Below are 56,589 nucleotides of genomic sequence, written 5' to 3'. Positions count from 1 at the left end.
GGCGCGTTTGAACTGGCCTTGCGGGGCGCCGACGGTCGCGGGGATCAAGGCGCGGTCATTTGGGGCCAGGCTGCGTTGTTCAACGAGCCTGGCGTGACGCTCAACGTTGATGTGCCGGGTGGGCATTGGCAGTTGGCAGCAACCCCTCAGGGCGGTTGGCCGACGATGAGCCTGTTCGCTTCGCCGCTGTTTATGTTCTCCCTGGCCTGCACTGGCGTGTTCTGCTTGTTCGTAGCGCAGTTGATCCGTAGCAACCAGGTGATTCATCAGCGTAACGATGAGCTGAAACGCTCGCAGGCTCGGCTGGAACAGTCGGCGCATTATGATGCTGTGACGGGGCTGCCCAATCGGCTGTTGTTCCAGCGGCGTCTTGAACTTGCCATTGCCAACGGCGAGCGCTTGGGCGTGTTGATACTGGATATCGACGGTTTCAAGCTGGTCAACGACAGCCTCGGTCACCCGTTGGGCGATCTCCTTCTTCAGCAGACAACCCGGCGTTTCGTCGAGCTGCTCACGGCCCAGGACACGGCGTGCCGTTTGGGCGGCGATGAGTTTGCATTTGTATTGTGTTGCCCTCATGACGATCAGGTCATGGCGCAGGTACAAGGGTTGCTGCTGGCCATGCAGCAGCCCTTCGACCTAAAGGGCACGGCCGCGCTGGTCACCGGTAGTATAGGTGTCGCCTTCTACCCCGAGCACGGGCATACCTGTGACAGCTTGCTGCGCCATGCCGATACGGCGATGTATGCAGCAAAGGAAGGCGGCCGTAATACCTATCGCACCTACCATCCCGACATGACCCAGCAGTTGCAGCAGCGGATCTTTCTTGAAGGCGCGTTGCGCCGAGCGTTGCAGCAGAATGAATTTGAACTGTGGTACCAACCCAAGATCGATCTGTTCAGTGGCCGTGTCGAAGGCGCGGAAGCGTTGTTGCGTTGGCGTGATCCAGAGCACGGCCTGGTGTCTCCGGCAGATTTCATTCCGCTGGCCGAACGTACTGGTCTGATCATTCCGCTCGGCGAGAAAGTGCTCGATCTTGCGTGCGCTCAGCTTGCCTGCTGGCGTGCGTGTGAACGCTTGCCCGGGCCGTTGGCAATCAACGTGGCAGCGTTGCAGATTGAGCGCAGCGACTTTGTCGAGAGCCTGTCTCGTGCGTTGCAACGTTACGATCTTCCTGCAACATTGCTGGAGGTGGAAATTACCGAGAGCTTGCTCATGGAGAGCCCGCAGCATGCCTGCGAGATTCTTACGCAGTTGCAGCAGATGGGCGTGGCAACTGCTGTCGACGACTTCGGTACGGGCTACTCTTCGCTGGCCTACCTGAAAGTGCTGCCGATTGATCACCTGAAAATCGACCGCACGTTCATCAAGGATTTGCCTGATGATGACGACGGGGTTGCGATTACCCAGTCGATCATTGACCTGGGGCACGCGTTGGGCTTTCGCATTACGGCGGAAGGTATCGAGACACATGCCCAGCATGCATTTTTACGCAATGCCGGGTGTGACCAGGGGCAAGGGTACCTGATTGGTCGACCCATGCCGGCCGACAGCTTTGAACGCTGGTTGGCCGAGCAGCCACACAATCAGCAACCGATGCTTGATTTTTGACTGCCGGGCGTAGGTTGGCCTTGTGGAAGCTACCTGCAGGCAACCACAAGGCGTGCTTGATGCTTAGAAGTAGTACGGGAATTTCAGGCTGAAGGTAAAGTCCGGGGCGTCGTCGGTCAGGCCGATCGACAGGTTGGGGACGATGGTCAGCTTATCGGTGGCAGCCAGGGTCATGCCAACGTTGAAGTAGGCGGCGTTGGCATCGCTGCTGGGCACAGTGACCCAGCCATCATTGGTATCCGTTTGGTTGATTTTTGATTTTTTGACAATCAGGTCGGACACCGAGAACGACATACTCATCTTTTCGTTAAGCGCAAACGCGATCCCCGCACCCAGCTGGAAACTGTCACCCAGCCTGACCTTGCCTGGGTGGCTCACGCCCACGGTAGAGCTGATATCGCTGAACGACTCCTCCAGGTTATGGGTGTAACTCAGGCTGCCGAACAGCACCGCCGGGTCGAATGTCTTGACCAGCGAGATGCCCGGTGTGATCGACCAGACGCCGTTGCCGGTCGGCAGGTCCTCGGGGTAGAACAGGCTGTCGTTGTTGGGATCCTGGAGTAGCTTGATACCAAAGGGCTCTTCGCCGGTTGGCGCTTTGACCCGAAGGGTAAAGACCGCATCTGGCAGGCTTTCCGATTCGTCGAGGAACTTGTACGCCACGCCAAAGTTGACATCACCGATGGTGGGGTCACGGGTAACGGTTTGTTCGGTAATACCTTGAGCGTTGTTTTGAGCACCACCGGATTGGTAGGTGGATTCGCGGTAGACCACGGGTACGTTTATGTCGAATTGCCAACGCTGATTGAGGTTGTAGCGCCCGGTAACGTCGAGGGTCCAGTTGTCGGCCTTGATCCGGTCGAGGTTGATATTACCGAGGAAGATCGAGTCCAGTGCCAGGAAACCGTTGAGAATCAACTGCCGGGTATCGTAGCGCGCGTAGGTAATACCGGTTTCAACGCTGAACTTGCCGCCACCAAAAAAGCCGCTGGCTTCGTCATAGAGGTTGGAGACACTTTGCGCCGGTTGCGAGTCGTCTTTCAGCGACTCACCGTAGGAGCTGCCAGTACCTGATGCGGCAACGGTTTGGCCCGTGCGCGGTTGCGAGGCAGGTGAGCGTGTCAAGCGCTTGGGCGGCGGCGCCGCAGGTTGCTCTTCGACTTGGCGAACGCGTTGCTCCAGAACCATCAGCGCCTGCTGCTGTGCGTCATAGCGCTGGCGCAGTGCCTGCAGTTCCTGTTTCAACGCTTCTACCTGAGGGTCCGGCGCCGCTTGGAGGAACGTCGCCGGGATTAATGTGCTTAAACATACGGCAGCTTTCAGTGAAAACGAACGATGCATGGGTTAGCCGTCCCTTTCAACTACGAATGTTGAGACAGAGCGTAGTTCAATATCCTGAGATGCGAAGGCCCTTGAGTTGATCAAGGTTGCAGTTCAGCGCGCCAGCAGTGGGCATGTTGTCACGCAGCACCACATTGAGCTGGGTCATGTTGCTGACAACGTTGTTCCCGCCCAACAGTACCGCTGCCTGTGACAGGCCGCCTTGGGCCAGGCTCTGCACGGTATAGCCCTGATTGTTGCTGGCGTTGATGCCCATCTTGATGCCATTGGCGCCTGCCGAGATGTTCAGGGTGCCAGCGCCGTTGCTGCCGCTGATACTTGAGCCGCCTGCCAGCACCTGCCCTGAAGGGGTTCCATTGGCTGTTGCGGTCTTGCCCTCTTTCACGTTGATGGAAACGTTGTTGTACGCGGTGTTGTAGTCACCGGCGGCCTGCAATGTCTGGGTCACGCCCTGGGTGTTGTTTAGCCCTGAACCGCCCGACACGCTACCGGTGCCTGGTGGCGTGGCGTTGCCATTACCTTTGTCGTTGATCAGCGAGACATAGAACTGCGGCTTGAAGGTGTTTTGCTGAACATGCATTGTGGCCGTTGCACCGATGCGGTCGCCATTGGCATTCTGCCAGGTGCTGTTCATCACAACACCAAAGCTGATAATTCGCCCCGGCATCACATAGCGCCCGCGCAGACCGGCCAATTCGCTGTCTTTTACCTCGATCGGTTTAAATACCTGCGCCTGGGCAGGCAAACTGGCTGCCAGGCAGGCGGCAACCAGCAAGGTTGAAGTCTTCATCGGGTATCTCCCCAGAGCTTCATGCCCCTTGTCATTAGAAAAAGTCACTCTGAATGAAGCCGAACTCCATCAATTCCGCATCCTGGATGGGATGGAAGTTGTTGATTTTGTTCTTGGCGCTCAGAGGTACGGGCGGGTCGAGCAGGGCGTTGGCCTTGTCGTACCCAGGGCCGATCACGGCGAAAATGATCCCGTTCCAGCCTTTGATGAAGTCGTCGAATGCATAACGTTTGTGGCCAAGTACCGGGTCGCCAACGTATACCCAGTCTTTTTCGGTGCGCTGCAGCACCACAAAATGCTTGTAGCCACGAATGTCCATCAGCACCACAACTGGAATGCTGACGCTTGAAAGGTTCTCTGGTGCGATGCGGTAACCACGGGCGCGCATGCCAATGCTCTCGACGTAGCGTTTCATGTCGAGCATCGAGAAACCTTGGGTTTTCACCAGTTCCTGATCGGAGTTGGCCAGCATGCCCTCAATGATGTGGGCTTCGTCCACGTCCAGCCAGTAGGCTTGTTTGAGTACGGTTGCCAGCGCTGCAGCGCCGCAGCTGAAATCGGTTTTCTGTTGCACCAGGTCCGCGAAGCGCCGCTCGCGCAGGCTTTGAACCGGCTTGTAAATGACCGTACCGCCAGGCAGGGCGGCGATGGGCATCTGTGCGGCTTCGGCCACACTGGCCAAACCTATCAGTGCGGCTAGCAGGGCAATTCGCATGGTCTTCACACCCTGTGAAAGCAAGGAAAGGGGCCCCGAAGGGCCCCGTTCACTGTTGCGTCTACAGGCAAGCCTTGCAGCCTGCGGCGATGGACAGCGAGTTGCTTTGTTGGTTGGCCGAGCCAGCCGAGACGTTGGCACCGACGTTGCCCGACACGCCGTTCAGCGAGTTGGTCAGCGAAGCGCTGTTGGTCACAGGGTTGATCCAGCCGCTTGGGGTCAGCACTTGATAGGTGGCTACGCCGCTCAGCACAAAGGTGCCTTCTTCGTGGAATTTGAGCGGTTGTTTGTCGTCGTCATGACCACCGCCACCACCACGACGATCGTCGTAGTTGTGGCCGCCACCACCATGATGATCGTCGCCGCCGACCCAGCCTTTGCCGTTGCCCTGGTAGGTGCCTGAAGCGGAGAACGAAGAGCTGAGTGTCTGGGTGTCGTAGGTGCGGTCAGCTTTGTTGGTGACTTTCAGGCCATTGGTGGTCTGAGTGGCATTCGCTGTGGCTGAGGCCACACGGCCACCGGATACGGCGATCGCCATGTTGTTTTTCTGTTGGTTGAAGTCGCCAGCGGTAACGTTAATACCGATGTTACCCGAGCTGCCGTTGGCCGAGTTGTTGAGGGCGGCAGCGTTCTGGGTCGAGTAGTTTTTAACGGTGTTGCCGGTGTTGTTTTGAGTTGCGGTGGAGTCGGCGATAGCGCTACCGAAGATGAAACGTTCATCGGCTGTGGCGATAGCGGCAACGTTGTCTTGTTGGTTGCCGTCACCAGCGGCCACGTTAACGCCCAGGTTGCCCTGAGAGTTGTTGGCCGAGTTATCCATCGTGGCGGTATTTTCGGTGGCTTGGTTGGTGACACTGTTCCCATAGTTGTTTTGGGTGTCGCCAACTTTGGCCAGGGAACCTGCATTGATCAGCAGGCCCAGCAGAACGTTATCATGGCCACCGTGGCCGCCGCCGTTATGACCGCCGTTATGACCGCCGTTATGGCCGCCATTATGACCACCGTGGTCGTCATTACGTCCGCCAGCGTGTGCAGCAACAGCCATGACCGCTGCGAGTGCGAAAACCAGAGGCTTAAGTGCCATTTTAGGTTTCATGGTGTTTCTCCGCATTTTTTTTAGGTAGTTAAGTGTTGTTGTTACTCGGTTACCTGTCGGGTCAGTCCGCAACCCGCACGCTCAGGGTGTTTGCCATTCGGTTGCCCACCCCGGCGCTCTGATTCAACTGGATCACTCCACGGCTGCCGGTGAAGGCCCTATCGCTGTTCGCGATCTGGCGGCTGCCGGGTGCTTGATCAGTTGGGTCGGAGCCTTTTGTCAGCGCCACGTTCTGTTGATCGAGGACGCTGTCGTCGATGCGCTGCGGGACGGCACTGATGCTGACCCGAACGGCATTGACTTGTTGTGTATTGGCACCGGCTGACTGGTTGATACCCAGCGCGCCGCTGCCATTGCTGAATGAGTTGCCGCCAATACCGGCCCGGGCATCACGTGCCTGGCTGGTGGCAGTGTCGATGTGCTGACGAATCTGGGTTGAGGCATGGGCGTTGGTGCCGATGGCAATAGCCCGACTGTTGTTCTGTTGCTGCTGATCGCCCGCTGCCTGGTTGACTGCGATATTGCCGCGGTAGCCTTGGCCGCTTGTGTCGATAGTGGCGTTGTCCTTGACTGGCGATCCGGCCAGCGCGAGGCCGCTGCTGCACAGGGCCAGGAACAGGAGTGAGTACCTCATTTCAGCGGCCTCCAGTCAGGATCTGCAGCGGCGCCATGCCACGCTGAACGTTTTGATTGACCTGATTGGAGATGCTGTTACCGCCACCGCTGCCCGCCCCGGAGCCGCCGGCCATGCCAGGCAGACGCACCTGTTGCGCTGCGCCCAGGCCGCGAACAGTGCCGGAGTTGTCTGGGGTCAGTACGCGCGTCATCAGTGATGAACCGCTGGCAACACTGGCGAAGTCGCCGTCACTGAGTTCATTATTGGTTTGGGCGATTACGCGTTTGGACGGATTGGCGCTGACGGTAGTCGGGTGCGGGTCTGGTGTACCGGTGGGACGTACCGCAGGGCGGGCCTGTACATCGCGTTGCAGAACGATGACTCCATTCCCGGCAGCCTGGACGGGCAGGCAGAAGGTGGCGCTCAATGCGCATCCCATCAGCAGAAGATGAAGCAGCTTGCTGTTCTGATTCCCCACGGCGGCGGTTCCTTCTTCAAGTTCGCTGGCCCTATCAGCGTTGCGAGAAGGAGAGCAGAAGGCGTGCCGCTTTTGGTTTATCCAGAAATATCAACGGCTTGCGGATAAGCGCGGACGGCGAGGGCAGAGCGTTGTAACGTTGGCGAGACAGATGTTGCCCCTCTGGGCACCCTATACCCTGTTACGCCAGGTTTACACTGTTAGGCAATCATGGAGGCAACCCATCAAGAACGGGGTTTAGCGCAGGTGGGACTGTATCGCTGATGTAACAACCCAATGGCTTAGCGGGATAGCAAACCTGAAACCGCATCAAAAACCGCGTTTTTTCGTCGGTTCCAGTCACCGTCGATGGTGATGAACGGTTGTTGATGTTGCTCCAGCCAGGCGCGGCTTTCCTCGAAAAATGCCAGGCGCTGGGCCAATTCCGGTTGGCAGCGCTGTCCGTCGTCTACCCATTCAACTGACGTTGGGCTGAGCAGCAGGTGCAGGTCGTAACGGCGCTCAAGCAACGCTGATTCGACCCAGTGTGGGCAGTCACCGAACAGTGTGCGGCTCCAGAGCAGGTTGCTCAGCAGGTGGGTGTCGAGGATCAACAGCTCAGGCGCTCTGCCGCGCGCTGCATCCTCCCAGGCCAACTGGCCACGGGCGATGGCCGGGATATCGGCGTAGCAGGTGTCACGTTGCTCGCGGTCAATGAAGTGGCGTACGTATTCGCCAACCAGTTCGCCGCCGAAACAGGCCTGGATTTCGCTGCCAAGCCAGCTCTTGCCGCTGGACTCGGGGCCGCTCAGCACCAACACCTTCACGCGTTCACCAAGGCAGGGTCGCGTTGCCACTCACGCCAGCCCTGGACTGCGATCAGGGTGAACAGGGCATAGAGTGCTGCCGTCAGGTAAAGCGTCTTGTACATAAACAAACCGACGAAGATGACGTCAAGGACAATCCATAGCGCCCAACATTGCAGGCGTTTTTGCGCCATCCATAATTGCGCCACCAGGCTGAAGGCCGTCAGCGTGGCATCCAGCCAGGGTTGCGCCGCATCTGTCCAGGTGGCCATGGCCGCACCCAAACCCAGGCTTGCCAGTGCGCCCAGGCCCAGACCAAACAGCAGCGGGGCAGGCTGCAGGGAGCTGACCTGGCGTGCCTCGGCGAGGCGCTCGGGGCGTGTCCATTGCCACCAGCCGTAGACCTGCAACAGTGCATACACCAGTTGCAGCAGCATGTCGGAGTACAGTTTCACCTCGTAAAAGACCACGCTGTACAGCAGCACCATCACCAGGCCAATCGGCCAGCACCAGGGGTTCTGTTTGACGGTGAGCCAAACGGCAATGACGCCGAGCACGGCGGCGAACAGTTCGAGGCCGGACATCGGCATTCCTTGAGGCAGGTTCGAAAGAGGCGGGGATTGTAACCTGTGGCGCAGAACACGCCACAGGTGCGCGGGGCTTTAGACGTGGAACTGGTGCAACAATTGTTCAAGGCGCTCGCTGAGCTGGCGCAATGCCAGGCCGGCACTGCTGGACTGTTGTGCTGCACTGGCGGTTTGCCGAGACAGGTCGGCAGTTTCGGTCACGTTGCGATTGATCTCTTCAACCACATGGGATTGCTGCAAGGTGGCGCTGGCAATCGAGGCGTTCAGGGCATTGAGGTTGAGTAGCACCTGGCTGATTGCATCGAGGCTGGCACCGGCTTCACTGGCCTGCTCAACCGTTTGGCGCGAAGCGGTGCTGCTGGCACCGATGGCCTTGACTGCCGCTTCGGACTGCCCCTGCAGGTGTTCGATCATGGTCTGGATTTCGGCGGTGGACTGCTGAGTGCGCTGCGCCAGCAGGCGTACCTCATCGGCAACCACCGCAAACCCGCGGCCTTGCTCACCTGCGCGGGCCGCCTCGATGGCCGCGTTGAGCGCCAACAGGTTGGTCTGCTCGGCAATGGCCCGGATCACTTCCAGAACGCTGCCAATCTTCGTGCTCTGGTTGGCCAAGGCCTGAATGACTTCAACGGCTTCATCAATGGTGCCGGAGAGTTCACCGATACGTTGCAGGCTGCCCTGGATGCTCTGCTGCCCCTGTTCTGCACGGTGCTGGGCGTCTTGCATCTCGGTGGACGCTTGTTCGGCGTTCTTCGCCACATCCTGTACCGCGTAGGTGACCTCGTTGATGGCGGTGGCGACCAGTTCCATCTGCTGCGACTGTTGTTCACTGCGCAGCTCGGCCTGGTTGGCGTTGTCGCCCATCTCGACTGCCGAGTGGCCCAGCGCACGTGCAGCGTCATGCAATTGGCCGACCACCTGCTGCAGCTGTGCCGTGAAGCTGTTGAAGTGTGTCCCCAGTTGCGTAATCTCGTCGCGGCCATGGGTGTCCAGGCGGCGGGTCAGGTCGCTTTCGCCGCTGGCGATGGTGGCCATGGCATCGACCGCCTCCTGCAAGGGACGGGAAATGCTGCGCGCGATCACTACGACCAGCAGTCCCATGATCAGCGCAATAGCCAACCCCAGCAGCGAGGCATCACGCAGTTGCCGGTTGAACTCGGCTTTCATGTCATCGATATAGATGCCTGAACCAATGATCCAGCCCCAAGGCTTGAACAGTTGAATATACGACGTTTTCTGTACCGGATCGCTCGCCCCGGGTTTAGGCCAGCGGTAATCGATGCTGCCAGCCCCCTTGTCCTTGGCCAGCGCAACCATGGCATTGAACAAGGCGAAGCCGTCTGGGTCCTTGATGCCTGAGAGTACCTGGCCGTCGAGCTTGGGGTTGACCGGGTGCATGATCATCTTCGGCTCGAGGTCGTTGATCCAGAAGTACTCGTTCTGGTTGTAGCGCAAGCCGCGTACAGCGTTCAGCGCCTGTTGCTGAGCCGCATCGCGGGTCAGGCTACCGCTTGCCTCAAGCCCTTGGTAGTAGGTCAGGATGCCCGCAGCAGTTTCGACCACATGGCGGGTTTTTTCGGCCTTGGCCTGGTACAGGTCCCCGTGAATCTGGCGCAGCATCAACAGCCCCAGGGCAAATAACATCACCACCGCCACCACCAGGATGAGCCAAAGCCTGCGGCTGATCGACATATTCCGTAGAGTCTTCATGTAGGTCACTCAGGTATTTTTATTGTCTTGTGCATCCAAGCACGTTTTTACTGCCCTTACCTAGTCGACCAAGGGCTAAGTGCTTGATCCAGAGGCATCTGTTGCGTAGATCAGCAGCGTTTATCCGGCAGGTCTGCTAGCATTTCGGCGCCAAAGCGATAAACCTTGAGGGGCGTGAACCTTTTCCGTGGTTTCACGATCCACTGTCGCTGTGATTTACCGTGCATACACCACTCTAGAAAACATGAAGGGGCCTGCCTTGAGCAGCGCTTCACGGGGGAATGATGGATTTTTGGACCGCCATGCAGGCTGTAATACTTGGGATTGTCGAGGGCTTGACGGAATTTCTGCCCATCTCCAGTACCGGCCACCAGATCGTTGTTGCCGATCTGATCAATTTCGGCGGTGAACGGGCCATGGCCTTCAACATCATCATCCAGTTGGGGGCGATCCTGGCAGTGGTCTGGGAATTTCGGCGCAAGATCTTTGACGTGGTTGTTGGGCTGCCGCGCCAACGCCAGGCGCAACGCTTCACTGCCAACCTGCTGATCGCATTCACGCCGGCAGTGGTCCTGGGTGTGCTGTTTGCCGACCTGATTCATCACTACCTGTTCAACCCGATTACCGTTGCGACGGCGTTGGTGGTGGGCGGCGTGATCATGCTCTGGGCCGAGCGTCGGGAGCATGTGGTGTCTGTCGAGCATGTAGACGACATGCGCTGGAGCGATGCCTTGAAGATCGGTGTAGCCCAATGTCTGGCGATGATTCCAGGCACTTCGCGTTCAGGCTCCACCATCATTGGTGGTTTGCTGTTCGGGCTGTCGCGCAAGGCTGCGACCGAGTTCTCGTTCTTCCTGGCCATGCCGACCATGGTGGGTGCAGCCGTGTATTCGGGCTACAAGTACCGTGCACTGTTCCAGGCCGGTGACTTCCCGGTGTTTGCGCTTGGCTTTGTGGTCTCGTTCATTTTTGCCATGATCTCGGTGCGTGCGTTGCTGCGATTCATCGCCAGCCACAGCTACGCCGTTTTTGCCTGGTACCGGATTGCCTTCGGCCTGATCATTCTGGCCACCTGGCAACTCGGGCTGGTCGACTGGGCAACGGCGCAGAGCTGACAGGGTGCGTCAGGCTGCTGTCAAGCCGCGCCCGGCCCCAGTCCGAGGCGCGGTTCAACACCTCAAGCTCAAACTGTCGTTGTTTGCCGGTATCTGCCTGTTGCCGTCCTGGGGTGTGCTGCAGATGCTGCTGGGCGGGCATTCCTGGTTGCCGGCAGTGCTCTACCCGGCAGCCAGCCTGCTCAGCGTCTTCCTCTATTGGAACGACAAACGCAAGGCGCGCAACAATACCTGGCGGACTCCGGAAAAATGGCTTCACGTCGTTGAGCTGTGTGGCGGTTGGCCAGGCGCCCTGGTGGCTCAGCAGGCCTTTCGGCACAAGACCCGCAAACTGTCGTTTCAGTTGATCTTCTGGGCAATCGTCGCCGCGCATCAGGTGTTCTGGCTTGATTATCTGGTGCTGGCGGGGCGCGGGTTGGGCAGGCTGTTTCAGTAAGCGCTGAGCCAGCTCGTGCCAATCAGAGCAACAAGCCCGCTTGCAAACGCTTCGGTAAGCGTCGTACCACCAGTTGGTGCGACCGTTGCAACAGATCGCACAGTTCTTCACGACCCATGGGGTAGGGCTGCTCCATGCTGACCCAGTGCGCGCGAGCCAGATACGGTGCCGGGCGAATACCGGGCCTGTCCACATAGCCAAGGAACAGCTCGTTGTCGACCTTGAAGGCCAGGTCGGCTCGGCCCAGGTTGATCAGGGCGAACATCTTGTTGCCGGCCACAGAGAACACCCGGACGCCCCCCCATTTGTAATCGTCCTGTACGCCCGGCAGACTCAGGCAAAACTGCACCACGTCATCTTCAGACATAACGCTCTCCACAGGCTTCAAATGAAATGACCAGGTGATCAATCCAGGCGCGTACTGCAGGTAGTACACCTCGCCTGTGCGGGTAGACCGCCTGCAGATAGCCGCTGGGTAGCGACCACTCGGGCAATAGACGGATCAGTTCGCCGCGGGCGAGTTCTTCCTCGCAATGCATGATCGGCAGGGCCGTGAACCCCAGGCCGGCAACGGCGGCGGATTTTCGTACGACAAAGTCATCAATTCCAAGCCTCGCCTCCAGCGCCAGGTCTTCGCGATTGCCCTTGGCATCCAGCAGGCGCAGGTGAACCAGGCGGTCAGCCTCCAGCGCGCCCAGCACGGGGAGATTGATCAAGTCCTGTGGTTGCTCGATGACATGCTCGGCGGCGAAGTTCGGTGCTGCGACCAACAGCATTTGTGCCTGGCGCAAGCGCCGCGTGACCAGGGTAGGGTCTTCGTCGCCCTGGTCGCGTACGCGCAACGCAACGTCAATACCCTCGGTGATCACATCAACCCGACGATTGAGCAGCACCATGTCCAGCTGTACCTGTGGGTAGCGTGCCAGGAAGCTGCTGATGACGTCCGGCAAGAATGCATGGGCCAACGCAACTGGTGAGGACACGCGCAAGCGCCCGCGTGGTTCGCTGACCATGCTTGCAACCGCTTCGTCGGCCATCTCCGCCTCCAGCAGCATTGCCTGGCAATGACGTAGGTAGCGCTCGCCAACCCCGGTCAGCTTCAGTTGTCGGGTCGTGCGTTGCAGCAGGCGAGTCCCCAGGCGTTCTTCCAGTTCGGCAATGCGTCGGGATAACCGGGACTTGGGTATACCAAGCAGGCGCCCGGCCGCAGAGAAGCCTCCGGCCTCAACCACCCGGGCAAAGTAATAGAGATCATTGAGGTCTTGCATAGCTTGCCCCGCACTGTTCTGTATGTAGGACAAACTAACGCATTTTTGCCGACTAATCCTCTATTCGCTGTTTGGGTAGGATTCTCTCCATCGTGATCGCCGCCTCGCGGTCTTCAAAATCCAGGAGAACACCCATGAAACTGTTGCACATCGATTCCAGTATCCTCGGCGACAATTCGGCTTCCCGTCAGTTGAGCCGTGAAGTCGTGCAGGCCTGGCAGGCTGCTGATGCCAGTGTTGAAGTGACTTACCGCGACCTGGCCAGTGATGCCATCAGCCATTTTTCCGCTGCCACCTTGGTCAGTGCTGGTACGCCAGAAGAACTGCGCGATGCCGCCCAGAAGCACGAAGCTCAACTGAGCAGCGAAACACTGCAAGAATTTCTGGATGCCGATGCGGTGGTGATTGCCGCACCGATGTACAACTTCAGCGTTCCCAGCCAACTGAAAGCCTGGATCGACCGTATCGCGGTTGCCGGTAAAACCTTCCGCTACACCGAGGCTGGCCCTGAAGGCCTGTGTGGTGGCAAGAAAGTCATTGTCGTATCCACCTCGGGTGGCCTGCATGTTGGCCAGCCAACCGGTGTCGGTCATGAAGATTTTCTCAAGGTGTTCCTGGGCTTTATTGGTATCACCGATGTCGAGTTCGTCCGCGCTCATGGCTTGGCATATGGCGATGAACACCGCAACAATGCCATGAGTGCAGCGCGCGCTCAGATCGATAACGAGCTGTTTGCAGCTGCCTGATTTCGAGTAACCACCGCATAAGCCGACTGCCGGGGTAACCGGCAGTCGGTTTTTTCATTCAGTTTTCATCTGGCGCGCAGTGCGCCAGCCTATGCTGATCGCTGGCTATAAAGGGACAAGGTGTCAGCCATGCAGCGTCTGTCTGGTTTGTTCATCCTCGCGGTGATCGGGATCGTGTTGTCGCTGCCGGGCGAGGCGGGCGAGCGCTGGCATGTCGGGTTGCACCGGATGATCCTCGCCGACCCGCTGGACGAACAGCCGATGCAGGCCTTGGCCTTTTATCCGGCAACCGGGCCAGCACATTGGAGCCGGGTTGAAGGCTATCGGGTGGAAGCCGGTTTTGAGGCACCCATTGCGATGGGGCGTTTCCCGCTCTTGATGCTTTCCCATGGCAATACCGGTACGCCATTGGCATTGCATGACCTGGCAACGGCACTGGCACGCAAGGGCTTTGTGGTGGTGGCGGTGGTGCACCCGGGGGACAATGCCCAGGATCACAGCCGACTGGGCACCCTGAGCAACCTCTATGGGCGTCCGCTGCAGATCAGCGCAGCCATCAGCGCAACCCTGAACGACAAGCTGCTGGCGCCCTATGTCAACGCCGAGCAGGTCGGGGTGATTGGGTATTCGGCGGGTGGTGAAACTGCGTTGATCCTTTCCGGCGCACGCCCGGAACTGGATCGCCTGCGCCGTTATTGTGAAGAACGCCCACTGGATGCTGATGCCTGCAAGATGCGCGGGCAACTGATCGCCGACCGTGACGACCTGCTGCCCGCCGCAGACTCAAGGATCAAGGCATTGTTGCTGATGGCACCGTTGAGCCTGATGTTCGGTCGTCATGCCCTGGCCGGGGTGAAAGTACCGGCGCTGATCTACAGTGGTGATCGCGATCAGCTGTTGGCAATCGACAAGAACGCCGCTGCGCTGGCGCGTAAACTGCCCCGCACTCCTGATTACCGGCTACTGGCCGGTGCAGGGCATTTCATTTTCATGGCGCCTTGCGATGAAGCCCAGCGTGTGCACATGGCCGCGCTATGCACCGACGCCGAGGGCGTCGACCGTGCCAGCATTCATCATTCGCTGCAGTCGGAGGCGGCGTTGTTTTTCAGTCAGACGCTTGGGCGAGCGGACCGTACGGGATGGCGTACGGCTGATCAGTGAGTATGTGCGCTGCGCCGCGACAGCAGCAGTACCAGCCCGACTCCAAGTAATGCCAGCAATGACGCGATACCGAAGATCGATTCGTAGCCCAGATGTGCAGCTACCGCGCCCATCAGCGGCCCGGCGATGGCCAGGGCCAGGTCGAAGAACACCGCGTAAGCGCCCAAACCCGCGCCACGGCTGCTACTGGGTACTTGTTTGATGGCTTCAAGGCCCAGTGCCGGGTAGACCAGCGACAGCCCGGCACCGCTGAGGCCCGCGCCGAGCAATGCCAGTAGCGGGGAGGGCGCCAGCCAGAGCAACGCCAGGCCAACGGCTTCAGTCGCCATGCAGACAACCGCAACCGGATAGCCGCCCCATCGATTCACCGCATTGACGAACAGCAAGCGGGACAGAATGAAACAGACCCCGAACGCACTCAGGCACCAGGCTGCGCCGGTCCAGCCACGCTCACTGTAGAAAAGGGTCACGAAGGTGGTCAGGGTGCCATAGCCGATGGATGCCAACGTCAGGCCAACACCACAGGGCGCTACCCGCCCGAAGGCCGCCCAGAACGGCAGGCGCTCGCCGGCAACGACCGGGAGCGAAGGCTTGTTGCGGATCACCAGCAGGGCCAATGTCGCCAGGACAAACAGGACCAGGCCGATGCTTGCGAAGTTCAGCAACTGGTTCAGTTTCACCCCAAGCGGCGCACCAATGGCGATGGCACCATAAGAGGCGATGCCATTCCAGGAGATTACCCGCGCTGTATGCGCTATTCCCACCTGGCTGATGCCCCAGCTCAAGCTGGCAACACCAATCAACCCTTGGGCAAGGCCCAGCAGCACGCGCCCGGTCAGCAATACCGCCAGGCTGAGCAAGGGCATACTGACCAGCAGTGTCGAGGCCGCCGTCACCAGGCCGCTCAGGGCAATGGCGAGCAGGCCGTAGATGATTGCACGCTTGCCGCCCAGGCTATCAGCGACGCGCCCGGCCATCGGCCTGCTGACCAGCGTGGCGAAGTACTGCAAGCCTATGGTTATCCCGGCCACAACCGGACTGAAGCCCAACTGCTCATGCACGTAACCCGGCAGCACGGCAATTGGCAGCCCTACGCAGAGGAAGGCGATAAAGGTATAGAAGATGATCGAGACGATTTTTCGGGTAATCGTCGTTGCCGGCAGTGCGGCGGGTTCTAGCGCAGACATGGCTACACAGGATGGGCGTTTGGAAACGCCATCATCGCTGTATGCGAGGGAAAAAGAAAGCAGGCTAACGAATATTGGCGGTCCGTTAGCCTGCTTTTATAGGCGTCCCGCTTGTGGCGACGGGCCGGGTAGCACGCCATCGCCTTCAAGCAGGCTTTTTACGAGTGTTAAACGATTACACCCTGGCTACGCAGGTAGTCATCGTAGGTGCCGCTGAAGTCCACGACACCGTTGGCGCTCAACTCGATGATGCGGGTGGCCAGCGAGGACACGAACTCACGGTCGTGGCTGACGAACACCAGCGTACCCGGGTAGTTCTCCAGCGCCATGTTGAGGGCCTCGATCGACTCCATGTCCAGGTGGTTGGTCGGTTCGTCCATCAGCAGTACGTTGGGCTTTTGCAGGATCAGCTTGCCGAACAGCATACGGCCTTGCTCACCACCGGAAATCACCTTGACCGACTTGAGGATTTCATCGTTGGAGAACAGCATGCGACCCAGCGTGCCGCGAACCAGTTGCTCGCCGCCCTGGGTCCACTGGCCCATCCAGTCGAACAGGCTGACATCGTCTTCGAAGTCCGAGGCGTGGTCCTGAGCGTAGTAACCGATCTCGGCGCTTTCGGTCCACTTCACTTCACCGCTGTCTACCGGCAGTTCGCCGACCAGCGTACGCAGCAAGGTGGTTTTACCGATACCGTTCGGGCCAATGATCGCCACGCGCTCGCCGGCTTCGACCTGGAAGCTGAAATTCTTGAACAGGGTATTGCCATCGAAGCCCTTGGAGACGTTCTCGACGGTAACTGCCTGACGGTGCAGCTTTTTCGTCTGCTCGAAGCGGATGAACGGGCTGACACGGCTCGAAGGCTTGACTTCAGCCAGCTGGATCTTGTCGATCTGCTTGGCCCGCGACGTGGCCTGCTTGGCTTTCGAGGCGTTGGCCGAGAACCGGCTGACGAAGGTCTGCAGCTCGGCGATCTGGGCTTTCTTCTTGGCGTTGTCCGACAGCAACTGCTCGCGCGACTGGGTCGCGGCGATCATGTACTCGTCGTAGTTGCCCGGGAACAGGCGCAGCTCACCGTAGTCCAGGTCGGCCATATGGGTGCAGACACTGTTCAGGAAGTGCCGGTCGTGGGAAATGATGATCATGGTGCTGTTACGCGCCGTGAGGATGTTTTCCAGCCAGCGGATGGTGTTGATGTCCAGGTGGTTGGTCGGTTCGTCGAGCAGCAGCACTTCCGGGTCCGAGAACAGCGCCTGTGCCAGCAGCACGCGCAGTTTCCAGCCTGGGGCAACTTCACTCATCGGGCCGAAATGCTGCTCGAGCGGAATGCCCAGGCCCAGCAGCAACTCACCGGCACGGGACTCGGCGGTATAGCCGTCCATTTCGGCGAACTCGGTTTCCAGCTCAGCGACGGCCATGCCGTCCTCTTCGGTCATTTCCGGCAGCGAATAGATGCGGTCGCGCTCGGCCTTGACCCGCCAGAGCTCTTCGTGGCCCATGATCACGGTATCGATCACGGTGAATTCTTCGTATGCGAACTGGTCTTGACGCAGCTTACCCAGGCGTACGTTCGGCTCCAGCATGACTTGGCCAGCGGATGGCTCCAGGTCGCTGCCGAGGATTTTCATGAAGGTCGACTTGCCACAGCCGTTGGCGCCGATCAGGCCGTAACGGTTGCCGTTGCCGAATTTGACCGAGACGTTCTCGAACAGCGGCTTGGCGCCGAACTGCATGGTGATATTTGCGGTGGAGATCAAAGGGCTTACCTATCAATAACTTATGTGATGCTGATGTCGCCTGGGACCAGATTGGGATCAATCTTCAACGTTTCCAGTTCGTTCCAATGGGAGGTCGAGTTGATCCATCGTGCATAAGTCGACAGAAGCATCTGCACGCTATGACCAAGCTGTTGGGCGATAAAGGCGGGGTTGAGGCCAGACATTGCCGCTATTGTCGCATAGGTATGACGGCAGTTGTACGACGGCCGATAACGAATCCGCAGTTCCTTCATCCAGAGCTGCTGTGTTTCCTGCTGCCAGGAAACGGCCTGGCACGTCTGCCTTTGTGCTGCAGCACTGGCATCAGACGGTTCACTTGAGTATGGATCGATCTCTTTCCACGAAAAGGCTTTTACAGGACGGGCAGATCACCCCTAGGCGGATTTTTCGCCCGAAGCGATGTTTGCACTTTTTGCAGATAAAAAAGTAGGGTGGGCCAGGATGGAAATGGGTCACCGCTATTTGCTCTTTCTGAGGGTCAAACTGAAGCTTCCCTTACCCTGCTGTGTCGTTGACGCGCCGGCACCCTCAGAGCCGCCGAGCGTGTTTTTTTGTTTGCCGCTGAAGTCGCCGTTAGTTTCAAGCTCGTAATCTTTTACCATGACCAGGTAAAGCGTACCGAGAAAGGTCAGCGCAGTGATTGCGGCAATCAGCACTCCGGCCGTAGCGCCTGACATGGCAGCAGTGAGCCCGGCAGCTCCGGCGATTCCCCATCCTAGAGGATTCCAGGCGCTTGCCACACCTATGCCCAAGACTGTCGCACAAGCAATGGCGGTTCCTTTTTTCGCGCTCTTTACTGTTTTGACGTGACGAGCCAGATCAGGGGCAGCGATGTGAATGACCTCAACACGATCCTTTAACGCCTTTTTCAGATCTTCCTTGGTTGTTACTACGCGACTGCTCATGCTGGGTCTTTCCTCCGGCGATTCACTTTGCCATCACGGTAGCTCAGGTCGAACAGGTAAGGCAATTCTCGGGGGTTGACCTATAGGTCCTTTCGTATGACCAGGCAGCGCATCGCTGAAGCTCGAAAATTCCGGCTCTGGCATCCCTCTGGCTTGGCCCAGGACTGTCATGCAGAAACCACCCTGTCTTTGCCCATGCCTTTGGCCTCATACAATGCGCGATCGGCACGCTTGAGCGTGTCTTCGTATGAGCGATCATCCGGCGCTATAGTCGTGACACCAATGCTTGCCGTGACGGCGATACCATCCGCCGAAAACCGGCTCAGCGTCTCTCTAAAACACGCCTGTAAACGCTTGGCGAACTGTACTGCTTGCCCATGGTTGGTATTGGGCAGAGCAAGCACAAACTCATCACCGCCCAAGCGGCATGCGGTATCAGTTTTTCGTAGCACCGACCTACAAATGTTGGCAGCGGCCAGAATTATCTCATCCCCTGCATGGTGTCCTTTTGTGTCGTTGATTTTCTTGAGCCCATCCAGATCAAGCATCAAAATGGACGTCGGCACGGAGTGCCGCACTGATGATTCGTAGTGAAGAGCGAGGTCCTGCTCCAGTTTTCTTCGATTGAAAAGACCGGTTAGCTGATCGGTATCGCTCAGCTCCCTCAGTCTGACCTCCAGGTTGTGCCTCTCCGAGATATTACTCGCGACCCAGAGCACAACTGCTTCCTCGTCAGCCAGGAAATTCAGGGCCTGGATACGGCCTTCAAACCAGATCGCTTCTTTTGGGCCTTCATCGGATAAGCCTTTCACATCCCTATTGCTCAGTTCGTACTCTTCGATCAATAGCTCTCGCGACTCGAGCGCTCTGTCGATCTGTTCGAGAAACCAGCTTGCCTTCTCAGGCTTGACCAAGTCTGAAATGTACTGGCCGACAAGGCAGCTTCCATCGTGGTAGTAGCGATTATCGCGGCCGCCGAACACGGCGACATACTTGCCGCTGCGGGACAGGATGAAAGCCGGGTCCGGCAAAGCCTCCAGAATCAAAGCCATTTGCTCAACATTGATCATGAAGCGTTTCTTCTAAGTCATTAGGTGGTAGCACATTAATATGATTGGAAAAATTTGGCACGGGTTTGAGCTTGGTCTGTCAGGCAGACTGCAGTTCAGGTCGAGAGGATCAACATGCCTGGCGCCTTGGTGATTTATTGGTTTTTTCATCCGGGCATCATTAAAAAGAAAGAATCATTTTTTCTTATCTGCGGGATAGCTATAGCATCAGAACGAAAATGTGTTTTGGTTTAGTGGCCAACGGCTCGGCGTTTGAGAAGGCCTGATTAATCCCGGGTGACGATCGGTAAGGGGAGGGCGGTGTTCGTTCGGCAGGATGCCGCAGAGCAAGGCAGAGCGATACCAATGCTGATACCAAACTGTATGTTTTGATGGGGGCAGAGGGGGATTTGGCCCAGCAAAATCAACGCCTAGCCACCCGTTGTAAGGCTTCCGGTCGTGAATGCCCAGTTTTGCAAGCAGAGGTCGCCCTTGGTGGGGGCGACCTTCACAGGTCGAATTCCTGTTTCACGCGCTACACGCTCAGGCTCTCAATTCAGTGATCGCCTTCATGGCCTGGCCGCACTCGCGTCTTCCACAGTGACAACAATACCCCACCGGTGAGTAGCCCAAGTGTGACGCTTAGCGATAGTGCAGCAGGTACCTTGCCTATGATGTCGTGTAGAAAGATCTTCGCGCCAATGAACACGAGCACTAGAGCCAAGGCGTATTTCAGGTAGGCAAAACGATGAATCATCGCGGCAAGTGCAAAGTACAGTGCACGAAGGCCCAAGATGGCAAAGATATTTGATGTGTAAATGACAAAGGTATCTTGGGTGATTGAGAAGATGGCGGGAACACTGTCAATGGCAAATACCAGATCGGCACATTCAATCAGAATCAACGCCAGGAACAAGGGTGTAATCCAGAGCACCTTCTTGCCAGTCTTGTCCGCTTGACGAATGAAGAACGATTGTCCGTGAAGGCGCTCTGTTATGCGCAGATGGCTACGCAGGAACTTGACGAATCGATTGTTCTCCAGATCGGGTTGATCGTTAATCGACGCAAAAAGCATTTTCACACCCGTGAACAGCAGGAAGGCGCCGAATATATAAAGAACCCAGCTGAACTCGGCGATCAAAGCTGCGCCCAAGGCGATCATGATGGCCCGGAGCACGATCACACCCATGATTCCCCAGAACAGTACGCGATGCTGAAGTGCCCGGGGAATGGCCAGGAATCCGAAAATCAATGCGATGACGAAAACGTTATCCATCGAGAGCGACTTCTCGATCAAGAAGCCGGTCAGGTAATCCATACTGGCGTCGGCACCCTTCTGGAAGTAGACCCAGACGGAGAAAAGCAAGCCCATGGATATGTAGCCCGCCGACAGTAACAAACTCTCCTTTACATTGATTTCTCGGTTTTCGCGATGCAGAACGCCGAGGTCAAAGGCGAGTAATGCGATGACGATCGCAAGGAAAGTCAGCCAGAGCCAGGCGGCAGTGCCCAGCACATCAGCGAAGATGATCGAATGTAAGACAGTCATGAGCCTCTCCTGTTAGTCGTAGTTTTACCAACTATGACTCCGACATGGCGGCTGCATGCCGTCAGAGGGGCCCGGCGTCACTGATGACAGACTAGAAATAACCGCTTTGATTCTTCAAGCGCTGTTTTTTTGCAAAGTGTATCCGTGGTGGATGATCGGTTGGTATACGGCACAGGAAGGCTTTCCAGGACCCAGGGGTACAGGGCATTAGCGCCTAAATGCAGGGGGGCAGCCAGATCGCTGCCTATACTCCAGACGAGCGAGCAAGCCTGGGGGTTGCACCATGGATCTGACCGAGATGATGAAGGCGGGTGAGCAGCTTCTAAAAAGAGCCCTTGAGGCTGTTTGCGCGTATCACAAAGCTAGAGATTCTTCGACGCCACCTGAAGAGGTTGAGCGTCTTCGCCTGGAAGCCGAGTCGCTGATGCGGGCCGTGCAACACTACCAGCAGCGCGCACTGGGGGTATCTGGGAAGGGGCCGTATCCTTCGCCGCGATCCGGATCTGCGGCATCGTAACCAGGAATTATCAGCAGTTGCGAGGCTATAGTGTGGTGCTGATTAAGGGGATAACACATGAAGTGCTTGATCTGTTCTGCAGACGCGCGGGAAGTGGACTCTGAAATGGATGGCATTGAGCTCGTATGCCCGGAGTGCGGGCACTTCGGGGTTTCATCCCTGATCATGAAGCAGAGGGCCATGCGGGCGTTTGATGTCGAGAGAACTCAGACGTTTCTTCATTGTGAGCGTGAAATCAACCCTGATCGAATACCGTTAATCAATAGCGAGACGGTCATTTGGGCGTAGCGTGGGACCGGTCGTCGAAAGATAATCAAGCCGATGCTGGCTGGCTAGAATCTAGTGGGGGGATCACGTCAACGTAACCTGAAAAATCAGGAGGCTTACGATGAACAGAGTACCCTCACTGGCATTGCTGGTGACAGCCGGCTTGCTCTCGGGCGTGGCAACAGCGGGTGATCATCAGGTGGTCAACGTTGCTCTTAACGCCACTCAGTACAACACGGGCCATGTGGCATCAGCGTTGTTGTCGCCAACGACGGGAAACAGGACGGGGCTTTCGATCGTTTTGGGCGGGGTGCCAAGCGGTACGGCATTACCTGTGCACATCGACACGTATATCTACTCAGGGACGTGTGAGCGCATGGGGCCAAAGCCGGTCTATGAGATGAATCAGTCGATGACGACAAGGTCTATGTCGTCACCAATGCGGCTGTCCACCATAGCGCCTGTTTCACTCGCTGCGCTTCGCTCCGGTGGCTATGTCCTGGTCTTGAGGGCCGGCCCGATGGACGGGAGTGTCAATCTCTTTTGCGGCAACATCACATGATGCCTGAACCGGCAATCGCAACAACCTGATGCTGAACGGCAACGCTGTAACGCCGAATGCCTACCGCCAGTCTCCACACGCATTCAAGCCCTGGCGAGCAAAAAAAAGCCCGCTAGGGGAGGCGGGCTGATGTGGAGTTTCCAAAGGAGCAGTTGCGACCTTAGGCGTTGGGCTGTGAAGGCTGCGTGAAAGTGATGTAATCGAAAAGTCAGCAGTCACGCCGTGGGCTAATTGCCGCTGCCGCCTATCCGCCCTTGCTAGACCTTTGGTGAGGTCACAACCCCGCCGCTTTGATCTAAAGTGCCGGCTTTTGCTCAAGGTGCGCCATGCAGAAGACAGTCGTCGCCGCGATGATCAGCGTGCTCCTGGCGGGATGCTCATTGCCAGTGGCCCTCACGCCCAATTCTCCAACGATTTCAGAGCACTCGGCAAAGTCGCCTGACGACTATAGCGCGTGTGTCATGGGGCGCTGGCAGCAACAGCAGCATGCTCAGGTGGATCGCAAGGCGATCTCCAGAGGCTATGAGCTCAGCGTGTCAGGCAGCGTGACTGCCAGTGACTACCTTGAGGTTCATCGGCAAGGTGAGGGCAGCCTGATTTCCTTCTATGAGGGCGCGCCTTGGCATACGTCGGTTAAACGTGCTGTGTACGAGTGCCTGTAGTTCCCCGTTTGCAAACCTCCGTCACGGATTGGCTTGCCTGAGGCGTGAAGGCACGTGTTCAGGGCGGGCTATGCTTGAAGTAAATAACCCCTTTCGGCCTTGGTCAGGTTCAGCTCGCGTTCGAGGAGCAGATCATCGATTCTTTACCGTTCTGGATTGTCTTCGTGAAAACCTGAGCCTCGTATCAGCAGGAGGGGCGCGGTGGGACGCTTGCAGCGCGTTGCGCGTAATGAACGGGGCCGGGATTTCGCTGTCGGTGATATTCACGGCCATTTTCGGCGGTTGGAGCAGGCACTGGCATTGATTGGCTTCGATGCCAGCAGGGACCGTCTGTTCAGCGTGGGCGATCTGGTCGATCGCGGGCCAGACAGCGAAGAGGCGCTTGCCTGGTTGCAGCGCCCCTGGTTCTTTGCCGTGCAGGGCAATCACGAGGCACTTGCCGTGGCCCATGTTCAAGGACAGTGGCTCGATGTTGAATTGTATCGGGCCAATGGTGGTGCCTGGTTCCTGGACAGCCCCGCCGCAGAGCAGGCCCGATATGCCGAGCAATTTGCCCGCTTGCCGCTGGCGTTGGAGATCGACACGCTTGCTGGCCCGGTCGGTGTGCTGCACGCCGACTGCCCGAGTCCCAGTTGGCAGACGTGGTGTGATCAACTGGCTGTCGGTCCGGTGAAAGCTGCGCAGGACATTTGCCAGTGGTCACGTCGGCGCTTGCAGCAGAATGACCCGACACCTGTCGCGGGTTTGCGGGCGCTGATTGTCGGGCATACGCCAGGGCCATCAGTGCGGGTGCTCGGCAATGTCTGGCATATCGATACCGGCGGCTGGTTGAACGGGCATTTCTCTTTTCTGGAGTTGGCCACGCTTGACGTGAGGTCGGCCAGGCGAGAGTCTTGAGGTTTTTGGAGTGGCCCATGGACCTTTCGAGCCTCTTGCTGTTTGTGCCCGCCTGCTTTGCCTTGAACATGGCGCCGGGGCCCAACAACCTGCTGTCCCTTAACAACGCCAGCCGCTACGGTCTGCGTACCGCTTGCGTGGCGGGTGCCGGTCGCCTGCTGGCCTTTGCCGGGATGATCGCCCTGGCCGCGACCGGGCTGGCCGTGGTCTTGCACGCCAGTGAATACCTGTTCCTGATGATCAAGGTGCTGGGGGCGGCCTACCTGTTCTACATTGCCTGGCAGCTCTGGCGGGCGCCGGTCGGGCAAGACGGCGTGGCCGTTGAGCGCGATGCCGGTACCCTGCGCCTGGCGCGTCAGGAGTTCTGGGTCGCAGCTGGCAACCCCAAGGCCATTTTGATCTTCACCGCGTTCCTGCCACAGTTCGTCAATGTGTCCAGCGACACTGCAGTCAGTGAACAATTTGCGGTATTGGGTGGCTTGTTCCTGCTGCTGGAATGGCTGGCCATTGCCATTTATGCCTGGTTGGGGGCGTACATGCAGCGCTGGTTCAGCCAGCCGGCTCGGCGCCGGCTGTTCAACCGGGTCAGTGCGTCGTTGCTTGCCTGCGCAGGTGTTGGTCTGCTGGCTGCTCGCCGCGCGTGAGGCCCGCTACCACCTCACACGCAGGCCGAGGTTGGCGCCGACCTGTTCCTGTTGGCGGCTGTCGAGGTTGTAGCCGTAATCCAGGCTGGCGTACACGCTGAGGGATGGGCTTGGCTGGGCGCTGAGGCCTGCGCCGACATCCATCCAGGTGCTTTTGTGATCTGTCTTGATCGCATCGGCAGCGTCGAAGCTGACGCTGTCGCGCCCGCCGAAGCTCTGCCAGATGTTACTGCGCAGGTAAGGTTGCACGGGTACTCGACCGGCCTGGAAATGGCCTTTAAGGCGTGCGCCCACGCGCGCGCTGATGTCGTGCTGGTTGTCGTAGCTGATCCGTGAGATCCCATCATTGGCACTGTGCAGGCTGACCGACTGGACGATCAGTTGCGCCTGCGGTTCCACCACCCAGCGGCTGTTCAGGGGCAATGGATAGCCGCTTTCCAGCGAGCCGGTAATCGTGTGGCCGTTCAGGTCCAATGTGACGCCGCGATCTGAGCGGGTGCGACCGTCCAGGTCGGTGTACTGCAGCACGCCATCCAGGTACCACTGTTGCGGGCCGACCAGCGTCCAATAGGCGCCTATGCTATCGCCATCCAGGCGCACGTCACCGACGTGATTGTCGGTGAAACCCAAGGCAAAACCGCTGATATCACCCGTGAGCCGGGCATGACCGAGGTACAGCCCCAGGTGGTGGCGGTAGCCGTCATTGTCGAGCGCGGCATACAGATCATGCCCCACCTGATAGCCGCGCAGATCGCCGTCAAGGCTCGGGGTAACCGTACCAGACCAACGTTGCCGCAGTTGATCACCAACAGTTCGCGCCCAACCGGCGGCAATCGGCCCGGTTTCGTTGAGCAGGTTCTGTTCACCCTGGCGCTCATGGAACGTACTCAGGGTCAGGCGCGGCAGCAGCGCAGCTGAACGGCTTGCTGCCGCATACAGTGGCACCTCTGCGCGGTACAGGGGGATGCTCTCACCGGCGATCGCTGTCGGTAATGCCGGGGTTCCAGGGGCCGCGACCGGCACACTCAGGGCGGGCGGCGCCTCACCCGGCTCCGCCGTTGTGACGGGGGCGATCACGCTCGAGCGCAGGTACCAGCTGTTCTCGCTGCCCGCCGTGACGCCGCCTTTGAACAGGTAGTACTCATACGCACCGGCAGACAGCGACGAGCCCAGGCGGAAGGCATCGGCGCTGCTGGTTGCGCCGGCTGTCGCGTCAACCACCTGTATCCCGTTTTGGGCAGTTTGCGCGCCAACGCCGTTCAGGTTGTTGACCTGCAAGGTTGTGGTGCCGGAAACGCTGCCTTCGTTGACGATCAAGCGGTCGGAATGCGCTGCATCGCTGGCCAGGACGCTGTTGAGTCTGAGAACCCCATTGAGCCCGATGTAATCGCCGGTCAGTGTCAGGCGCCCTTGCGCATCGCTGCCACCACTCAGGTCGACCAGCCCTGCATTGTTCAGCGTGGCGTGCTGCCCGGCGGCCAGTGGCGCTACGGCGCCGCTGTGTGACAGCAACTGGCTGCTGGAATCGATGTTCAGCACGCCAGTGCCACTGTTTGTATCGCCCAGCAAGAGGGTATCGTTCAAGGTGAGCGCTGAGCCACTATTCAATGACACGGTCTCCCATCCCACATAACGAGCGCCGCCCTCCGGGCTGCTGGTGTCGAAGATCAGGTGGTCATTGCCATCGCCGCCATCAATCAGCCGGGTAGTGGCCAAATGTGTTTCATCAAGGTTGATCAGCAATGCCTGATCATCATCAGGGCCGGTTTGCACGCTGCCGCGGATTACACCGCCGTCTTTCCAGATGAAGCGGTCGCTACCGAAACTCAGCAGTACGTCGCCACCGACCTCGCCGCCGCTGATGGTCACGTTGTCGGCACCCCCGCTGAGACTGATGTTGCCGCCGATGTTGCCATTGCTGAGGAGTATCGTATCGTTGCCGAAGCCGGCCACCAGGTTGCCGTCGATGCTGCCCCCGGACATGTCGAACAGGTTGTCGTCCAGTTTCATGTTCACGCGGCCAATCCGGCCACCCGTCATGATGGCGTAGTCGCCATCCTCGAACGCGCCGACGATGCGCCCACCGCTCATGAGAAAGGTATCGAGGCCATCGCCTTGGGTGAGTGATTGGATCTGTCCTCCGTTCATGACGAAGGTGTCGATACCGCCCCCTTGGCCGACGTTGCCCGCAATGGTGCCGGAATCAATCTGCACCCGATCACGTCCAGCGCCAAAGGTCACGTTGCCCGTAATACTGCCGGTGCCATCCGTGGGCATCAGCAGGCTGTTGTCGCCTGAGGTGTCGGACAGCGATGCAGCGATGCCACTGTCACACACGTAAGCATCGTCGCCACTCCCCGGGGCGAAGCTGCAGGCTGCAAAAGCGGCGTCACCCAACAGGGGCAAGGCCCCGAGGGTCATGAACCAGCGAAATTTTCGCATGCTTGAGTACCTCAATGGCGCACGTCTGTGTGCTCCAAGGGGTATAACCCAATGGCCGAAACTGACAACTGACAGAAATGACAGGTGGTGAACGGTTACCGCGGCTCGCCGCTGGAGAAGCCCGGGCCGGGTTCAGTCGCGGAAGAACACCTGCACCAGGTGGTAACCGAATTTACTCTTGATCGGCCCGTGCACGGTGCGCAGGGGCTTCTTGAAAATGACCTGGTCAATTGCACCGACCATCTGCCCGGGGCGCACTTCGCCCAAATCGCCGCCGCGCTTGCCGGAAGGGCAGGTGGAGAACTTTTTGGCCAGCACGTCAAAGGCTTCGCCCTTGGCAATGCGTTGCTTGAGTTGCTCGGCCTCTTCGGCGGTTTTGACCAGAATATGGCGGGCCTGTGCTTTCATGGCTGTAGGTACCTCTGTGACGCCTGAGAAAAGCGCCGATTATGCCTCATCGCGCAGCTCTGCGCGGTCGCGAAAATGTGCCAGTGCTTCGGGGTTGGCCAAGGCATCGGTATTTTTCACCGGCTGACCGTGAACCACATTACGTACTGCCAACTCGACGATCTTGCCGCTGATGGTGCGTGGGATATCGCTGACCGCCACAATCACTGCGGGTACATGCCGTGGTGTCGTGTTGGCACGTATGGTCTGGCGGATGCGTGTTTGCAGGGCATCATCGAGGACGATACCTTCGCGCAGCCGGACGAACAGTACCACCCGGACATCGCCCTGCCAGTGTTGACCGATGGCGACGCTTTCCAGCACCTCGTCGATCTTTTCTACCTGACGGTAGATTTCAGCCGTGCCGATGCGCACGCCACCGGGGTTGAGCACAGCGTCGGAGCGGCCATGGATGATAATGCCGCCGTTGGCCGTTTCCTCGGCATAGTCGCCCTGTGCCCACACACCGGGAAACTGGCTGAAGTAGGCCGCCTTGAAACGCTCGCCCTGCGGGTCGTTCCAGAACCCTAGGGGCATCGCCGGGAAGTGTCGGGTGCAGACCAACTCGCCTTTTTCGCCAATCACCGGGTGGCCCTCATCGTTCCAGACCTCTACCGCCATGCCCAGGCTCTTGCACTGGATCTCGCCACGCCTCACGGGCAGGGTGGGGTTGCCGATCACGAAACAGGAGACGATGTCGGTACCGCCCGACATTGACACCAGATGCAGGTCGTGCTTGAACGCGCGGTACACGTAGTCATAGCTCTGCGGTGACAACGGCGAGCCGGTGGACAGTAGCAGGCGCAAGCGCTCCAGACGGTGGCTGAGCCGCGGTTGCAGGCCTTCATGCTCCAGTGCAGTCAGGTACTTTGCGCTGGTGCCGAACACGCTGATTGACTCGCTGTCGATCAGGTCGAGCAGGCGTCCCGCGTCAGGGTACAGCGGCGAGCCATCGTACAGCACCAGCGTCGCGCCCAGGGCCAGGCCGCTAACCAGCCAGTTCCACATCATCCAGCCACAGGTGGTGTAGTAGAACAGGGTGTCGTCCGGGCCAAGGCTGTTGTGCAGGCCATGTTCCTTCAGGTGTTGCAGCAGCACACCGCCGGCCGAATGAACGATGCACTTGGGCACACCGGTAGTGCCACTGGAGTACAGGATGTAGAGCGGGTGGTCGAACGGCAGGGGGGTAAACGTCGGTGTACCGCCTGGCTGATAGAAGTCGTCCCACAGGCTGACCTTGGCCGCGCAATGGAAGTCTGCGGTCTGCGCTTGCGTGCGGGTGTACGGCAGCACCAGCACCTGCTCAAGGTTTGGCAACTGGGCCAGTACCTCGTTGATTTTATCGGTCTGGTCGATGTCTTTGCCGGCGTAGTGATAACCCGCGCAGACGATCAGCAGTTTGGGTTCGATCTGGCCAAAGCGGTCGACAATGCCATGGGTACCGAACTCTGGCGAGGAGCACGACCAGACGGCGCCCAGGCTGGTGCAGGCGAGCATCGCCACCAGGGTTTGCCAGGTGTTAGGCAGACAGGCCGCGACACGGTCGCCGACACCGATACCGATCGCCTTGAAACTGCGCTGCAGCCCTGCAACCTGGGCGGCCAGCTCCGTGTGGCTGAGGGTGAAACGGCTGCCGTCTTCGCGCAGTGACACCACGGCGCAGTGATCACGGCGGAGGTCGTCGCGGCGCAACAGGTGCTCGGCGAAATTCAGGGTCGCGCCGCTGAACCAGCGAGCATCGGGCATGTGCGGGCCTTCCTCGAGCACTTGCCGCGGTGGCTGATGCCAGCGCACCTTGAAGGTGTCGGCCAGGGACTGCCAGAAGGCCTCGCGCTGCTCGATGCTCCAGCGGTGCAGGTCATGATAGTCGTCAAGGTGCACCCCATGGCGACGGTTGATCTGCCGACGAAAGGCATCCATCGGGCTGGCCTGGATTTGCGCCTCGGTCGGGCGCCAGAGCACCTCGTTCATGCCATGTCCTCTTTGTTATCGTCCTGAGAACAGTGTATTCGCGAACCTGGGGGCTGACAGCCAGAATTGCTGTGTTGGCCGCAGCCCGTCTGGCAAAGCGTCTGCCTTACTGGGCCAGCCAGCCGCCGTCGATGTTCCAGGCGGCGCCGCGAACCTGGCTGCCAGCCTCACTACAGAGGAACGCTACCAGCTCACCCAGGTGTTCGGGGGTGACGAAGGCCAGTGACGGCTGCTTCTCTGCCAACAGGTCGTGTTGCGCCTGCTGCGGATCGATGCCACCTGCGGCGCGGTCGTCGATCTGCTTTTGCACCAGCGGCGTCAGCACCCAGCCAGGGCAGATAGCATTGCAGGTGATCGGGGTCGTGGCGGTTTCCAGCCCAACCACCCTGGTCAGCCCGATCACCCCGTGCTTGGCTGCAACATAGGCGGCTTTACCCACCGAGCCGACCTGGCCATGCACCGAGGCGATATTGATGATCCGCCCCCAGTTGCGTTGGCGCATGCCCGGCAGTGCCAGCCGCGTGCTATGGAACACGGCTGACAGGTTGAGCGCGATGATCGCGTCCCAGCGCTCGGTGGGAAATGTCTCAACCGGCGCAACGTGCTGGATGCCGGCATTGTTGACCAGGATATCGACACCCCCGAACTCGCGGTCGGCATAGGCGAAGAGGTCTTCGATCTGCTGCACATCACTCAGGTCGGCTGGGTGGTGGCCCACCCGGGTGCCGTGACGGGCAACCTCGGCGATGGCCGTACTGGCGTCACCGAAGCCATTGAGTATGAGGTTGGCACCGGCTTGGGCCAATACCTGCGCGATCCCCAGGCCAATACCACTGGTAGAGCCGGTCACCAATGCGGTTTTACCGTTGAAGTTCATGTTGTGCTCCTTAAACGATGCCCGTGGCGTAGAAGGTGGCGATAACCACGAATACCGCCAGGGTCTTGATCAGGGTGATGCCGAAAATATCCTTGTAGGCTTCGCGGTGGGTCAGCCCGGTGACTGCCAGCAAGGTAATCACCGCGCCGTTGTGAGGCAGGGTGTCCATGCCGCCGCTGGCCATCGAAGCCACGCGGTGCAGGACTTCCAGCGGAATGTTCGCGGCGTTGGCGGCAGCGATGAATGTCTCCGACATGGCCGCCAGGGCGATGCTCATGCCGCCGGATGCAGAACCGGTAATGCCCGCCAGCAGGGTGACGGTCACGGCTTCGTTGACCAGTGGGTTGGGAATGCTCTTGAGCGCATCGGCCAGCACCAGAAAACCCGGCAGCGAGGCGATGACTGCACCGAAGCCGTACTCCGACGCGGTATTCATCGCGGCCAGCAAGGCACCGTTGACGGCGCTCTTGGTGCCCTCGGCCAGGCGCGTGCGAATGGCCCTGTAGCCGCACACCAGCACCATCAGAATGCCAATCAGCAACGCGGCTTCTACTGCCCAGATTGCGGTGAGCTTGGCGATATCGCTTTGTACCGGGGTGCTCATGCCGGGCAGGCTCAAGCTATGGGTCTTGCCGTACCAGGCGGGAATCCAGTGGGTAAACAGCAGGTTCATCACCCCCACCAATACCAGTGGCGACAGGGCCAACAGTGGGTTGGGCAGGGTCAGGTCGGTGGCTGTTTCGGGCTCATTGCGCAAATCCGTGCCGTAACCTTCGCCGGCCCGTTGGGCCTTGTTGCGTTGGCGTTGCAGGTAAAGCATGCCGGCACAGAAAACGAACACCGTACCGATCAGCCCCAGCCACGGTGCTGCCCAGGCGGTGGTGTTGAAGAAGGTACTGGGGATGATGTTCTGGATCTGTGGGGTGCCGGGCAAGGCGTCCATGGTGAAGGAGAACGCGCCCAGGGCAGTGGTGGCCGGGATCAGCCGCTTGGGGATGTTGCTCTGGCGAAACATTTCGGCCGCGAACGGGTAGACGGCGAAAACCACCACGAACAGCGAAACGCCGCCATAGGTCAGCAGTGCGCAGACCAGTACGATCACCAGCATTGCCTGGCGGGTACCGAGGACGCGTATGGCTGCAGCGACAATCGAGCGGGAAAAGCCGGACAGTTCAATCAGCTTGCCGAATACGGCACCCAGCAGAAACACCGGGAAGTAGAGCTTGATGAACCCGACCATTTTCTCCATGAACACCCCGGTAAAGGCGGGCGCAACGGCAGAAGGGTCTGTCAGCAACACCGCGCCAAGGGCTGCGATGGGGGCGAACAGGATAACGCTATAACCACGGTAGGCAGCCAGCATCAGCAGCGCAAGCGCTGCCAGGGCGATGATTACACTCATCGAGTGTCTCCTTGAGGCATCTTGTTTTTGTTGATGCGACGGAGATAGCGGGATTCGTGCCAGTTTTACAATGTATTGAAATATAAGGATTTTATTGTTTTTGAGCGCAATGCGAGGCGCTATTTTCTCTGAACAGAGACAAGTGATTGGCCTGAGTGCGCTGTGTCGCTGGAAATCAGCCGGATTAGCGCTGTATAGCTTCTGTCTCTATAAAGAGACGGTGTTTCTCTTTATGGAGACAAGCGCTGCGCGCAAGGCCGGCGACGATCACAACCCCAGCGCAACCATTTTCTTGTACAGGGTCGAACGGCCAAGGCCCAGTTGCCTGGCGGCTTCTGGCACGTTGCCTGCGCACTGCGCCAACGTATCGGTCAGTAACTGCCGCTCGAAATCTTCGCAGGCCTGTTTGTAGGTTTTCTGTGGCGCTTGTTGCGCCAGTGGCGCCAAGGTGCCCAAGGCGGCCTGGATGTCGCTCGCGCCGAGTCGTGGATGATCGGCCAGCAAGGTCGCTCGCTCCAGTACGTTGCGCAGTTCACGTATGTTGCCCGGCCAGGCATGCCGGAGCAGCAGCGCCTGGGCCTCGCCATCCAGCTCATGCTGGCTACCCAGGTCTTCCAGAATCGCCTCGCTCAGGGCCGGCAGATCTTCCAGCCGTGCGCGCAGCGGTGGCACATTGATCGGCAAGACATTGAGCCGGTAATACAGGTCGGCACGGAAGCTGCCATTGGCCATGGCAGCCTCCAGGTTTGTCGACGTGGCCGCGATGATCCGTACGTCACTGCGCATCACCTGGTTGGAGCCAACGGGTTCGTACTCTTTCTCTTGCAGTACACGTAGCAACTTGCTCTGTAGCGGCAACGGCATGTCGCCAATTTCGTCGAGGAACAAGGTGCCGCCCTGGGCGATCTGCAGTTTGCCGGGGCGGCCCTTGCGGTCTGCACCGGTAAAGGCGCCTGGCGCCGTGCCGAAGAACTCGGCTTCCAGCAAGGCTTCCGGGATGGCCGCGCTGTTGATGCTGACAAACGCCTTGTGCGCACGCGGTGAGGCCGCGTGAATGGCATGGGCCAGGAGTTCCTTGCCGGTGCCGGTTTCGCCGAGCAGCAGCACCGGTGAGTCGCTGCCTGCACCGCGTCGGGCACGGCGTTTGATCTCAAGGGTTGCCGCGCTGGTGCCAATGAACTGGGCGAAGCTGTACTTGGCCTGGCGCGCCTGCAGCAGCGAGCGGGTCGAGGCCAGTTCCTGCTGCATGCTCGAGTAGCGCTTGAGTAAAGGCGAGAGGCTGCGCAGCTCATCAAACAGGGCGAAGCCAATGGCGCCGATCACGCCGCCTTTCGTATCCTGAATGGGCAGGCGCATCACCACCAGCGGCTCCTTGGGGGTGTCGAGCATGTCGAGCAGTATGGGGCGCCCGTTGCTGACCACTTCACGCATCAGGGTGCCGGGGATTACCGCTTCGCACGGTTGGCCGATGGCGCTGCTGGCATCCTCCAGGCCAAAGCGGCGGGCATAGCGCTCGTTCATCCAGACGATGCGTGCATCGCGGTCAACAATCACCGTGCCTTCGCTGGATTGCTCGATGATTTCGAACAGCGAGCGAATCGCCAGTAAGCGTACCCGCTGATAGTCCTTGAGGTTGTCGCTGTCGTGCATGAACCGCTCCTTGGGGCCGGGTCAGGAATTATGCACCGCTCAGGCCCGAGGATCGAAGGCTTCGCGCAACGCATCGCCAATGAATACCAACAACGACAGGATCAGCGCCAAGGCGAAGAAGGCGGTGAAGCCCAGCCATGGTGCCTGCAGGTTCTGTTTGCCCTGGTTCACCAGTTCGCCCAGCGAGGCGCTGCCGGCAGGCATGCCAAAGCCAAGGAAGTCGAGGGCGGTAAGGGTCGAAATGGCGCCGGTGAGAATGAATGGCAGGTAGGTGAGGGTGGCGCTCATGGCGTTGGGCAGGATATGCCGGAGGATCACCAGCCGATCAGGCAGGCCCATGGCCCGTGCGGCCAACACGTATTCCAGGTTGCGCCCACGGAGGAATTCGGCACGTACGACATCCACCAGGGCCAGCCAGGAGAACAGGGCCATTATCCCCAGCAGCCACCAGAAGTTCGGTTCGACGAAACCAGAGAGAATGATCAGCAGGTACAGCACCGGCAAGCCCGACCAGACTTCCAGCAGGCGTTGACCGATCAGGTCGACCCAACCACCGTGATAGCCCTGCAGTGCGCCAGCCGCAACGCCAATCAGCGTACTGACAGCGGTCAGCGCCAAGGCAAAGAGGATCGATACTCGCGTGCCGTAGAGCACCCGCGCCAACACATCGCGGGCCTGGTCGTCGGTGCCTAGCCAGTTGTCTGTCGACGGCGGGCTGGGGGTAGGTTGCAGCAGGTCGTAGTTGGGGGTGTCGGCGCTGAAGGGGATCGGCGCAAAGAGCATCCAGCCACCCTGTTGCGCGATCAACTGGCGCACGTACTGGCTGCGGTAGTCGGGTTGAAAGGGCAACTGCCCGCCAAAATCCTGTTCGGTGTAGCGCTTGAGGGCCGGGAAATACAGGTCGCCTTTGTAGCCCAGCAGCAAGGGCTTGTCGTTGGCGATCAGTTCAGCCCCCAGGCACAGGGTAAAGAGGCCGATGAACAGCCACAGTGACCACCAGCCACGACGGTTGCGCCGAAAACGCTGGAAGCGCCGAAGGGCAAGCGGTGAGGGCTTGAACATCATGCGTTCCTCGTCGCGAAGTCGATGCGCGGGTCGACCAGGGTGTAGCACAGGTCGCCCAGCAGGCGGATCAGCAGGCCGAACAGGGTGAAGATGAACAGCGAGCCAAATACCACCGGGTAATCCCGTGATACGGCGGCTTCGTAGCTCATGCGGCCCAGGCCATCGAGGGAGAAAATCACCTCGATCAACAGCGAACCGGCGAAAAATACCGAGATCAGTGCCTGCGGAATGCCGGCCACCACCAGCAGTATCGCGTTACGGAACACATGGCCATACAGCACCCGCCGCTGGCTCAGCCCCTTGGCCCGGGCGGTGAGTACATAGTGGCGGGTGATTTCGTTGAGAAAGGCGTTCTTGGTCAGCAGGGTCAAGGTGGCGAAGCCTCCAATCACCAAGGCGCCGACCGGCAATACCAGGTGCCAGAAGTAGTCGGCCACTTTGCCCAGCAGGCTCAGCTCGGCAAAGTTCTCCGAGACCAGGCCGCGGACCGGGAACCAGTTCAGTGAGGTGCCGCCGGCGAACAACACGATCAACAGCAGGGCGAAGAGAAAGGCCGGCAAGGCATAGCCAATCACGATCAATGTGCTGCTCCAGGCGTCGAAGGCACTGCCATGATGCACCGCCTTGCGAATGCCCAGGGGGATGGAAACCAGGTAGGTAATCAAGGTCGCCCAGAAGCCCAGGGACAGCGTGACCGGCATTTTCTCGAGGATCAGGTCGGTGACGGTCGCGCCGCGAAAGAAGCTCTTGCCGAAGTCGAGCCGTGCGTAGTTGCTCAGCATCAGCCAGAGCCGTTCGGGCGCCGATTTGTCGAAGCCGTACTGGCGCTTGATGTCATCCAGTAGCTTGGGGTCCAGGCCTCGGCTGGCCCGCGAGCCGCTGTGCAGGGTTTCGCTGCTGGAACCCGGGGCGCCAGCACCGATGCCCTGCAGACGGGCGACGGCTTGTTCTACCGGGCCGCCAGGTGCCGCCTGGATGATGACGAAGTTCACCAGCAGGATGATCAGCAGGGTTGGCACGATCAGCAGCAGGCGTCGCAGGATATAGCCGGTCATGGGTTGCTCCCGGCCACGGTGCCCTTGCCAAGCCGTTCAGCCATCTGTGCATTGGTCAGAGGTGTGGGGCTGATTTCCCACCAGGTGTCCAGCGCCTCGTCGTTGCTGGCCTGCACCTTCGGCTGGCCGAAACGGTTCCACCACACGGTAGAGGAGCCCGGTGGATAGTAGTTGGGAATCCAGTAGTGGTTCCATTGCAGCACCCGGTCCAGTGCATGCGCATGGCGCAGCATGTCCGCCTGGGTTGCGGCTTTTACCAGGCCATCGATCAAACGGTCCACGGCCGGGTCGCGCAGCACCATGTAGTTGTTTGAACCTGGGTCGTCGGCGGCTGCCGAACCAAAGTAGTTGTACAGCTCAAGGCCTGGGGAGGGCGATACGGGGTAGCCGGTGACGATCATGTCGTAGTCGCGTTCCATCACGCGGTTGATGTACTGCGAGGCGTCGATACGGCGGATGTCCAGGGTAATGCCGATCTGTGCCAGGGTTCTCTTCCACGGCAGCAACAGGCGCTCAAAGCCGTTTTGGGCATTGAGGAAGGTGAAACTCAGGGGTTCGCCCTGGGCGTTGACCAAGTGGTCGCCTTGAGCTAGCCAGCCCGCCGCGTTCAGCAAAGCCAGGGCCTGGAGTTGCTGGGCGCGGATCAAGCCTGAACCATCGGTTTTCGGCGCCTCGAACACCTGGCTGAAGGCTTCATCGGGAATCTGCCCGCGCAACGGTTCGAGCAAGGCCAGCTCTTCTGCATCTGGCGGTTTCGTTGCCGCCAGGGCTGTATTGGCAAAGTAGCTGTTCTGGCGGATGTACAGGTTTCGCATCATCTGCCGGTTGCTCCACTCGAAGTCCCAGAGCATGGCTAATGCCTGACGTACGCGCCGGTCCTGGAACACGGGCCGTTGCAGGTTGAAGACAAACCCTTGGGCGCTTTGTGGTGCTTCTCGGGCCAGGTGTGCACGCTGCAGGCGACCGTCGTCCAGTGCCGGGCCGTTGTAGCCCAAGGTGTAGCCGGTGGCAGAAAACTCGCGGTTGTAGTCGTAGCCGCCGCCGCGCAGCACCTGCCGTGCAACATCGGTATCACCAAAGTACTCGATGCGGATCTGGTCGAAGTTGTAGCGTCCGCGATTGACCGGCAGGTCTTTGCCCCACCAGTCGCGATTGCGCTCGAAGGTGACGCTGCGGCCATTGTCGATGTGTGCAATGCGGTAGGGGCCGCTGCCCAAGGGCGCTTCAAAGCCGCCACCGGCTGCGAAGTCGCGGGTTTTCCACCAGTGTTCAGGCAGCACGGGCAGGGTTGCCAGGTCCAGCGGCAGGGTCCGGTTCTGATTGTTCTTGAAGAGGAAGCGCACCTGACCTGGCTGTTCCACTTCAACCGCGGCAACATCGGCAAACTGTGTGCGGTACTTCAGGTTGCCCTCACGCATCAGCAGCGCGAAGGTGTACTTCACGTCTTCAGCGCGAATCGGCGTTCCATCGGCAAAGCGCGCGCGCGGGTCAAGGTAGAAACGCAACCATAAGCCATCCGGGCCACGCTCCATGCGCTCTGCGACCAAACCATAGACGGTATAGGGCTCATCTTCGCTGCGCACCGCCAAGGGGGCGTACAACCAGCCGTCTACCTGGCTGACGCCGATGCCCTTGTCGATGTAGGGCAACACATGGTCGAACTGGCCGATTTCCAGCGCGGAGCGGCGCATCGTCCCGCCTTTCGGGGCATCGGGATTGGTGTAGGCGAAATGCTGGAAGCCGGCGGCGTAGCGGGGGGCTTCACCGTAGACGGTCAGTGCATGTGAAGGCGCTGCCAATGCGGTGATTGGCACGAAAAGCAGGGCGAGGACGTAGCAGAATGCTGACCGCATGGAAGGTTGGCCTGATCGTTTGGCGGTGTGTGTCTGTTCGTTCTGACAGTGTACGCAACGACGGCGGGGCAACGCACTGCGATCCTTCCAGGTCCAGTGCCAGGCGCACGACCCAAAGGGGCCGTGCGCTGGATGCCGATGACGTTTAGTCCTGGCGGCTGGTGACTTCCAGCAGGTGGTAACCGAACTGGGTCTTCACCGGGCCTTGTACGGTATTGACCGGTGCGCTGAAGACCACGGTGTCGAACTCCTTGACCATCTGGCCAGGGCCGAAGCTGCCCAGGTCGCCGCCTTGGCGGCTGGACGGGCAGGTGGAGTGCTTCTTCGCGATTTCAGCGAAGTCGGCACCGGCTTCGATTTCGGCTTTCAGTTCGTTGCACTTGGCTTCGCTGGCAACCAGGATGTGACGGGCAGTGGCTTTGGCCATGATACAGGGCTCCTTGGCGTTAAAATGGCGAGCCTACAGGATTGCGCCGGGTTTTTCCCGCGCATTCTCGCGCAGTGCGTCGGCGGCATTGGTGAGCAACGTCTCGGTGCTGTTCCAGCCCAGGCAGCCGTCGGTGATCGATACCCCATAGCGCAGTGGTTGCTTGCCCAGTGCCTGGCAGCCGTCGAACAAATGGCTCTCCAGCATGACCGCAACCAGCGCGCGGTCACCCTGCAGGCGCTGCTCCAGCACCTCGTTGAACACCTGTGGTTGGCGGGCCGGGTCCTTGCCGCTGTTGGCATGGCTGCAGTCGACCATGATACGCGGCGCCAGGCCGACGCTTTCCAGCCCTTTGCGCGCCTGCTCAATGCTCTGGCGATCGTAGTTGGGGCCCTTGTGACCACCGCGCAATACCAAGTGGGTATCCGGATTGCCCAGGGTCTCGATGATCGCCGGGTGCCCTTGGGCATCGATGCCGAAATGACGATGGCCATGAGCGGCGCTGCGAATGGCATCGCAGGCAATCCCGATACTGCCGTCGGTACCATTCTTGAAGCCCACCGGCAGGGCCAGGCCACTGACCATCTCGCGGTGTACCTGTGACTCGGTCGTGCGGGCACCGATGGCGGCCCAGCTCAGCAGGTCGTCGAAGTAGCCTGCGGCCATGGGTTGCAACAACTCGGTGGCAATCGGCAAGCCCAGCGCAAGCATGTCCAGCATCAGGCGCCGTGACAGGTTCAAGCCGCCGTGCATGTCATCGCTGCCATCCAGCTGCGGATCATAGACCAGGCCTTTCCAGCCGACCGTAGTGCGTGGCTTTTCGATGTAGGCGCGCATCACCAGCAGCATCTGGTCATCGACGCGTTCGGCCAGATGGGCCAGGCGCTCGGCGTATTCCAGTGCAGATTGCGGGTCGTGGATGGAGCAGGGGCCGACGACGACCAACAGGCGTGGATCGCGGCCTTCGAGGATGGCTTTGACGGCTTGGCGGTGCTGCTCGACCTGTGCGCTGAGCGCATTGGATAGCGGCAGGTGCTGCTTGAGCATGTGGCTGCTGGGCAGGCGCTGGCTAACAGCGGTATTGGCGGCAACCTGAGGTTGCGGGTGAGTCAGGGGCAGAGCGAGGCTGGACGATTGCATATTCGGGAATCCTTGGCGAAGAGCGGGTTCTGGCCCGCGCAGCCGGCCCTATCGAGGTGTTCGACAGTGGGCCGGATTAAGATCATCTGTGTCGTTGCCACCTGTGTTTGACCGATCGGCGGCGGCTGGCAGGCCCGAACGGAACTGGCTAAATCGCCACGCGATGCAACCTGGGTAACGGTAATAAGTGCTGTAGTTCATGTGCTGTTCCTCAATGTGTGTGGTGTACGACGCCCAAAAACAAAAACCCCGGTCGGGGAGCCGACCGGGGGTTGAGTATTCTCTGTGCCTGGCGTCCCCTTGGAAGTGGGCGCCGGTGTAGGTATCAGCGGCGCCGTTGGCTAAACCAATACCCAAAATAAAAGCTGCCTGGAGCGCAGCTACCGCACTCGGCAATAGCCAGCAGCGGCTGCGCGAGGCGACCGGTGTGACGTGCTTGAGTGAGGGTGGTAAGTGACATGTCTGTCTCCAGTTGATGTCCCCGAGCTTACTGTAGGGCGGCCCGCGGATTCAATAGTCTTTTTGCATGAGTGCGATAAACCTGCCCGCTCAGCGTCGCAAGTAGGCGGTAAAGTCGATGTCGCCGGCACTGAGAATCGCCTGCACCCGGTTATGCACGTTGAGCTTGCGCAGAATGGCCGAGACATGGGCCTTGACCGTGGTTTCGGCGATATCGAGGTTGTAGGCGATCTGCTTGTTCGACTCACCCTTGGTCATTCGTTCAAGCACCAGCAGTTGCTTGCGGGTCAGTGCCTGGAGCAGCTCCGGGGCAAACCCCTGAGGCTCGTTCTGGCTACGCCGGCTGGTGTTTTTCTGGGTGCGGATGATGTCAGGCGGCAGGTAGACATTGCCGTTCAGGATCTGCTCGATGGCTTCGGTCATTTGCGACCGTGGTGAGGATTTGGTGATGAAGCCCACCGCGCCATAGGTGATTGCCTGCAGGACCACTTGCTTGTCCTGTTCAGCCGAGACAATGACCACAGGTACCGTGGGGGCCTCGTTACGCAGGTTGATCAGCCCGCCTAGACCGTGCATGCCCGGCATGTTCAGATCAAGCAGGATCAAGTCGAGGTCATCGGCGTTCTGAGTGAGCGCCAGGGCGCTATCCAGGTCGGCGGTTTCCAGCACTTCACTGCCAGGGAAGCCGTCACTGATCACATTGTGGATGGCCTCGCGAAACAGCGGGTGGTCGTCGGCGATCAGAATCTTGTACATGGCTTTGCACCTTATTGTTGTGGTCATGCTCGCAGGCAGGAAACTCAGGGGAAGACTTCGGGTGTTGCAGCGCTCAGTGGCAGCCCGGCGGCCTCCCACGCGTCGATGCCGTCACGGTACCAGTACAACCGGGTGTAGCCCAGCCTGGCAGCACGTTTGACCGCGTTCCAGCTTAACCAGCAATCAGAGCGGCAATAGAACACCAGTGGGCGTTGCCGGTCGCCAGCGCTCAGGCGGTGCAGGTGTTTCTGGAAGTAGGCCGCCCAGTCGGCGTTCAACTCGCCATCCCCGGTGTTGGCCAGCCAATGGCTACCGGGCAGGTTGGCATGCGCTTCGCTATCGATGAACTGGCCATGCAACCAGGTGCGGCGGTAGACATCGATCAGCACAGGCCCCGGTGTTTCTCGCAACAGGCTTTGCAACTGTTTGGTGTCGAGGGTTTGCGCCGGTTCAGCGTGGGCAGGGGTGGGGCTTCGATACAGGGCAATGCGGTAGCCATCGCTGGAAAACAGCGGCGTTTCGGCAAGCACCGGCAGTGCCACGACGGCAGATAGCGTCAGGCAGACGAGGGCGGACATGGCACGCAACATGGTCGGCAGTCTCATTTTTGTTATGCCTTCATTACAGGCCAGTCGTGACGCTTTGTGAATGCGACCATCGACAGCTAAAGCAGTACCAAAGTATTAGATTGTGCGCGTTGTGGCAGCTCTAGCATGAAGGCCTGCGACGACCAACCCACTCACTGCCGGAGGCTGTATGGAGATCTTGCTGGTCGACGACCACCCGATGGTCCGCCTTGGCCTGGCACACACCTTGCGCGAGGCGTTGCCTGAGCTGCCGATTGCCGAGGCGGCCAGTGGTGAGGAGGCCTTGCAGCGGGTGCAGGAGCAACTGCCAGGGTTATTGATCATGGATTTCGACCTGCCCGGTATCAGCGGCCTGGAAACCACCCGGCGCCTGCGTCAGCGCGTACCGCAGTTGCGAATCCTGTTTTTCAGCGAACACACCGAATTGAGCCTGGTGCGACAAGCGCTTGATGCCGGCGCCTGCGGCTTCCTGTCCAAAGCCGTGCAACCTCAGATACTGGTGGAGGCGGTTCGTCGGGTGCTGTCCGGGCACGCCTACATCGAACAGTCCTTGGCGACCCAACTGGCCTGCCAGTCCCACCATATGCAGGCAGGCGACGCACGCCTTCGCGGCCTCACGCAGCGTGAGACGGAGATCTTCCTGATGCTGGCTAAAGGTACGCCGAGCCGGCTCATTGCCGAGCAGTTGTGTATCAGCGCCAAGACCGTTTCCAACTACCTGACCTTGCTCAAGAGCAAACTGCAGGTCAGCTCGCAGGCCGAGCTGGTGCACCTGGCGATTGACGCCGGCCTGCTGCGGATTGCCGCTTAGTCCCACGAAACCGGGCAGCCTTGGCAGGCCTCCATGTTGCTGTCCTGAAAATTCGCATAGTGCTGGCGACTACCGCGCAGGTCGGCCTGTTCCAGGTTGCTCTCACCCAGCTTGGCTTCTTGCAGGTTGGCATCGACCAGGCTGGCGCCCCTGAGGTCGGCTTTACTCAGCCAGGTCATTTCCAGGTCCGCAGCTTGCAGGTTGGCCTTGTGCAGCTTGGCACCGGAGAGTCGACCAAACTCCAGGTAGGCTGCGCTGAGGTTGGCATCGTTGAAATTGGCACCCTGAGCAAAGACCCCCCAGGCTTGCGCCGCTATCAGGTTGGCGCCGCTCAGGTCAGCCAGGCGCAGGTTGCTTTGTTGCAGGCTGGCGCGGGTCAGGTTGGCGCCTTGCAGGTTGGCTTTTTCCAGGTTGGCCAGGTCGAGGCGGGCGTGCCGCAGGTTGGCCCCGCGCAGATCCGCGCCCGCCAGGTTCATCTTGCGCAGGTCCTGATTGCTCAGGTCGGCATTGCGCAGGTCTGCATCGGGGCACTGGCTTTCGGGCTGGATGACGCAGCCGTTGATCGTCAACGGCGTGTCGTCGCCGGTGTCGCTACTGGCGGCGAAGACGGGGCTCATGGCCACGACGAGCAGCAGTGGAAGGTACTTCATGGGAGTCTCCTGGGGCAGTGAGAGGGCTATCGCTGGCAAGCCGGCAGCTACAACGCGTTGCGCTAGCTGCCGACATTGCTGGCGATGGGCGCCAGAGGCGCCCCTGAGGTTCACATCAACGCTGAGCGGTCTTGGTGTCCCAGGCCGGGATCTTGAACACCCAGAACGAACCACCCTGTGCCACCGGCTTGGTCAGCTCTGCCATGTCGCCACCCCAGAGCGGCACCGCGCCGCCATAGCCGACGGTTACGCCGATGTACTGCTCACCGTCTTGCTCCCAGGTAATGGGCGGCGAAACGATGCCGCTACCGGTCTGGAATTTCCACAGCTCTTCACCGGTCTTGGCGTTGAAGGCCTTGAAGAAACCGTCACCGGTACCGGTAAACACCAGGTTGCCCTTGGTGGCCAGCACACCGGCCCAGAGCGGCAGGCGCTCTTTGTGTTCCCAGACCATCTTGCCGGTGGTCGGATCCATGGCTCGCAGCGAGCCGACGTGGTCTTCGTACATGCGCTTGATACGGAAGCCCATGCCAAGGTACGCCGAGCCTTTCTTGTAGTTGACCTCTTCGGTCCAGTATTCCTCTTTCCACTGGTTGGACGGCACGTAGAACAACCCGGTGTCCTGGCTGTAGGCCATTGGGTTCCAGTTCTTGCCACCCAGGAACGGCGGCGAGACTTCGACCGGCTTGCCCTTCGTCTGGCCTGGCTCAGGCTTGGCTGGACGCTGCCCCGGGTTTTCGACCGGGCGACCGGTCTTGAGGTCGATATGGCTGGCCCAGGTGATGTTGTCGGCGAACGGGAAGGCGTTCTTCAGCTTGCCGTTGGTGCGGTCAACCACGTAGAAGAAACCGTTACGGTCAGCGTGGGCGGTGGCCTTGTACTGCTTGCCATCCTTGTCCTTGTAGTCAAACAGCACCAGTTCGTTGTTGCCGGAGAAGTCCCAGGCGTCGTTCGGGGTGTGCTGGTAGAACCATTTCACTTCGCCGGTGGTGGCGTCGACGCCTACCTGGCCGGAGGTGTAGAGGCTGTCGTAGTCGTGTGGGTTGCCGTCTTTGGCCGTACGTGCCCAGGTGTTCCACGGGCCAGGGTTGCCGGCACCGACGATGATGGTGTTGGTTTCGGCATCGAAACTGGCGCTCTGCCACGGGGCGCCGCCGCCATGGCTCCAGGCTTCGACCTTGCCGGTTTCGGTGGTGGGGTCGTTCGGCCAGGACGGCGCCTTGACGTCACCGGTCGGGGTGCTGTCCTTGCCGTTCAGGCGGCCCATGTGGCCTTCAACGAACGGACGCATCCAGACTTCTTCACCGGTGTCCGGGTCGCGGGCGAACAGTTGGCCGACCACGCCAAATTCATCACCAGAGCTGCCGTGAATCATCAGGACCTTGCCGCTTTTCTGGTCTTTGACGAAGGTCGGCGCACCGGTCATGGTGTAACCGGCGCTGTGGTCGCCGAACTTCTTGTTCCAGACGACCTTGCCGGTGTCCTTGTTCAGTGCGATGACCCGGGCGTCGAGGGTGCCGAAGTAGATCTTGTCGCCGTAGATGGCGGCGCCACGGTTGACCACGTCGCAGCACGGACGGATGTTGTCGGGCAGGCGGTGGTTGTAGGTCCACAGACGCTTGCCGGTCTTGGCGTCGAGGGCGAATACCCGCGAGTATGAGCCGGTCACATAGATCACACCGTCGTTGACGATGGCCTGGGATTCCTGGCCCCGCTGCTTCTCATCGCCAAACGAATAGGACCAGGCGGGGGGTCAGCTTGAACACGTTCTTGTCGTTGACCTGAGCCAGCGGGCTCCAGCGCTGAGCGTTGGTGCCCATGCCGTACTGCAATACGTTTTCGGTGGTCGTGTGGTCGTTGGCGATGTCTTCCCAGCTCACGGGCTTGGCATGGGCGGCCGGGGCCAGGGCAAGGCTGCCGACCAGCAGGACGGTCTGCACGGCGATGGACAGTGGCGAAAGCGCGGCGGGTAACGATCTTATTGTCATGGTGAGTGTTCCCAATGGAGGTTTTGGCCTGCATAGACTGGAACGCTGCTGCGCTGCGTGATACGGAAAAACTCCCGCCTGCCCCGGGAAAACTTCCCACCCCGGATATGATTTGGCACTGCCCCACAAGCCCTACTACCAAGGGAGTAGGGCGCGACCACCAAAGCAGCATGGGGGCACCTCTGCGGCCTTCCTAAGATGTCCGGCAGAACCTTTCAGTCGAGAGGTTTTCGCGTGCATCGTGCAGAGAAGTCGAGGGCAAGAACAATGAAAACAGTAAAGAAAGCCTGGTTGAGCCTGATTGTGACGGGCAGCCTGTTGAGTGCGGGCGCAGTCTTCGCCCATGGCAACGTCGTTCCCCAGGCGGTCAAGACCGACGGTCTGGAGCAACTGGGCAGCGAATGGCGCACGGAAAACCCTTATCGCAACACCGAACAACAGGAAAAGGCGGTCTCGATCGGCGCGTCTGCCTATAACCAGAACTGCGCCGCCTGCCACGGTCTGGAGGCCAAATCCGGTGGTATTGCACCGGACCTGCGCATGCTCGATGCCGGCGTGAACGGTGATGAATGGTTTGTTGAGCGCGTGCGCAACGGCGCGGTGCGCGACGGTCGTGTGTACATGCCGAAAATGGCAGATTACCTGAGCCAGGAAGCGCTTTGGGCGGTACGCAGCTACCTGGACAGCGTGCACGTCGAGGAGTGAGCCATGAGCCGCGGGCCGTTGCTGCTGGCGCTGCTGATGCTCGGTATGCCTGTGCAGGCCACTGAGCCAGGGCCGGATCCGGTACCGTCGGTGATGTGGGAGTTCTACCGTAAACAGTGGATCAAGGACGACCCCTATCTTTTTGATGCGCGGGTGCGTGTGATTGCCCCGCCATTTGCCGAGGACGCCCGCCAGGTACCGCTGCAAATCGATGCGCGTGACGTGCCGGGTAAGGTTACGCGCATTATTGCCTGGGCAGAGCTTAACCCCTTGCCGACAATCGTCGACTTTCAACCGGGGCCTCATGTGTTGCCTTGGCTGGCGATCCGTATCCGTATTGAGCAGGCTACGGCCTTGCGCGCAGCCGTGCAGACCGAAGACGGTGTCTGGCATGTCGGCTCGACCCTGATCGATGCGGCGGGTGGCGGCTGTACGGCGCCCAGCGTGGTGCGCAGCCAACCTGACTGGGAGCAGCGCCTGGGCCAGGTACTGGGTGGCCGCTACCCGCGAGAGGGGTTCAGTCGCCTGCGCGTGCACGTTGCGCACCCCATGGACAATGGCCTGGTGGCGGGCACACCGGAGTTTTTCATCGAGCAGGCTGAACTGTTCGATGTCGCCGGCCACTCGTTGGCGACCCTGGTGTTGTACCCGGCGGTGAGTGAGAACCCCAGCCTTTCTTTCGATCTGCGCGATACCGGCCCGGTACGGCTACGCTTGCGCGACAACAACGGCAATCAATTCGATGCTGCCCTGGAGTGAGACCCACCCATGCGCTTGATAGTGCTATTGCTGGCTGCGTTCAGCCTGCCGAGCCTTGCCGATCTGGACTACCGGCTGATGCCGCGCCAGATCGCCACCGACACCTGGATGCTGGAGGGCAGCACCGAAAACTTCTCTCGCAGCAATGGTGCAAACATCGTCAACAGCGCGTTTATTGTCACAGAAGCCGGCGTCGTGGTGATCGACACGGGGCCGTCGCTACGTTACGGCCAGGCCTTGCGCCAGGCCATCGCCCGTGTGACCGACAAGCCGGTCGTGCAGGTGCTGTTGACCCACCATCACCCCGACCATGCGCTGGGTAACCAGGCGTTTGCCGATGTGCCTGTCGGGGCCCTGGCCGGGACGGGTGTGCGGCTCAAGGAGCAGGGCGACGCCCTGGCCGAAAACATGTACCGGCTGGTGGGTGACTGGATGCGCGGCACTCAGGTGCGCTTGCCAGACCAGGTGCTTGAGCCCGGCCTGCAGGTGTTTGGTAGCCACCCTTTGCGTCTGTTGGCGCTCAGCGGCCACAGCGGTGCGGACCTTGCGGTATTCGATGAAAAGACCGGGGTGCTGTTCGCCGGTGATCTGTTGTTCTATCAACGCGCCCTGACCACACCGCATAGTCCGGGGCTGGACGTCTGGCTGCAGGACTTGCAGCAGTTGAAAGGCTTGCCCTGGACGCTGCTGGTACCTGGCCACGGTCCGCTGGCCAATGACTCGGCGCCCTTTGAACAGATGGTGGATTACCTGGGATGGCTCGATGGGTTGCTGCACGACAGCGCCCTGCAAGGGCTTGAGATGAACGAGGTATTGGCAACGCCGATCCCTGAGCGCTTTGCCGGGATCAGCCTGACCCAGTATGAGCTGACCCGAACCGTCAGCCATCTGTATCCGCAGTATGAACGTGACGTGTTGCGCCGGGTGGATCGCTGAGGTTTGGCCGTGAGTACGCGGCGTTTGTAGCGCTGGCAAGCCAGCCTCTCACCGCAGAGGCTGGCTCTTGTAGCGGTCAGAGCGGGTAGTGCTTCAATTCCCGCGCAATCAGCATCCGCTGGATTTCGCTGGAGCCTTCATAGATCTGGGTGATCCGCGCATCACGGTAGTAACGCTCAACCGGGTAGTCTTCCAGGTAGCCATAGCCGCCATGCACCTGAATCGCCTTGGAACATACCCGCTCGGCCATTTCCGAGGCGAACAGCTTGGCCTGGGAGGCTTCCGACAGGCACGGCAAGCCAGCGCTGCGCAGGCGCGCGGCATGCAGGATAAGCAAGCGTGCAGCGTTGATCTGCAGTTGCATGTCGGCCAGCAGGTTGGCGATGCTCTGGTGTTCGTTGATTGGCTTGCCGAACTGGATACGGTCGCGGGAGTAGGTCAGGGCCGCTTCAAACGCAGCGCGGGCGATGCCCAATGCCTGGGCAGCAATGCCGATACGCCCGCCTTCAAGGTTGGACAGCGCGATGGCCAGGCCTTTGCCGCGCTCGCCCAGCAGGTTGGCTGCAGGAATACGGCAGTTGTTCAATGTCACGGCGCAGGTGTCGGAGGCACGGATACCCATCTTGTGCTCGCTGCGATCGACGACAAAGCCTTCGTTGTCGGTAGGCACCAGGAAGGCCGAGAGGCCTTTCTTGCCCAACTCTGGATCCGTCACGGCAAAGACAATCGCCAGGCCAGCGCGGCGGGCATTGCTGACGAACTGCTTGGCACCGTTGATGACCCAGTGATCGCCTTGCAGCTCGGCACGGGTGCGCAGGTTGTGGGCTTCCGAGCCGGCTTGTGGTTCGGTGAGGCAGAAGCAGCCGATGACCTTGCCCGTGGCCAGTGGCTCAAGCCAGGTCTGTTGTTGCTCGGCGCTGCCATAGGCCAGCAGCGGGCCGCAGCCGACCGAGTTGTGAATACTCATCAACGCGCCTGTGGCGCCGTCACCCACGGAAATCTCTTCAACCGCCAGGGCGTAGGCGACGTAGTCGGTGTAGCTGCCGCCCCATTGTTCCGGCACGACCATGCCGAGCAGGCCGAGTTCGCCCATCTTCGCGACCACACCATCGTCGATCCAGCCGGCTTTTTCCCAGGCTTGGGCGTGGGGGGCAATTTCGCCTCGGGCGAAGTCGCGCGCCATGTCGCGGATCATGATCTGTTCTTCAGTCAGTTCCAGGTCTTGCATGTGCGTACTCCAGCCCTCAGAGGCCTTCGAAGAATTGGTCGACGCGCTTGGATTCCAGCGCCGCCAGGGTCGGCGGGTTCCAGCGCGGTTGTTTGTCCTTGTCGATGATCAGCGCACGTACGCCTTCGATCAGGTCGCCGTGCTCGAACCATTGCCGGTCCAGGTGCAGTTCCATTTTGAAGCAGTCTTCAAGGCTTAGCGTGCGACCCCGACGAAGCATCTGCAAGGTGACCGCCATGGCCAGCGGTGAGCGACTCTCGAGGATCTCTGCGGTTTTCAAGGCCCACTCGCGGCTATCGGCGACGCTCACGCTGCGCAGTTGCTCGATGATGCTCGGCAGGTCGGGCTGGGCGAAGAAGTGGTCGATGGCAGGGCGCAGGCCTGCCAGTGGCGGATTGTCCAGCGCCTGGGTGCCGAGCTTGGCCAGTACGCCTTGCAGGTCCTTGAGTGGGTTGGCACTCCAGTTCAGCTTGTCCAGGCGCTCGTCCAGCACGGCCAACTGGTTGCTCTCGACGTACCAGTCGGCCAGCCCGCAATAGAGTGCATCGGCGGCCTGCACCTGCACGCCGCTGACACCCAGGTAAATGCCCAGCTCGCCGGGGATGCGCGAGAGGAAGTAGCTGCCGCCGACATCCGGGAAGTAGCCGATGGCGGTTTCCGGCATGGCCAGGCGGCTGCGTTCGGTGACGATACGCAACTCGGCGCCTTGCGCCAGGCCCATGCCGCCGCCCAGTGTGAAACCGTCCATCAAGGCGAGGATCGGTTTGCGGTAATGGTGGATCGCCAGGTCAAGGGCATATTCCTCGACGAAGAAGTCCTTGTGCAGGCTGTCACCGGCTTTGTAGCTGTCGTAGAGCGAGCGGATGTCACCACCGGCGCAGAAGCCCTTCGGGCCTTCTCCACGCAGGACGACAGCACGTACCTGAGGATCGCTGCTCCAGGCCTTGAGGTGCTGGTGCAGGCTGCGCACCATTTCCAGTGTGATGGCATTGAGGCCGGCGGGGCGGTTGAGCGTCAGGTAACCGATATGGTTGCGGACCTCCGCCAGTACTTGGGTCGTGTCGACAGAGACCGGAGGGTGGGCTTGCGCGGTCATCGCTATCTCCCTGCTTTGTTATTGATTTTCCACATGAATTGTCACGCTGTGGATGAGCCTTCAAGGATTGCCGGATCGTAGCAGTGCAAATTTGCCGAATACAATCCGCAAAACTGCAGTCCTAATCTGCATTTTTGCATGGCGAACCACGCCTTATGCCTACAGTACTGGCACTTTAGCGTTGTGGCACCGCCGTACGCGGTACTAGTGCCCTTGGCCCACCGCCTGTCACGCCGGGCCAAAGCAGCAGCACTTTGCCTCCAATGCAGTGTAGGGCAGCCAGCGCAGGCTTCCGATAATCGCCTCCGACACCTGTCCCCCTGCTTGCGGAGAGCGCCATGCACAACAATAACAACGCCAATGCCCGTTTCCTGCCCTTGCTCGCCAGCGTCGCAGCCCTGGGCCTTAGCCCCTTGGCCGAGGCCGAAATCATGCTGTACGACAAGGACCAGACCACCTTCGCTACCGACGGCTACATCAACGCCTTCTACGTCAACAGCGATGTCGACCGTGCGGGTGAGCAGTACGATCGGCGCCAGTCACGGGTGAAGATGGGCTTTCTGCCCAACTACCTGGGTTTCAACATGACCCGTCAGGTCGATGACCTGAAGCTGGGCGGGCGTGCTTCGTTCTGGGTGACCATCAACGACAGTGAGACCAACGGCACTGACACGGCCATCGACGTCCGGCAGTTCTACGGTACCGTGGCCAACCCCGAGTGGGGCGAAGTGCTGATCGGCAAGGACTTCGGTCTGTTTGCCCGCTCCAACATCCTGCTCGACGAGTTGCTTGCCGGTTATGGCCAGGTCAGCGACACCCTGGGGCTGGTGGACGGTGGCGGGGTATCGTTCGGCAACATCGGCAGTGGCTATCCATACCCGTTCCCGACCTCGCAGATTACCTACCGCACGCCGCTGATGGACGGGCTGCGCGTGGCGGTGGGGATCATGGACCCGGTTGATACCAACGATGACAGCGATGTGGGCAAGGCCTATCAGGAAGCCCCGCGTACCGAGAGCGAGATTACCTATCAGTTCGACCTTGGTGGCGCGCAGATCTACAGTTGGCTCAACGGCTCCTACCAGACTTCGGAGAACACCGACAGTACGGTCGATACGGTGACCTCCAAAGGGCTCGGCTACGGTGTGCAGGCCAAAATGGGCAGCTTTTCGCTGACCGGCTCCGGCTTTACCGCCAAAGGGATCAATCCGTTTTTTACCAACAATGCCGGGGAAGCGACGCTGCGCGAGGTGGACAGCAAGGGTTACCTGATGCAGGGCTCGTACCGGTTCGGCAAGAACCGCGTGGCATTGTCCTATGGCAAGACCAACGACGATGGCAACGGTGCGGTCAATACCGGGGCGGATTACGAGACCCGAGGTGTCGCCTTGTTTCATGACATCAACGACAACCTCAAGCTGGTGGCCGAGTACAACCAGTTCGAGATCACCGGGCATGAGGGCGATGCCCAGAACGAAGACACCGATACCTTCGCGGTGGGGGCCGTGCTGACCTGGTGAGCTCCCATGCCTCTGGTTTCTGACAGGGCCTGCGCCTGACACCCACGGCACTACAACCAACGACACGCCAACCCAGTACCCAAGTAGCATTCGGCCTGTGCTGCACCGCTCGTACACTGCCGCCATGAGCTATCGCCCCACCCAGGAGGCCGTTATGCAGCAGTTTCAGGCCGAAGGTGTCATCAGCGCCATGTCACGGGCCGCAGCCGCCGACGAGGTGGCGCAGGACCTGGCTCGGCAACTGCTGCACCCGCATTTGGGGTTTGTGCTGTTTTTCTGCTCGGCCGAGTACGACCTGCCAGCCTTGGCCCAGGCGTTGGGGCAAAGCTTTGGCGGGATCCGTCTGGCCGGTTGTACCAGCGCCGGGGAGATCACCCCTGACGGCTACGGTCGCGGGTGTGTCACGGCGCTGGGTTTCGATCATCGGCAGTTTTCCATTGCCGCCGAACTGGTCGATCACATGCAGCATTTCAGCCTGATCGATGCTCAACACATGGTTGAGCGTCTGGTCAGTGGTTGTCGGGGCAACACCCTGGCGCCGATCAAGGGCCACAGCTTCGCCCTGACCTTGCTTGATGGCTTGTCCAGTCGTGAAGAAATGTTCCTCGCTGCCCTCAGTGCGGCACTGGGGGATATCCCGCATTTCGGTGGTTCGGCCGGCGACGACAACTACTTGCACCACACCCATGTCTATTTTGACGGCGCCTTCCACACGGGCGCGGCGGTGGTGCTGCTGGTCAATACCTGGCTGGATTTCGAGGTGTTCACCACCCATCACATCCAGCCACGTACAGAGAAGCTGGTTGTCACCCGGGCTGACCGCAACCTGCGCCGTGTGTATGAGCTCAATGCCGAACCTGCGGCATTGGAATATGCACAACTGATCGGTGTGCCGGTCGAGGCGATCAATCATCGGACCTTTGCTGCGCACCCGCTGGCCGTTCGGCTCAACGAGCGCTTCTACGTACGGGCCATTCAACAGGTTCACGATGACTTGAGCCTGAGTTTCTACTGCGCGGTGGAGAACGGCATCGTGCTCACCGCCATGCACCCCGGGCCGCTGATACCCAACCTGGAGCAGTTGTTCGAAGGGCTGCAGCAGCGCCTGGGGCCGCTGCTGTTGACCATCGGTTGCGACTGCTTCCTGCGTCGCCTGGAGCTTGAAGGCAGCGATGACTTTGTCGCCGTCAGTACATTCCTGCGCGAACGCCGAGTGCTTGGCTTCAACTCCTATGGAGAACAGTTCAATGGCATGCACATCAACCAGACCTTCACCGGTGTTGCCATTGGACGGCCCCGAGATTTGCGCAGCGGAGCAAATTGCCCAGCTCCAGCGGGCCAATCAAAAACTGGCCAGGATCAATGCGGCGCTGATTGAACGCCTGGAGTCGGGGGCTGCGCGTCCTGACGATTCCTACGCGGCATTCCAGCACTCGGTCGTCCTGGCCGAGCAGGTGCGCGAGCGTACCGATGCGTTGAACCAGGCAATGGCTGAACTCAAGGCCAGCAATCATTTGCTCAGCGACGCCCGATTGCGCGCCGAGACGGCCCATCAGCATCTGGTCGATGCGATTGAGAGCATCTCGGACGCGTTCGTGTTGTTCGATCAGGACCTGCGTATCGTGTTGTTCAATAGCCGGTTCAAGGCCTTTTGGGCCGGTAGCCGGATCCGCATCATCAGTGGCATGCGCCTGGCTGAGGTCAAGCGCCTGATGCACAGCACCGGCCTGTTCGCCGAGGCGTTGCGCGGCTCGGCTGAAGAACACGCGGTGTACCGCCTGCATAACGGGCGCTGGCTGCAGGTCAGCGAGCGCCCGACCCGTGACGGTGGGCGGGTGATGCTGTTCACCGATATCACCGAGGTCAAACTCAGTGAAACCCAGCGCCGTGAACAGGCGCTCGCACAGAAAACGCGGCTGTTGCAACGGGCCGTCGACAACCTCTCCCAAGGGGTGGCGATGGTCAGTGCCGACGGTGTTCTCGAATTGTGGAATCGACGCTTTCTCGAACTCAGCGGGCTGGCACCGATTGCCGCCCATCGCGACTTCGCCGAAGTGATCGGCGACAGCGAATTGGCCTTGCTGACCCCCTCCAGTCGCGATGCCAATGGCCGCGCCATCCGTGAGCTGGAGCAGCGCCTGTACGATGGGCGCATGTTGGAGATACGTACTCATCCATTGCCCGCAGGTGGGTTCGTCAACACCTTCACCGACATTACCGAGCGTTACCAGCATGCTGAAGCACTGAGCGAAAGCGAGCGCTGGATTCGCCTGATTACCGACCACGTACCGGCGCTCATTGCCTACCTCAATGCCGATCTGGTCTACGAGTTCACCAACAAGGTGTACGAGCAGTGGTATTGCTGGCCACGCGGCCTGATGCTTGGCCAGAGCCTGCGCGAGGCGCACAGCCCCGAGCACTGCCAGCGCCTGGAAAGCTACGTTGAGCGCGCGCTGGCGGGGGAGAGCGTGACCTTTGAGATGGCTGAAACCAACGTCAACGGCCAGGAACGCTACATGCTGCGCTCCTATGTCCCTAATCAGTTGGCCAGTGGTGAAGTGGTTGGTATCTTCGTACTGATTCGCGACATCACTGAGCGTCGGCGTACTGCAGAGGCCTTGCACCAGGCCTATCAACACCTCGAAGTGCGGGTGCGCGAACGCACCGCTGAGCTCACAAGCCTCAATCAGCAGCTGTTGCGCGAGATCGAGGAACGACGCACGGCCGAGGCGCGGCTGCGGGAGGCCAAGCAGGATGCCGATCGGGCCAACCTGTCCAAGACCAAGTTCCTCGCTGCCGTCAGCCATGACCTGCTGCAGCCGCTCAATGCCGCGCGATTGTTTACCAGCGCGTTGCAGGAGCAGCCCAGCAGCAGCCCGGCGCTGGTGCGCAATGTCAGCAACTCGCTGGATGATGTGGAGAACCTGCTCGGTACCCTGGTTGATATTTCCAAGCTCGATGCCGGGGTGATCAAGGCCGATGTCGCGCCTTTCGCGCTGAGTGACCTGCTCGATAACCTTGCGGCGGAATATGCCCACATTGCCGACACTGAAGGTTTACGGTTGGATTACGTACCGTGCAGCCTGAAAGTGCGCAGTGACATCCAGCTGTTGGCGCGCATCCTGCGCAACCTGCTCAGCAACGCCATCCGCTATACCCCCCGAGGCCGTGTGTTGCTGGGCTGTCGTCGGCGCGGTAAGCGGTTGTTGATTGAGGTTTGGGATACCGGTATCGGTATTGCTGCCGACAAGCGCGGAGAGATCTTCCAGGAGTTCAAGCGCGGTGATGTTCAGCGCCCGGATCAGGATCGCGGTTTGGGGCTGGGGTTGGCCATCGTGGAAAAAATCGCCGGCATTCTTGGGCACCGGATCGCGGTACGCTCGACCCCGGGCAAAGGCTCTGTGTTCTCCATTGAAGTGCCGCGCAGCAAGCGCGGGCCTCGCAGTCGCATCGTAGCGCCACCGCTGGAGCCGTTTGTGGAACGCCTGCAGGGCGCGCGCATCTGGGTGTTGGACAATGACGCGGCGATCTGCGCGGGGATGCGCACCTTGCTTGAACAATGGGGGTGCGAAGTGGTGACCGCGCTGAGCGAAGCAGACCTGGCTCGCCAAGTGGCCACCGACCATGCCGGTGCCGACCTGTTGATTGCCGATTACCACCTGGATAACGACCGCAATGGTGTTGACGCCGTGGCGGCGATCAACGCCCGGCGGGCGACACCCTTGCCCGCCTTGATGATCACCGCCAACTACAGCAACGAACTCAAGCAGCAAGTGCGGGCCTTGGGGCACAGCTTGCTGAACAAACCGGTGCGGCCGATGAAGCTCAAGGCTGCCATCAGCCACCTTCTGGGCCCGGTACTCAGCGCGGCAGACGTCCGCTGACGAAGTGGCTGACATCGTTGTAGCCATGGGTTGAGGCATGGCCCGGGGTCACCAGCGCGTCGATGAAGGCTTCGTCTTCGGCGTTGATCTCGACCGACAGGGCGCCGCTGTAGGTGTCCCATTGGGCCTCGGTGCGCGGGCCAACGATGGCTGAACTGATCAGTCGATTGTTGAGCACCCAGGCAATGGCGAACTCGACCATGCCAACGCCTTTGGTTTCGGTGTAGGCGTGGATCTTCTGGGCGATTTCCAGCGACTCGGCTCGCCATTCCGTTTCCAGGATACGTTTGTCCTGGCGTCCGGCCCGGCTGTTGGCGTCAGGGGTGGCATTGGGCGCGTACTTGCCGCTGAGGACGCCACGGGCCAGTGGGCTGAAGGGGACGATGCCCAAGCCATGATGGGCGGCGGCGGTGAACTGCTCAGGTTCGGCCTGACGGTTGACGATGTTGTACAACGGCTGACTGACCACGGGTTTTGCAACACCCATGCGCTCGGCCAGGTTGACGATCTCGGCAATGCGCCAGCCGCGAAAATTCGACACACCCCAATGGCGGATCTTGCCCTGGCGCAGCAGGTCGCCGATGGCGGATACGGTGACCTCCAGCGGGGTGCCATGGTCTTCGCGGTGCAGGTAGTAGATGTCCAGATAGTCTGTGCCCAGGCGTGTCAGGCTGGCTTCGATGGCATTGAAAATATGCTTGCGGCTCAGCCCGCTGCGGTTGGGAACGCCATCCACGGGGCCGAAGCCCACCTTGGAGGCCAGCACCCAATCCTGACGATGGCGGGCGATGGCTTCGCCGACAATTTCTTCGGAGCGGCCGCCGTTGTAGACGTCAGCGGTATCGATGAAGTTGATGCCCTGGTCCCAGGCCTTGTCGATGATACGCAGCGAGTCTTCGGCGCTGGTCTGTTCGCCGAACATCATGCTGCCCAGGGTCAGCGCGGACACTTGCAGGCCGCTTTGGCCCAATGGACGGTAGATCATGATTGAAACCCCCTGTGCGTTTTGGATCCCATCTGTTTTACACAGATCTGTGAGGGATTAAAAGCATTGCTTGCAGGCCCCAGAAAGACACGTCGTGTGCGGCAGATGACGCAGTTCGGCGTGTTGATCATCGTCCTGTCGAATTGCAAATCCTTCTACGCCGGTTCGACCTCGGCCTCTATTGTTTGAAAGCCCCGCAGATCAACGTCTGCGGGGCTTTTCGTTGCGGGCCGGAGAACCGATAGTTCCAAAGCTATCTCATTGTGAGGGCTCCATCCAAAGGCGGGTGGCGGCCGTAAGCCTTATCAGTTGGAAACCATGCGGCACATCCACCTGCTGCAAGACGGGTTTTCGCTGAGCACCCCGGCCATGGTAGAAGCGACAGGTTCTCGGCCTCTTGTGTCGTGTGCTCCATATCGCCTATGAACGCAGGGTATATTGATTTTTATAATTTGTATTCATGAGGCTCCATAAGTCATGCGTATTGATTTTTCTATTTTTGGTTTGTATTTGGCCATTATTGGTTCATCGATGTTTTATGCGTTGTTCGTTGTGTGGGGCGTGACGGCAATAGTTCCGATTGAGGGTCATTACTATTGGGGTGTTGTTGGAGTTGTTTTTCTTATTATTGCTGCCTGCAGCTTACGTTTTTATGTTCCAAGGTTGCGTAATCTGTGGTAGTTAACGGCCCTGTTTTTCGCATGCTGGTGCATAACTCAACGAATTTATCCTGAAGACTGTCCGTCATTTGTCCTGCATATTGGCGGCATCACTCCACCAAAAAACAACGCTTTATGTGAACCGTCATGTTCGGCTGTTACCTGCGTCGCCCCGGAAAGGTCGACCTGAACTCCGCTCTCGGGAATAGCTCCCGCTGCCCCTCTGGCAACAGCGACTACACTGGCGAAAACACCATCTGCGATGGTCGTCTGTGTCGAGGGGGCTGAGAGCGTATGCGTAGTCGGGCGCTGGTAGGGATACTTTTGTGGTGCTGCTGGCTGATGCCAGCCTTGGGTGTTGCCGCCGACGCGCCAACAGAGCCACCGCCCAGCGCTGAGTTGAAGATCGCCAACCGCACGATTACGGTCTTTCGGGCATCGTTGCTTGGCGAAGTGCCGGAACTGCGGGTGAAGCACGCCACGGCAGTAATCAATGAGGCACTCGACAGCGCAGACTCGCTTGAGGTCAGCGTTGATCCGATGTTGAACAGCTATCTGGTGCTGATAGGGCCCAGGCGGGCTTTCATCATCTCTCCCAAGGACGTTGATGAACTGCAGTTCGAGTCGGTGATGCAAGCGGCACAGGGGGCTGCGGAGAATTTGCGTCTGGTCGTTGCTGAAACCCGGGAAGCGCGAAGTGTGCAGCAAATGCTCCGGGCTGCGCTGGCCTCTGCGCTGGCCTCTCTGCTGCTGTTTGGTCTGTTG

50 protein-coding genes and 5 pseudogenes (2 of these 55 only partly in view) are annotated in these 56,589 nt (G+C 59.9%); 19 read left to right on the top strand and 36 right to left on the bottom strand.

Annotated features, from left to right (window positions below):
• Window positions 1–1,611, top strand: the 3' portion of a protein-coding gene (locus ACZ9H3_RS05020; protein ID WP_476219948.1) for a putative bifunctional diguanylate cyclase/phosphodiesterase. It extends 576 nt beyond the left edge of the window; 1,611 of the gene's 2,187 nt are visible here — the last part of the coding sequence; the start codon falls outside the window, past its left edge; its stop codon occupies window positions 1,609–1,611.
• A 63-nt stretch (window positions 1,612–1,674) separates the two neighbouring features.
• Here ACZ9H3_RS05020 and ACZ9H3_RS05015 read toward each other — a convergent pair whose 3' ends face one another.
• The 10 genes and pseudogenes from ACZ9H3_RS05015 to ACZ9H3_RS04970 form a co-directional block, all read right to left on the bottom strand.
• Window positions 1,675–2,952: a transporter gene (locus ACZ9H3_RS05015; protein WP_099774967.1), complete on the bottom strand. Its 1,278-nt coding sequence runs from the start codon at window positions 2,950–2,952 to the stop codon at window positions 1,675–1,677.
• Between the two features lie 46 nt (window positions 2,953–2,998).
• Entirely contained in the window at window positions 2,999–3,742 is a 744-nt protein-coding gene (locus ACZ9H3_RS05010; RefSeq protein WP_330523881.1) for a hypothetical protein, read from the bottom strand.
• A gap of 34 nt (window positions 3,743–3,776) precedes the next feature.
• Window positions 3,777–4,457 (bottom strand): C39 family peptidase, encoded by a 681-nt coding sequence (locus ACZ9H3_RS05005; RefSeq protein WP_476219945.1) that lies wholly within the window; start codon window positions 4,455–4,457, stop codon window positions 3,777–3,779.
• 61 nt (window positions 4,458–4,518) lie between these two features.
• Window positions 4,519–5,553, bottom strand: a complete 1,035-nt coding sequence (locus ACZ9H3_RS05000) for a heme utilization protein (protein WP_476219943.1) — start codon at window positions 5,551–5,553, stop codon at window positions 4,519–4,521.
• Between the two features lie 61 nt (window positions 5,554–5,614).
• Window positions 5,615–6,187 carry an adhesin gene (locus tag ACZ9H3_RS04995; RefSeq protein WP_476219941.1) on the bottom strand — a complete coding sequence of 191 codons (573 nt, stop codon included), beginning with the start codon at window positions 6,185–6,187 and terminating at the stop codon, window positions 5,615–5,617.
• Between the two features lies 1 nt (window position 6,188).
• Complete coding sequence (locus ACZ9H3_RS04990) at window positions 6,189–6,647, bottom strand: hypothetical protein (protein WP_065758312.1); 459 nt, start codon at window positions 6,645–6,647, stop codon at window positions 6,189–6,191.
• Between the two features lie 281 nt (window positions 6,648–6,928).
• The gene (locus tag ACZ9H3_RS04985) at window positions 6,929–7,453 is read right to left on the bottom strand and encodes an AAA family ATPase (protein ID WP_476219940.1); all 525 of its coding nucleotides are present in this window, start codon (window positions 7,451–7,453) and stop codon (window positions 6,929–6,931) included.
• Window positions 7,450–8,016, bottom strand: coding sequence for a nicotinamide riboside transporter PnuC (pnuC, locus tag ACZ9H3_RS04980; RefSeq protein WP_065758314.1), 567 nt, complete (start codon window positions 8,014–8,016; stop codon window positions 7,450–7,452). Before pnuC ends, ACZ9H3_RS04985 begins: the two co-directional genes overlap by 4 nt.
• A 78-nt stretch (window positions 8,017–8,094) precedes the next feature.
• Window positions 8,095–8,829, bottom strand: a complete 735-nt coding sequence (locus ACZ9H3_RS04975; RefSeq protein WP_476222704.1) for a methyl-accepting chemotaxis protein — start codon at window positions 8,827–8,829, stop codon at window positions 8,095–8,097.
• Between the two features lie 120 nt (window positions 8,830–8,949).
• A pseudogene (locus tag ACZ9H3_RS04970) lies at window positions 8,950–9,639 on the bottom strand (cache domain-containing protein); the annotation flags it as partial.
• A gap of 374 nt (window positions 9,640–10,013) precedes the next feature.
• Here ACZ9H3_RS04970 and ACZ9H3_RS04965 point away from each other — a divergent pair.
• Entirely contained in the window at window positions 10,014–10,844 is an 831-nt protein-coding gene (locus ACZ9H3_RS04965; protein WP_065758364.1) for an undecaprenyl-diphosphate phosphatase, read from the top strand.
• Between the two features lie 4 nt (window positions 10,845–10,848).
• Window positions 10,849–11,280, top strand: a complete 432-nt coding sequence (locus ACZ9H3_RS04960; protein WP_476219937.1) for a DUF1294 domain-containing protein — start codon at window positions 10,849–10,851, stop codon at window positions 11,278–11,280.
• Window positions 11,281–11,302: 22 nt separating this feature from the next.
• Here ACZ9H3_RS04960 and ACZ9H3_RS04955 read toward each other — a convergent pair whose 3' ends face one another.
• Together ACZ9H3_RS04955 and ACZ9H3_RS04950 are read right to left on the bottom strand one after the other, a co-directional pair.
• Window positions 11,303–11,647, bottom strand: coding sequence for an MmcQ/YjbR family DNA-binding protein (locus ACZ9H3_RS04955; RefSeq protein ID WP_099774953.1), 345 nt, complete (start codon window positions 11,645–11,647; stop codon window positions 11,303–11,305).
• The gene (locus ACZ9H3_RS04950; RefSeq protein ID WP_099774951.1) at window positions 11,640–12,548 is read right to left on the bottom strand and encodes a LysR substrate-binding domain-containing protein; all 909 of its coding nucleotides are present in this window, start codon (window positions 12,546–12,548) and stop codon (window positions 11,640–11,642) included. The genes ACZ9H3_RS04955 and ACZ9H3_RS04950 overlap by 8 nt, the downstream gene beginning before the upstream one ends.
• Window positions 12,549–12,682: 134 nt before the next feature.
• Between ACZ9H3_RS04950 and ACZ9H3_RS04945 the strand changes: the two genes are divergently transcribed.
• On the top strand, window positions 12,683–13,294 hold the full coding sequence (locus ACZ9H3_RS04945; protein WP_102051622.1) for an FMN-dependent NADH-azoreductase: 612 nt from the start codon (window positions 12,683–12,685) through the stop codon (window positions 13,292–13,294).
• 129 nt (window positions 13,295–13,423) lie between these two features.
• Window positions 13,424–14,455, top strand: coding sequence for an alpha/beta hydrolase family protein (locus ACZ9H3_RS04940; RefSeq protein ID WP_065758319.1), 1,032 nt, complete (start codon window positions 13,424–13,426; stop codon window positions 14,453–14,455).
• On the opposite strand, the gene ACZ9H3_RS04935 is transcribed toward ACZ9H3_RS04940, so the two are convergent.
• The 6 genes and pseudogenes from ACZ9H3_RS04935 to ACZ9H3_RS04910 form a co-directional block, all read right to left on the bottom strand.
• Window positions 14,449–15,642, bottom strand: coding sequence for an MFS transporter (locus tag ACZ9H3_RS04935; RefSeq protein ID WP_102051623.1), 1,194 nt, complete (start codon window positions 15,640–15,642; stop codon window positions 14,449–14,451). The genes ACZ9H3_RS04940 and ACZ9H3_RS04935 overlap by 7 nt on opposite strands.
• Window positions 15,643–15,809: 167 nt before the next feature.
• On the bottom strand, window positions 15,810–17,399 hold the full coding sequence (locus ACZ9H3_RS04930; protein WP_065758321.1) for an ABC-F family ATPase: 1,590 nt from the start codon (window positions 17,397–17,399) through the stop codon (window positions 15,810–15,812).
• 20 nt (window positions 17,400–17,419) lie between these two features.
• A pseudogene (locus ACZ9H3_RS04925) lies at window positions 17,420–17,653 on the bottom strand (site-specific integrase); the annotation flags it as partial.
• A 225-nt stretch (window positions 17,654–17,878) separates the two neighbouring features.
• Window positions 17,879–18,325 carry a hypothetical protein gene (locus tag ACZ9H3_RS04920; RefSeq protein WP_065758323.1) on the bottom strand — a complete coding sequence of 149 codons (447 nt, stop codon included), beginning with the start codon at window positions 18,323–18,325 and terminating at the stop codon, window positions 17,879–17,881.
• Window positions 18,326–18,492: 167 nt separating this feature from the next.
• Entirely contained in the window at window positions 18,493–19,395 is a 903-nt protein-coding gene (locus ACZ9H3_RS04915) for a GGDEF domain-containing protein (protein WP_099774944.1), read from the bottom strand.
• Between the two features lie 535 nt (window positions 19,396–19,930).
• On the bottom strand, window positions 19,931–20,923 hold the full coding sequence (locus ACZ9H3_RS04910) for a TerC family protein (RefSeq protein ID WP_476219930.1): 993 nt from the start codon (window positions 20,921–20,923) through the stop codon (window positions 19,931–19,933).
• 905 nt (window positions 20,924–21,828) lie between these two features.
• Here ACZ9H3_RS04910 and ACZ9H3_RS04905 point away from each other — a divergent pair.
• From ACZ9H3_RS04905 to ACZ9H3_RS04890, 4 genes are all read left to right on the top strand, one after another.
• Entirely contained in the window at window positions 21,829–22,269 is a 441-nt protein-coding gene (locus ACZ9H3_RS04905) for a hypothetical protein (protein ID WP_330523577.1), read from the top strand.
• A 326-nt stretch (window positions 22,270–22,595) separates the two neighbouring features.
• The gene (locus ACZ9H3_RS04900) at window positions 22,596–22,931 is read left to right on the top strand and encodes a hypothetical protein (RefSeq protein ID WP_065758327.1); all 336 of its coding nucleotides are present in this window, start codon (window positions 22,596–22,598) and stop codon (window positions 22,929–22,931) included.
• Window positions 22,932–23,132: 201 nt separating this feature from the next.
• Window positions 23,133–23,828, top strand: coding sequence for a metallophosphoesterase (locus ACZ9H3_RS04895; RefSeq protein WP_476219927.1), 696 nt, complete (start codon window positions 23,133–23,135; stop codon window positions 23,826–23,828).
• 17 nt (window positions 23,829–23,845) lie between these two features.
• Window positions 23,846–24,472, top strand: a complete 627-nt coding sequence (locus tag ACZ9H3_RS04890; protein WP_065758329.1) for a LysE family translocator — start codon at window positions 23,846–23,848, stop codon at window positions 24,470–24,472.
• Between the two features lie 6 nt (window positions 24,473–24,478).
• Here ACZ9H3_RS04890 and ACZ9H3_RS04885 read toward each other — a convergent pair whose 3' ends face one another.
• The 13 genes from ACZ9H3_RS04885 to ACZ9H3_RS04825 all read right to left on the bottom strand — a co-directional run bounded on the left by ACZ9H3_RS04885 (window position 24,479) and on the right by ACZ9H3_RS04825 (window position 40,606).
• On the bottom strand, window positions 24,479–26,914 hold the full coding sequence (locus ACZ9H3_RS04885) for an autotransporter family protein (protein WP_476219924.1): 2,436 nt from the start codon (window positions 26,912–26,914) through the stop codon (window positions 24,479–24,481).
• 132 nt (window positions 26,915–27,046) lie between these two features.
• Window positions 27,047–27,322 carry a peptidylprolyl isomerase gene (locus ACZ9H3_RS04880; RefSeq protein WP_065758331.1) on the bottom strand — a complete coding sequence of 92 codons (276 nt, stop codon included), beginning with the start codon at window positions 27,320–27,322 and terminating at the stop codon, window positions 27,047–27,049.
• A 39-nt stretch (window positions 27,323–27,361) separates the two neighbouring features.
• Window positions 27,362–29,332 (bottom strand): acetoacetate--CoA ligase, encoded by a 1,971-nt coding sequence (locus ACZ9H3_RS04875; RefSeq protein ID WP_476219922.1) that lies wholly within the window; start codon window positions 29,330–29,332, stop codon window positions 27,362–27,364.
• A 106-nt stretch (window positions 29,333–29,438) separates the two neighbouring features.
• Window positions 29,439–30,209, bottom strand: coding sequence for a 3-hydroxybutyrate dehydrogenase (gene hbdH / locus ACZ9H3_RS04870; RefSeq protein ID WP_476219920.1), 771 nt, complete (start codon window positions 30,207–30,209; stop codon window positions 29,439–29,441).
• A gap of 10 nt (window positions 30,210–30,219) precedes the next feature.
• A complete protein-coding gene (locus tag ACZ9H3_RS04865; protein ID WP_476219918.1) occupies window positions 30,220–31,611 on the bottom strand; it encodes a GntP family permease in 1,392 nt (463 codons plus the stop codon).
• 267 nt (window positions 31,612–31,878) lie between these two features.
• Window positions 31,879–33,261: a sigma-54 interaction domain-containing protein gene (locus tag ACZ9H3_RS04860; RefSeq protein WP_476219916.1), complete on the bottom strand. Its 1,383-nt coding sequence runs from the start codon at window positions 33,259–33,261 to the stop codon at window positions 31,879–31,881.
• A 39-nt stretch (window positions 33,262–33,300) separates the two neighbouring features.
• On the bottom strand, window positions 33,301–34,323 hold the full coding sequence (locus ACZ9H3_RS04855; protein WP_065758336.1) for an ABC transporter permease: 1,023 nt from the start codon (window positions 34,321–34,323) through the stop codon (window positions 33,301–33,303).
• A complete protein-coding gene (locus ACZ9H3_RS04850; protein WP_476219914.1) occupies window positions 34,323–35,381 on the bottom strand; it encodes a microcin C ABC transporter permease YejB in 1,059 nt (352 codons plus the stop codon). The genes ACZ9H3_RS04855 and ACZ9H3_RS04850 overlap by 1 nt, the downstream gene beginning before the upstream one ends.
• Window positions 35,378–37,234, bottom strand: coding sequence for an extracellular solute-binding protein (locus tag ACZ9H3_RS04845; protein ID WP_476219912.1), 1,857 nt, complete (start codon window positions 37,232–37,234; stop codon window positions 35,378–35,380). Before ACZ9H3_RS04845 ends, ACZ9H3_RS04850 begins: the two co-directional genes overlap by 4 nt.
• 145 nt (window positions 37,235–37,379) lie before the next feature.
• Window positions 37,380–37,661 carry a peptidylprolyl isomerase gene (locus ACZ9H3_RS04840; RefSeq protein WP_065758339.1) on the bottom strand — a complete coding sequence of 94 codons (282 nt, stop codon included), beginning with the start codon at window positions 37,659–37,661 and terminating at the stop codon, window positions 37,380–37,382.
• A 33-nt stretch (window positions 37,662–37,694) separates the two neighbouring features.
• The gene (locus ACZ9H3_RS04835; protein ID WP_099774929.1) at window positions 37,695–38,801 is read right to left on the bottom strand and encodes a 3-deoxy-7-phosphoheptulonate synthase; all 1,107 of its coding nucleotides are present in this window, start codon (window positions 38,799–38,801) and stop codon (window positions 37,695–37,697) included.
• Between the two features lie 549 nt (window positions 38,802–39,350).
• Complete coding sequence (locus tag ACZ9H3_RS04830) at window positions 39,351–40,016, bottom strand: response regulator transcription factor (protein WP_099774927.1); 666 nt, start codon at window positions 40,014–40,016, stop codon at window positions 39,351–39,353.
• Between the two features lie 44 nt (window positions 40,017–40,060).
• Entirely contained in the window at window positions 40,061–40,606 is a 546-nt protein-coding gene (locus ACZ9H3_RS04825) for a PQQ-dependent catabolism-associated CXXCW motif protein (protein WP_476222702.1), read from the bottom strand.
• Between the two features lie 166 nt (window positions 40,607–40,772).
• On the opposite strand from ACZ9H3_RS04825, the gene ACZ9H3_RS04820 reads away from it, so the two are divergent.
• A complete protein-coding gene (locus tag ACZ9H3_RS04820) occupies window positions 40,773–41,414 on the top strand; it encodes a response regulator (RefSeq protein WP_099774923.1) in 642 nt (213 codons plus the stop codon).
• Here ACZ9H3_RS04820 and ACZ9H3_RS04815 read toward each other — a convergent pair.
• The gene (locus tag ACZ9H3_RS04815) at window positions 41,411–42,064 is read right to left on the bottom strand and encodes a pentapeptide repeat-containing protein (RefSeq protein WP_099774921.1); all 654 of its coding nucleotides are present in this window, start codon (window positions 42,062–42,064) and stop codon (window positions 41,411–41,413) included. The two genes, ACZ9H3_RS04820 and ACZ9H3_RS04815, sit on opposite strands and share 4 nt — an antisense overlap.
• A gap of 115 nt (window positions 42,065–42,179) precedes the next feature.
• Window positions 42,180–44,052, bottom strand: a pseudogene (gene exaA / locus ACZ9H3_RS04810) (quinoprotein ethanol dehydrogenase).
• Window positions 44,053–44,319: 267 nt separating this feature from the next.
• Here exaA and pedF point away from each other — a divergent pair.
• The 3 genes from pedF to ACZ9H3_RS04795 are packed head-to-tail and all read left to right on the top strand — an operon-like array spanning window position 44,320 to window position 46,452.
• Window positions 44,320–44,757 (top strand): cytochrome c-550 PedF, encoded by a 438-nt coding sequence (gene pedF / locus ACZ9H3_RS04805; protein ID WP_099774919.1) that lies wholly within the window; start codon window positions 44,320–44,322, stop codon window positions 44,755–44,757.
• Between the two features lie 3 nt (window positions 44,758–44,760).
• Window positions 44,761–45,516 (top strand): quinoprotein dehydrogenase-associated SoxYZ-like carrier, encoded by a 756-nt coding sequence (locus tag ACZ9H3_RS04800; RefSeq protein ID WP_476219907.1) that lies wholly within the window; start codon window positions 44,761–44,763, stop codon window positions 45,514–45,516.
• 9 nt (window positions 45,517–45,525) lie between these two features.
• Window positions 45,526–46,452, top strand: coding sequence for a quinoprotein relay system zinc metallohydrolase 1 (locus ACZ9H3_RS04795; protein ID WP_102053783.1), 927 nt, complete (start codon window positions 45,526–45,528; stop codon window positions 46,450–46,452).
• A 76-nt stretch (window positions 46,453–46,528) separates the two neighbouring features.
• On the opposite strand, the gene ACZ9H3_RS04790 is transcribed toward ACZ9H3_RS04795, so the two are convergent.
• Both ACZ9H3_RS04790 and ACZ9H3_RS04785 read right to left on the bottom strand, forming a co-directional pair.
• Window positions 46,529–47,680, bottom strand: coding sequence for an acyl-CoA dehydrogenase family protein (locus ACZ9H3_RS04790; protein ID WP_065758349.1), 1,152 nt, complete (start codon window positions 47,678–47,680; stop codon window positions 46,529–46,531).
• A gap of 16 nt (window positions 47,681–47,696) precedes the next feature.
• A complete protein-coding gene (locus ACZ9H3_RS04785; protein WP_476219904.1) occupies window positions 47,697–48,776 on the bottom strand; it encodes an enoyl-CoA hydratase/isomerase family protein in 1,080 nt (359 codons plus the stop codon).
• 338 nt (window positions 48,777–49,114) lie between these two features.
• On the opposite strand from ACZ9H3_RS04785, the gene ACZ9H3_RS04780 reads away from it, so the two are divergent.
• From ACZ9H3_RS04780 to nahK, 3 genes and pseudogenes are all read left to right on the top strand, one after another.
• A complete protein-coding gene (locus ACZ9H3_RS04780) occupies window positions 49,115–50,296 on the top strand; it encodes a porin (RefSeq protein ID WP_099774913.1) in 1,182 nt (393 codons plus the stop codon).
• Between the two features lie 154 nt (window positions 50,297–50,450).
• Window positions 50,451–51,596: pseudogene (nosP, locus tag ACZ9H3_RS04775) on the top strand (nitric oxide-sensing protein NosP); the annotation flags it as partial.
• The gene (gene nahK / locus ACZ9H3_RS04770; RefSeq protein WP_102053781.1) at window positions 51,544–54,180 is read left to right on the top strand and encodes a hybrid sensor histidine kinase/response regulator NahK/ErcS'; all 2,637 of its coding nucleotides are present in this window, start codon (window positions 51,544–51,546) and stop codon (window positions 54,178–54,180) included. The pseudogene nosP and the gene nahK, both read left to right, overlap by 53 nt.
• Here nahK and ACZ9H3_RS04765 read toward each other — a convergent pair.
• Entirely contained in the window at window positions 54,158–55,165 is a 1,008-nt protein-coding gene (locus ACZ9H3_RS04765) for an aldo/keto reductase (protein WP_065758353.1), read from the bottom strand. The genes nahK and ACZ9H3_RS04765 overlap by 23 nt on opposite strands.
• A 273-nt stretch (window positions 55,166–55,438) precedes the next feature.
• Here ACZ9H3_RS04765 and ACZ9H3_RS04760 point away from each other — a divergent pair.
• From ACZ9H3_RS04760 to ACZ9H3_RS04750, 3 genes and pseudogenes are all read left to right on the top strand, one after another.
• Window positions 55,439–55,546, top strand: a pseudogene (locus tag ACZ9H3_RS04760) (IS5/IS1182 family transposase); the annotation flags it as partial.
• A gap of 96 nt (window positions 55,547–55,642) precedes the next feature.
• Entirely contained in the window at window positions 55,643–55,846 is a 204-nt protein-coding gene (locus ACZ9H3_RS04755) for a hypothetical protein (RefSeq protein ID WP_145991817.1), read from the top strand.
• A 272-nt stretch (window positions 55,847–56,118) separates the two neighbouring features.
• Window positions 56,119–56,589 carry the 5' portion of a mechanosensitive ion channel family protein gene (locus ACZ9H3_RS04750; RefSeq protein WP_476219900.1) on the top strand. The gene runs 1,149 nt beyond the window's last position, so 471 of the gene's 1,620 nt are visible here — the first part of the coding sequence; it begins with the start codon at window positions 56,119–56,121; its stop codon lies off the right edge, out of view.

The organism is Pseudomonas sp. TE3910, assembly GCF_056279025.1.
This window is presented reverse-complemented; position numbering and strand designations above follow the sequence as displayed.

Bases quoted from the DNA above. Each gene is read 5' to 3' on its own strand.
- ACZ9H3_RS04875 (WP_476219922.1), bottom strand. From the start codon at position 29,332: ATGAACGAGGTGCTCTGGCGCCCGACCGAGGCGCAAATCCAGGCCAGC.
- ACZ9H3_RS04950 (WP_099774951.1), bottom strand. From the start codon at position 12,548: ATGCAAGACCTCAATGATCTCTATTACTTTGCCCGGGTGGTTGAGGCC.
- ACZ9H3_RS04945 (WP_102051622.1), top strand. From the start codon at position 12,683: ATGAAACTGTTGCACATCGATTCCAGTATCCTCGGCGACAATTCGGCT.
- pnuC (WP_065758314.1), bottom strand. From the start codon at position 8,016: ATGTCCGGCCTCGAACTGTTCGCCGCCGTGCTCGGCGTCATTGCCGTT.
- ACZ9H3_RS04825 (WP_476222702.1), bottom strand. From the start codon at position 40,606: ATGTTGCGTGCCATGTCCGCCCTCGTCTGCCTGACGCTATCTGCCGTC.
- ACZ9H3_RS04885 (WP_476219924.1), bottom strand. From the start codon at position 26,914: ATGCGAAAATTTCGCTGGTTCATGACCCTCGGGGCCTTGCCCCTGTTG.
- ACZ9H3_RS04975 (WP_476222704.1), bottom strand. From the start codon at position 8,829: ATGGAACTGGTCGCCACCGCCATCAACGAGGTCACCTACGCGGTACAG.
- ACZ9H3_RS04845 (WP_476219912.1), bottom strand. From the start codon at position 37,234: ATGCGGTCAGCATTCTGCTACGTCCTCGCCCTGCTTTTCGTGCCAATC.
- pedF (WP_099774919.1), top strand. From the start codon at position 44,320: ATGAAAACAGTAAAGAAAGCCTGGTTGAGCCTGATTGTGACGGGCAGC.
- ACZ9H3_RS04915 (WP_099774944.1), bottom strand. From the start codon at position 19,395: ATGATCAATGTTGAGCAAATGGCTTTGATTCTGGAGGCTTTGCCGGAC.
- ACZ9H3_RS05015 (WP_099774967.1), bottom strand. From the start codon at position 2,952: ATGCATCGTTCGTTTTCACTGAAAGCTGCCGTATGTTTAAGCACATTA.
- ACZ9H3_RS04995 (WP_476219941.1), bottom strand. From the start codon at position 6,187: ATGAGGTACTCACTCCTGTTCCTGGCCCTGTGCAGCAGCGGCCTCGCG.
- ACZ9H3_RS04905 (WP_330523577.1), top strand. From the start codon at position 21,829: ATGAACAGAGTACCCTCACTGGCATTGCTGGTGACAGCCGGCTTGCTC.
- ACZ9H3_RS04910 (WP_476219930.1), bottom strand. From the start codon at position 20,923: ATGACTGTCTTACATTCGATCATCTTCGCTGATGTGCTGGGCACTGCC.
- ACZ9H3_RS04865 (WP_476219918.1), bottom strand. From the start codon at position 31,611: ATGAGTGTAATCATCGCCCTGGCAGCGCTTGCGCTGCTGATGCTGGCT.
- ACZ9H3_RS04815 (WP_099774921.1), bottom strand. From the start codon at position 42,064: ATGAAGTACCTTCCACTGCTGCTCGTCGTGGCCATGAGCCCCGTCTTC.
- ACZ9H3_RS04755 (WP_145991817.1), top strand. From the start codon at position 55,643: ATGCGTATTGATTTTTCTATTTTTGGTTTGTATTTGGCCATTATTGGT.
- hbdH (WP_476219920.1), bottom strand. From the start codon at position 30,209: ATGAACTTCAACGGTAAAACCGCATTGGTGACCGGCTCTACCAGTGGT.
- nahK (WP_102053781.1), top strand. From the start codon at position 51,544: ATGGCATGCACATCAACCAGACCTTCACCGGTGTTGCCATTGGACGGC.
- ACZ9H3_RS04830 (WP_099774927.1), bottom strand. From the start codon at position 40,016: ATGTACAAGATTCTGATCGCCGACGACCACCCGCTGTTTCGCGAGGCC.
- ACZ9H3_RS05010 (WP_330523881.1), bottom strand. From the start codon at position 3,742: ATGAAGACTTCAACCTTGCTGGTTGCCGCCTGCCTGGCAGCCAGTTTG.
- ACZ9H3_RS04800 (WP_476219907.1), top strand. From the start codon at position 44,761: ATGAGCCGCGGGCCGTTGCTGCTGGCGCTGCTGATGCTCGGTATGCCT.
- ACZ9H3_RS04935 (WP_102051623.1), bottom strand. From the start codon at position 15,642: ATGTCTGCGCTAGAACCCGCCGCACTGCCGGCAACGACGATTACCCGA.
- ACZ9H3_RS04765 (WP_065758353.1), bottom strand. From the start codon at position 55,165: ATGATCTACCGTCCATTGGGCCAAAGCGGCCTGCAAGTGTCCGCGCTG.
- ACZ9H3_RS04795 (WP_102053783.1), top strand. From the start codon at position 45,526: ATGCGCTTGATAGTGCTATTGCTGGCTGCGTTCAGCCTGCCGAGCCTT.
- ACZ9H3_RS04820 (WP_099774923.1), top strand. From the start codon at position 40,773: ATGGAGATCTTGCTGGTCGACGACCACCCGATGGTCCGCCTTGGCCTG.
- ACZ9H3_RS04880 (WP_065758331.1), bottom strand. From the start codon at position 27,322: ATGAAAGCACAGGCCCGCCATATTCTGGTCAAAACCGCCGAAGAGGCC.
- ACZ9H3_RS04840 (WP_065758339.1), bottom strand. From the start codon at position 37,661: ATGGCCAAAGCCACTGCCCGTCACATCCTGGTTGCCAGCGAAGCCAAG.
- ACZ9H3_RS04860 (WP_476219916.1), bottom strand. From the start codon at position 33,261: ATGCACGACAGCGACAACCTCAAGGACTATCAGCGGGTACGCTTACTG.
- ACZ9H3_RS04920 (WP_065758323.1), bottom strand. From the start codon at position 18,325: ATGAGCAGTCGCGTAGTAACAACCAAGGAAGATCTGAAAAAGGCGTTA.
- ACZ9H3_RS04835 (WP_099774929.1), bottom strand. From the start codon at position 38,801: ATGCAATCGTCCAGCCTCGCTCTGCCCCTGACTCACCCGCAACCTCAG.
- ACZ9H3_RS04940 (WP_065758319.1), top strand. From the start codon at position 13,424: ATGCAGCGTCTGTCTGGTTTGTTCATCCTCGCGGTGATCGGGATCGTG.
- ACZ9H3_RS05005 (WP_476219945.1), bottom strand. From the start codon at position 4,457: ATGCGAATTGCCCTGCTAGCCGCACTGATAGGTTTGGCCAGTGTGGCC.
- ACZ9H3_RS04855 (WP_065758336.1), bottom strand. From the start codon at position 34,323: ATGTTCAAGCCCTCACCGCTTGCCCTTCGGCGCTTCCAGCGTTTTCGG.
- ACZ9H3_RS04900 (WP_065758327.1), top strand. From the start codon at position 22,596: ATGCAGAAGACAGTCGTCGCCGCGATGATCAGCGTGCTCCTGGCGGGA.
- ACZ9H3_RS04850 (WP_476219914.1), bottom strand. From the start codon at position 35,381: ATGACCGGCTATATCCTGCGACGCCTGCTGCTGATCGTGCCAACCCTG.
- ACZ9H3_RS04790 (WP_065758349.1), bottom strand. From the start codon at position 47,680: ATGCAAGACCTGGAACTGACTGAAGAACAGATCATGATCCGCGACATG.
- ACZ9H3_RS04955 (WP_099774953.1), bottom strand. From the start codon at position 11,647: ATGTCTGAAGATGACGTGGTGCAGTTTTGCCTGAGTCTGCCGGGCGTA.
- ACZ9H3_RS04890 (WP_065758329.1), top strand. From the start codon at position 23,846: ATGGACCTTTCGAGCCTCTTGCTGTTTGTGCCCGCCTGCTTTGCCTTG.
- ACZ9H3_RS04785 (WP_476219904.1), bottom strand. From the start codon at position 48,776: ATGACCGCGCAAGCCCACCCTCCGGTCTCTGTCGACACGACCCAAGTA.
- ACZ9H3_RS05000 (WP_476219943.1), bottom strand. From the start codon at position 5,553: ATGAAACCTAAAATGGCACTTAAGCCTCTGGTTTTCGCACTCGCAGCG.
- ACZ9H3_RS04780 (WP_099774913.1), top strand. From the start codon at position 49,115: ATGCACAACAATAACAACGCCAATGCCCGTTTCCTGCCCTTGCTCGCC.
- ACZ9H3_RS04965 (WP_065758364.1), top strand. From the start codon at position 10,014: ATGGATTTTTGGACCGCCATGCAGGCTGTAATACTTGGGATTGTCGAG.